Origin of the sequence: uncultured Ferrovibrio sp. (assembly GCF_937960835.1) — a bacterium.
GTDB lineage: Bacteria > Pseudomonadota > Alphaproteobacteria > Ferrovibrionales > Ferrovibrionaceae > Ferrovibrio.
The window spans coordinates 1-55,963 of sequence record NZ_CALGPC010000001.1 but is presented as its reverse complement, the minus strand read 5'-3'; the positions used below and the strand labels follow the sequence as shown (position 1 = coordinate 55,963).

General features: G+C 63.4%; 55 protein-coding genes and 1 tRNA gene (1 of these 56 cut by a window edge). 21 read left to right on the top strand and 35 right to left on the bottom strand.

Going from position 1 to position 55,963, the window contains the following annotated elements:
• The 3 genes in view from Q0603_RS00280 to Q0603_RS00270 are tightly spaced (at most 30 nt apart) and all read left to right on the top strand, a layout consistent with a single transcriptional unit that may run on beyond the window.
• Positions 1 to 1,230, top strand: partial view of an FAD-binding oxidoreductase gene (locus Q0603_RS00280; protein ID WP_298720226.1) — the 3' portion only. The gene continues 183 nt to the left of window position 1, outside the view; only the last 1,230 of its 1,413 coding nucleotides appear in the window; its start codon lies off the left edge, out of view; it ends in the stop codon at positions 1,228 to 1,230.
• 30 nt (positions 1,231 to 1,260) lie between these two features.
• Positions 1,261 to 2,184 carry a dihydrodipicolinate synthase family protein gene (locus tag Q0603_RS00275; RefSeq protein ID WP_298720224.1) on the top strand — a complete coding sequence of 308 codons (924 nt, stop codon included), beginning with the start codon at positions 1,261 to 1,263 and terminating at the stop codon, positions 2,182 to 2,184.
• Positions 2,184 to 2,966: an SDR family oxidoreductase gene (locus Q0603_RS00270; RefSeq protein WP_298720221.1), complete on the top strand. Its 783-nt coding sequence runs from the start codon at positions 2,184 to 2,186 to the stop codon at positions 2,964 to 2,966. Before Q0603_RS00275 ends, Q0603_RS00270 begins: the two co-directional genes overlap by 1 nt.
• 150 nt (positions 2,967 to 3,116) lie before the next feature.
• Here the strand turns inward: Q0603_RS00270 and Q0603_RS00265 are convergent, their stop codons facing one another.
• A complete protein-coding gene (locus Q0603_RS00265) occupies positions 3,117 to 4,457 on the bottom strand; it encodes an aspartate aminotransferase family protein (protein ID WP_298720219.1) in 1,341 nt (446 codons plus the stop codon).
• Positions 4,458 to 4,632: 175 nt separating this feature from the next.
• Between Q0603_RS00265 and Q0603_RS00260 the strand changes: the two genes are divergently transcribed.
• Positions 4,633 to 5,181 (top strand): cupin domain-containing protein, encoded by a 549-nt coding sequence (locus Q0603_RS00260; RefSeq protein WP_298720217.1) that lies wholly within the window; start codon positions 4,633 to 4,635, stop codon positions 5,179 to 5,181.
• A gap of 24 nt (positions 5,182 to 5,205) precedes the next feature.
• On the opposite strand, the gene Q0603_RS00255 is transcribed toward Q0603_RS00260, so the two are convergent.
• The 6 genes from Q0603_RS00255 to Q0603_RS00230 form a co-directional block, all read right to left on the bottom strand.
• A complete protein-coding gene (locus Q0603_RS00255) occupies positions 5,206 to 5,556 on the bottom strand; it encodes a RidA family protein (protein ID WP_298720215.1) in 351 nt (116 codons plus the stop codon).
• A gap of 15 nt (positions 5,557 to 5,571) precedes the next feature.
• A complete protein-coding gene (locus tag Q0603_RS00250) occupies positions 5,572 to 6,876 on the bottom strand; it encodes a TRAP transporter large permease subunit (RefSeq protein ID WP_298720212.1) in 1,305 nt (434 codons plus the stop codon).
• Between the two features lie 10 nt (positions 6,877 to 6,886).
• On the bottom strand, positions 6,887 to 7,396 hold the full coding sequence (locus Q0603_RS00245; protein WP_298720210.1) for a TRAP transporter small permease: 510 nt from the start codon (positions 7,394 to 7,396) through the stop codon (positions 6,887 to 6,889).
• 69 nt (positions 7,397 to 7,465) lie between these two features.
• The gene (locus Q0603_RS00240; protein WP_298720206.1) at positions 7,466 to 8,443 is read right to left on the bottom strand and encodes a TRAP transporter substrate-binding protein; all 978 of its coding nucleotides are present in this window, start codon (positions 8,441 to 8,443) and stop codon (positions 7,466 to 7,468) included.
• A gap of 268 nt (positions 8,444 to 8,711) precedes the next feature.
• The gene (locus Q0603_RS00235) at positions 8,712 to 8,897 is read right to left on the bottom strand and encodes a hypothetical protein (protein WP_298720202.1); all 186 of its coding nucleotides are present in this window, start codon (positions 8,895 to 8,897) and stop codon (positions 8,712 to 8,714) included.
• A gap of 297 nt (positions 8,898 to 9,194) precedes the next feature.
• Positions 9,195 to 9,617 (bottom strand): alpha/beta fold hydrolase, encoded by a 423-nt coding sequence (locus Q0603_RS00230; RefSeq protein ID WP_298720199.1) that lies wholly within the window; start codon positions 9,615 to 9,617, stop codon positions 9,195 to 9,197.
• A 238-nt stretch (positions 9,618 to 9,855) separates the two neighbouring features.
• On the opposite strand from Q0603_RS00230, the gene Q0603_RS00225 reads away from it, so the two are divergent.
• Positions 9,856 to 11,256, top strand: a complete 1,401-nt coding sequence (locus Q0603_RS00225; RefSeq protein ID WP_298720196.1) for an MFS transporter — start codon at positions 9,856 to 9,858, stop codon at positions 11,254 to 11,256.
• Between the two features lie 30 nt (positions 11,257 to 11,286).
• Here Q0603_RS00225 and Q0603_RS00220 read toward each other — a convergent pair whose 3' ends face one another.
• The 3 genes from Q0603_RS00220 to purH all read right to left on the bottom strand — a co-directional run bounded on the left by Q0603_RS00220 (position 11,287) and on the right by purH (position 15,055).
• Positions 11,287 to 12,534, bottom strand: coding sequence for a cyclopropane-fatty-acyl-phospholipid synthase family protein (locus Q0603_RS00220; RefSeq protein WP_298720193.1), 1,248 nt, complete (start codon positions 12,532 to 12,534; stop codon positions 11,287 to 11,289).
• Between the two features lie 264 nt (positions 12,535 to 12,798).
• Positions 12,799 to 13,446, bottom strand: a complete 648-nt coding sequence (locus Q0603_RS00215; RefSeq protein ID WP_298720190.1) for a glutathione S-transferase family protein — start codon at positions 13,444 to 13,446, stop codon at positions 12,799 to 12,801.
• Between the two features lie 19 nt (positions 13,447 to 13,465).
• On the bottom strand, positions 13,466 to 15,055 hold the full coding sequence (gene purH / locus Q0603_RS00210) for a bifunctional phosphoribosylaminoimidazolecarboxamide formyltransferase/IMP cyclohydrolase (RefSeq protein WP_298720187.1): 1,590 nt from the start codon (positions 15,053 to 15,055) through the stop codon (positions 13,466 to 13,468).
• Positions 15,056 to 15,199: 144 nt separating this feature from the next.
• Between purH and Q0603_RS00205 the strand changes: the two genes are divergently transcribed.
• Entirely contained in the window at positions 15,200 to 16,153 is a 954-nt protein-coding gene (locus Q0603_RS00205; RefSeq protein WP_298720184.1) for an acetyl-CoA carboxylase carboxyltransferase subunit alpha, read from the top strand.
• 24 nt (positions 16,154 to 16,177) lie between these two features.
• On the opposite strand, the gene Q0603_RS00200 is transcribed toward Q0603_RS00205, so the two are convergent.
• From Q0603_RS00200 to secA, 8 genes are all read right to left on the bottom strand, one after another.
• A complete protein-coding gene (locus Q0603_RS00200) occupies positions 16,178 to 17,794 on the bottom strand; it encodes a histidine kinase dimerization/phosphoacceptor domain -containing protein (RefSeq protein ID WP_298720182.1) in 1,617 nt (538 codons plus the stop codon).
• 184 nt (positions 17,795 to 17,978) lie between these two features.
• Positions 17,979 to 18,908, bottom strand: a complete 930-nt coding sequence (locus tag Q0603_RS00195; protein ID WP_298720179.1) for a pseudouridine-5'-phosphate glycosidase — start codon at positions 18,906 to 18,908, stop codon at positions 17,979 to 17,981.
• A complete protein-coding gene (locus tag Q0603_RS00190; protein WP_298720176.1) occupies positions 18,898 to 19,866 on the bottom strand; it encodes a carbohydrate kinase family protein in 969 nt (322 codons plus the stop codon). Before Q0603_RS00190 ends, Q0603_RS00195 begins: the two co-directional genes overlap by 11 nt.
• Positions 19,867 to 19,872: 6 nt before the next feature.
• Positions 19,873 to 20,397 carry a PAS domain-containing protein gene (locus Q0603_RS00185; protein WP_298720173.1) on the bottom strand — a complete coding sequence of 175 codons (525 nt, stop codon included), beginning with the start codon at positions 20,395 to 20,397 and terminating at the stop codon, positions 19,873 to 19,875.
• A gap of 211 nt (positions 20,398 to 20,608) precedes the next feature.
• Positions 20,609 to 21,067, bottom strand: a complete 459-nt coding sequence (locus Q0603_RS00180) for a MaoC family dehydratase (RefSeq protein WP_298720171.1) — start codon at positions 21,065 to 21,067, stop codon at positions 20,609 to 20,611.
• A 17-nt stretch (positions 21,068 to 21,084) separates the two neighbouring features.
• Entirely contained in the window at positions 21,085 to 22,284 is a 1,200-nt protein-coding gene (locus Q0603_RS00175) for an epoxide hydrolase family protein (RefSeq protein WP_298720168.1), read from the bottom strand.
• 93 nt (positions 22,285 to 22,377) lie between these two features.
• Positions 22,378 to 23,382, bottom strand: a complete 1,005-nt coding sequence (locus tag Q0603_RS00170; RefSeq protein ID WP_298720165.1) for a DUF2891 domain-containing protein — start codon at positions 23,380 to 23,382, stop codon at positions 22,378 to 22,380.
• 122 nt (positions 23,383 to 23,504) lie between these two features.
• Positions 23,505 to 26,219, bottom strand: coding sequence for a preprotein translocase subunit SecA (secA, locus tag Q0603_RS00165; RefSeq protein WP_298720162.1), 2,715 nt, complete (start codon positions 26,217 to 26,219; stop codon positions 23,505 to 23,507).
• A 201-nt stretch (positions 26,220 to 26,420) separates the two neighbouring features.
• Here secA and dapE point away from each other — a divergent pair, with 201 nt between their 5' ends.
• Positions 26,421 to 27,635 (top strand): succinyl-diaminopimelate desuccinylase, encoded by a 1,215-nt coding sequence (gene dapE / locus Q0603_RS00160; protein ID WP_298720159.1) that lies wholly within the window; start codon positions 26,421 to 26,423, stop codon positions 27,633 to 27,635.
• Positions 27,632 to 28,267: a hypothetical protein gene (locus tag Q0603_RS00155; protein ID WP_298720156.1), complete on the top strand. Its 636-nt coding sequence runs from the start codon at positions 27,632 to 27,634 to the stop codon at positions 28,265 to 28,267. Before dapE ends, Q0603_RS00155 begins: the two co-directional genes overlap by 4 nt.
• A gap of 6 nt (positions 28,268 to 28,273) precedes the next feature.
• Here Q0603_RS00155 and Q0603_RS00150 read toward each other — a convergent pair whose 3' ends face one another.
• Together Q0603_RS00150 and Q0603_RS00145 are read right to left on the bottom strand one after the other, a co-directional pair.
• Positions 28,274 to 29,245, bottom strand: a complete 972-nt coding sequence (locus tag Q0603_RS00150; RefSeq protein WP_298720154.1) for a calcium/sodium antiporter — start codon at positions 29,243 to 29,245, stop codon at positions 28,274 to 28,276.
• Between the two features lie 16 nt (positions 29,246 to 29,261).
• Entirely contained in the window at positions 29,262 to 31,952 is a 2,691-nt protein-coding gene (locus Q0603_RS00145; RefSeq protein ID WP_298720151.1) for an HAD-IC family P-type ATPase, read from the bottom strand.
• A gap of 212 nt (positions 31,953 to 32,164) precedes the next feature.
• Here Q0603_RS00145 and Q0603_RS00140 point away from each other — a divergent pair, with 212 nt between their 5' ends.
• Positions 32,165 to 33,022, top strand: coding sequence for a universal stress protein (locus Q0603_RS00140; RefSeq protein WP_298720148.1), 858 nt, complete (start codon positions 32,165 to 32,167; stop codon positions 33,020 to 33,022).
• 142 nt (positions 33,023 to 33,164) lie between these two features.
• A complete protein-coding gene (locus Q0603_RS00135) occupies positions 33,165 to 34,505 on the top strand; it encodes an ATP-binding protein (RefSeq protein WP_298720146.1) in 1,341 nt (446 codons plus the stop codon).
• Here the strand turns inward: Q0603_RS00135 and truA are convergent.
• From truA to def, 3 genes are read right to left on the bottom strand one after another with little or no spacing between them, the layout of a single operon-like run.
• Positions 34,502 to 35,239: a tRNA pseudouridine(38-40) synthase TruA gene (truA, locus tag Q0603_RS00130; protein WP_298720144.1), complete on the bottom strand. Its 738-nt coding sequence runs from the start codon at positions 35,237 to 35,239 to the stop codon at positions 34,502 to 34,504. The two genes, Q0603_RS00135 and truA, sit on opposite strands and share 4 nt — an antisense overlap.
• Positions 35,239 to 36,156, bottom strand: coding sequence for a methionyl-tRNA formyltransferase (gene fmt / locus Q0603_RS00125; RefSeq protein ID WP_298720615.1), 918 nt, complete (start codon positions 36,154 to 36,156; stop codon positions 35,239 to 35,241). Before fmt ends, truA begins: the two co-directional genes overlap by 1 nt.
• Positions 36,157 to 36,177: 21 nt before the next feature.
• Positions 36,178 to 36,696, bottom strand: a complete 519-nt coding sequence (def, locus tag Q0603_RS00120) for a peptide deformylase (RefSeq protein ID WP_298720140.1) — start codon at positions 36,694 to 36,696, stop codon at positions 36,178 to 36,180.
• Positions 36,697 to 36,804: 108 nt separating this feature from the next.
• Here def and Q0603_RS00115 point away from each other — a divergent pair, with 108 nt between their 5' ends.
• From Q0603_RS00115 to Q0603_RS00100, 4 genes are all read left to right on the top strand, one after another.
• Positions 36,805 to 38,352 (top strand): DNA recombination protein RmuC, encoded by a 1,548-nt coding sequence (locus Q0603_RS00115; protein ID WP_298720137.1) that lies wholly within the window; start codon positions 36,805 to 36,807, stop codon positions 38,350 to 38,352.
• The gene (locus Q0603_RS00110) at positions 38,349 to 39,002 is read left to right on the top strand and encodes an exopolysaccharide biosynthesis protein (RefSeq protein ID WP_298720135.1); all 654 of its coding nucleotides are present in this window, start codon (positions 38,349 to 38,351) and stop codon (positions 39,000 to 39,002) included. Before Q0603_RS00115 ends, Q0603_RS00110 begins: the two co-directional genes overlap by 4 nt.
• Before the next feature lie 72 nt (positions 39,003 to 39,074).
• A complete protein-coding gene (locus tag Q0603_RS00105; RefSeq protein WP_298720132.1) occupies positions 39,075 to 39,497 on the top strand; it encodes a cupin domain-containing protein in 423 nt (140 codons plus the stop codon).
• Positions 39,498 to 39,765: 268 nt separating this feature from the next.
• Positions 39,766 to 40,974 carry an MFS transporter gene (locus tag Q0603_RS00100; protein WP_298720129.1) on the top strand — a complete coding sequence of 403 codons (1,209 nt, stop codon included), beginning with the start codon at positions 39,766 to 39,768 and terminating at the stop codon, positions 40,972 to 40,974.
• Positions 40,975 to 41,219: 245 nt separating this feature from the next.
• On the opposite strand, the gene Q0603_RS00095 is transcribed toward Q0603_RS00100, so the two are convergent.
• From Q0603_RS00095 to Q0603_RS00080, 4 genes are all read right to left on the bottom strand, one after another.
• Complete coding sequence (locus Q0603_RS00095; protein WP_298720127.1) at positions 41,220 to 41,597, bottom strand: PEGA domain-containing protein; 378 nt, start codon at positions 41,595 to 41,597, stop codon at positions 41,220 to 41,222.
• 351 nt (positions 41,598 to 41,948) lie between these two features.
• Positions 41,949 to 42,449: an SRPBCC family protein gene (locus Q0603_RS00090; protein WP_298720125.1), complete on the bottom strand. Its 501-nt coding sequence runs from the start codon at positions 42,447 to 42,449 to the stop codon at positions 41,949 to 41,951.
• A 217-nt stretch (positions 42,450 to 42,666) separates the two neighbouring features.
• Positions 42,667 to 43,572 carry an EamA family transporter gene (locus Q0603_RS00085; RefSeq protein WP_298720123.1) on the bottom strand — a complete coding sequence of 302 codons (906 nt, stop codon included), beginning with the start codon at positions 43,570 to 43,572 and terminating at the stop codon, positions 42,667 to 42,669.
• Positions 43,573 to 43,706: 134 nt separating this feature from the next.
• A complete protein-coding gene (locus Q0603_RS00080) occupies positions 43,707 to 44,195 on the bottom strand; it encodes a hypothetical protein (protein ID WP_298720121.1) in 489 nt (162 codons plus the stop codon).
• 145 nt (positions 44,196 to 44,340) lie between these two features.
• Here Q0603_RS00080 and Q0603_RS00075 point away from each other — a divergent pair, with 145 nt between their 5' ends.
• Positions 44,341 to 45,558 (top strand): MFS transporter, encoded by a 1,218-nt coding sequence (locus Q0603_RS00075; protein ID WP_298720119.1) that lies wholly within the window; start codon positions 44,341 to 44,343, stop codon positions 45,556 to 45,558.
• Between the two features lie 98 nt (positions 45,559 to 45,656).
• On the opposite strand, the gene speE is transcribed toward Q0603_RS00075, so the two are convergent.
• The 4 genes from speE to Q0603_RS00055 form a co-directional block, all read right to left on the bottom strand.
• Positions 45,657 to 46,562, bottom strand: coding sequence for a polyamine aminopropyltransferase (gene speE / locus Q0603_RS00070; protein WP_298720118.1), 906 nt, complete (start codon positions 46,560 to 46,562; stop codon positions 45,657 to 45,659).
• Positions 46,559 to 46,996, bottom strand: coding sequence for an adenosylmethionine decarboxylase (gene speD / locus Q0603_RS00065; protein WP_298720116.1), 438 nt, complete (start codon positions 46,994 to 46,996; stop codon positions 46,559 to 46,561). The genes speE and speD overlap by 4 nt, the downstream gene beginning before the upstream one ends.
• 329 nt (positions 46,997 to 47,325) lie before the next feature.
• The gene (locus tag Q0603_RS00060) at positions 47,326 to 48,315 is read right to left on the bottom strand and encodes a peptidoglycan bridge formation glycyltransferase FemA/FemB family protein (protein WP_298720112.1); all 990 of its coding nucleotides are present in this window, start codon (positions 48,313 to 48,315) and stop codon (positions 47,326 to 47,328) included.
• A 52-nt stretch (positions 48,316 to 48,367) separates the two neighbouring features.
• Positions 48,368 to 48,868: a PAS domain-containing protein gene (locus tag Q0603_RS00055; protein WP_298720109.1), complete on the bottom strand. Its 501-nt coding sequence runs from the start codon at positions 48,866 to 48,868 to the stop codon at positions 48,368 to 48,370.
• 155 nt (positions 48,869 to 49,023) lie between these two features.
• Between Q0603_RS00055 and Q0603_RS00050 the strand changes: the two genes are divergently transcribed.
• Entirely contained in the window at positions 49,024 to 49,227 is a 204-nt protein-coding gene (locus tag Q0603_RS00050; RefSeq protein ID WP_298720106.1) for a hypothetical protein, read from the top strand.
• Between the two features lie 87 nt (positions 49,228 to 49,314).
• Here Q0603_RS00050 and Q0603_RS00045 read toward each other — a convergent pair.
• A tRNA-Ala gene (locus tag Q0603_RS00045) sits at positions 49,315 to 49,390 on the bottom strand.
• 150 nt (positions 49,391 to 49,540) lie between these two features.
• The gene (locus Q0603_RS00040; RefSeq protein ID WP_298720103.1) at positions 49,541 to 49,864 is read right to left on the bottom strand and encodes a TIGR02300 family protein; all 324 of its coding nucleotides are present in this window, start codon (positions 49,862 to 49,864) and stop codon (positions 49,541 to 49,543) included.
• A gap of 158 nt (positions 49,865 to 50,022) precedes the next feature.
• On the opposite strand from Q0603_RS00040, the gene aroA reads away from it, so the two are divergent.
• On the top strand, positions 50,023 to 51,393 hold the full coding sequence (gene aroA / locus Q0603_RS00035; protein WP_298720100.1) for a 3-phosphoshikimate 1-carboxyvinyltransferase: 1,371 nt from the start codon (positions 50,023 to 50,025) through the stop codon (positions 51,391 to 51,393).
• Between the two features lie 327 nt (positions 51,394 to 51,720).
• Here the strand turns inward: aroA and Q0603_RS00030 are convergent, their stop codons facing one another.
• Entirely contained in the window at positions 51,721 to 51,963 is a 243-nt protein-coding gene (locus Q0603_RS00030) for a hypothetical protein (RefSeq protein WP_298720097.1), read from the bottom strand.
• Positions 51,964 to 52,026: 63 nt separating this feature from the next.
• Here Q0603_RS00030 and Q0603_RS00025 point away from each other — a divergent pair, with 63 nt between their 5' ends.
• Both Q0603_RS00025 and Q0603_RS00020 read left to right on the top strand, forming a co-directional pair.
• Positions 52,027 to 52,383, top strand: a complete 357-nt coding sequence (locus Q0603_RS00025) for a type II toxin-antitoxin system ParD family antitoxin (protein ID WP_298720094.1) — start codon at positions 52,027 to 52,029, stop codon at positions 52,381 to 52,383.
• Entirely contained in the window at positions 52,380 to 52,712 is a 333-nt protein-coding gene (locus Q0603_RS00020; protein WP_298720091.1) for a type II toxin-antitoxin system RelE/ParE family toxin, read from the top strand. Before Q0603_RS00025 ends, Q0603_RS00020 begins: the two co-directional genes overlap by 4 nt.
• Positions 52,713 to 53,627: 915 nt before the next feature.
• On the opposite strand, the gene Q0603_RS00015 is transcribed toward Q0603_RS00020, so the two are convergent.
• Positions 53,628 to 54,011, bottom strand: a complete 384-nt coding sequence (locus Q0603_RS00015) for a hypothetical protein (RefSeq protein ID WP_298720089.1) — start codon at positions 54,009 to 54,011, stop codon at positions 53,628 to 53,630.
• 162 nt (positions 54,012 to 54,173) lie between these two features.
• Here Q0603_RS00015 and Q0603_RS00010 point away from each other — a divergent pair, with 162 nt between their 5' ends.
• Positions 54,174 to 55,352 (top strand): Fic family protein, encoded by a 1,179-nt coding sequence (locus Q0603_RS00010; RefSeq protein ID WP_298720087.1) that lies wholly within the window; start codon positions 54,174 to 54,176, stop codon positions 55,350 to 55,352.
• Between the two features lie 11 nt (positions 55,353 to 55,363).
• On the top strand, positions 55,364 to 55,921 hold the full coding sequence (locus Q0603_RS00005) for a hypothetical protein (RefSeq protein WP_298720085.1): 558 nt from the start codon (positions 55,364 to 55,366) through the stop codon (positions 55,919 to 55,921).
• Positions 55,922 to 55,963: the final 42 nt, after the last annotated feature.

The following is a 55,963-nucleotide window of genomic DNA, read 5'->3' as shown; positions in this document are numbered from 1 at the left end:
GGCGTGGCTGTCATCCCGCAGGGCGGCAATACCGGCATGGCCGGCGGCGCGACGCCGGATATGAGCGGAGGGCAGGTGATCCTCAGTCTGACCCGGATGAACCGCATCCGCGAAATCGATCCGGTCGGCAATACCATCACCGCCGATGCCGGCTGTGTGCTGGCAACAATTCAGCAGGCGGCTTGCGAGGTTGGCCGCTTCTTTCCTTTAAGTCTCGGCGCGGAAGGTAGCTGTACCATCGGCGGCAATCTCGCCACCAATGCCGGCGGCATCGCCGTGCTGCGCTATGGCAATGCGCGCGAACTGACCCTGGGGCTGGAAGTTGTGCTGGCCGATGGCCGGATCTGGGATGGGCTGCAGGCGCTGCGCAAGGACAATACCGGCTACGATCTGCGCGATCTGTTCATCGGCTCGGAAGGCACTCTGGGCGTCATTACCGGCGCCGTGCTGAAGCTCTATGCCGCTCCATCGGCGCGCGCAACCGCTATGGTCGCGCTGCCGAATCGCGAAGCGGCGCTGGAGCTTTTCACCCGTCTGCGCAGCCGCGCCGGCGACCGGCTGACGGCGTTTGAATTCATGACAAGGGCCTGCGTCGATCTGGTGCTGGCCCATGTCGCCGGTGCTGTATCTCCCTTCGCCGCCGTGCCCCCGGCCATCGTCCTGATGGAGCTGAGCGACACCGACGCCAAGGCGGATATCGCCAGTCTTCTTGAGGAGGTGCTAACCGAATCGATGGAAGCCGGCATTGCCACCGACGCCGTCGTGGCGCAAAGCAGCGAGCAGACGAAGGCGCTCTGGCGCATCCGCGAGGGCATCTCGGAGGCTCAGGTGCGCGCAGGCAAGACCATCAAGCATGACATCGCCCTGCCCATCGGACGGCTGGCGGCCTTCATGGATGAATGCGAGCAGGCCATTGAGGCCGTCTATCCGGGCCTGCAGTTCCTCGTCTTCGGCCATCTCGGCGATGGCAACCTTCACTACAATCTGCAGCGCGCCGCGCATATGGATGACGGTGCCTTCTATGCGCTGACCGGCCCGCTGAATGCCATCGTCCACGATCTCGTGCACCGCTATCGCGGCAGCATCAGCGCCGAACATGGAATCGGCCAGCTCCGGCGCGATGAGCTGCCCCGCTACAAGTCCGATGTGGCGCTGCAAATGATGCGCGACCTGAAGCGCCTGTTCGATCCCGCCGGCATTCTCAATCCCGGCAAACTTCTCCAAACCTGAACGCTCACGCCACGACAAGAGGCCTTTCTGATGGCAAAGCTCGACGAATCCGCCAATGGCGTCTTCATCATCGCGGTCACGCCCTTTACCGACACGGGCGCGCTCGATCTCGAAAGCACCGACCGCATGGTCGACTTCTATCTGGAAAAGGGCGTTACCGGCTTCACCTTGCTGGGCATGATGGGCGAGGCGCCCAAGCTCACCCTGGCGGAATCGCGCAGCTTCGTGCAGCGGGTGCTGAAACGGCTGGACGGCAAGCTGCCGGTAGTCGTGGGTGTTTCCAGCCCTGGCTTTGCCTCGATGGGCGAACTGACCAAGGCGGTGATGGATGACGGCGCATCCGGCGTGATGATCGCGCCGCCCGGCACGCTGAAGACGGACGATCAGATCGTCGCCTATTACGAGAATGCCGCCGAGGCCATCGGCACCTCCACGCCTTTTGTCGTGCAGGATTTCCCGCAGTCGACCAATGTGCATATGACGCCGGGCGTGATTGCCCGCATCATCAAATCGCTGCCGTCCTGCGTGATGCTGAAGCATGAGGATTGGCCGGGACTTGCCAAGCTGACGGCCTTGCGCGCGATGACCGATCTGCGCCGCGTCAGCATCCTGGTCGGCAATGGCGGCGTGTTCCTGCCCGAGGAAATGGAGCGCGGCGCCGATGGCGCGATGACCGGCTTTGCCTATCCTGAGATGATGGTGGAGGTGGTGAAGGCGTATAAGGCAGGCAAGCCCGACCGCGCCCGGGACATTTTCGATGCCTATCTGCCGCTGGCGCGCTACGAGCAGCAGCCGGGCCCTGGCCTTGCGATCCGCAAATATGTGCTGCAAAAGCGCGGCGCCATTGCTTCTGCGGCGCTGCGCAAGCCAGGACCGAAGCTTTCGGCGCTCGACCTTGCCGAGATCGAACGGATGATTGCACGCCAGACAAAGCGCCTGCAGGAGATCGGCTGATGGAACTGGGACTGCACGGCAAACGCACGCTGGTGCTGGGCGCCAGCCGCGGCCTGGGCGCGGCCTGCGCTGCAGCGCTGGCCCGCGAAGGCGCAACCGTCATTGCGGCGGCGCGCAGCGTGGACGACACCAAAGCCTGGATCGCGCGCGAGCCAGCGGATGTCGCCGCGCGGCTGAGCGCGGCAAAGCTTGATCTGGCGGAGCGTGCCTCAGTCGATGCATTGGCGGATCAGCTTCTGCCGCAGGGCGTCGACATCCTGGTCAACAATAGCGGCGGACCACCGCCAGGCGCTGCCGCCGAAATTCCACTGGAACTGTGGCAGCAGCAATTCGCCGCCATGGCCGGCCATATCTTTCATCTGACGGGCCGTCTGCTGCCACCGATGCTTGAGCGCGGCTGGGGGCGGATCATCACCATTGCATCCTCCGGCGTGGAGCAGCCGATTCCGAATCTGGCGCTGTCCAACGGCCTGCGCATGGCGGTGCTCGGCTGGTCAAAGACCCTGGCCGCTGAAGTCGCGAAGAAAGGCGTTACCGTCAATCTCGTTCTGCCCGGCCGCATCCATACGGATCGCGTCGATCAGCTCGATGCGGCTGCGGCGGCCAAGCAGGGCAAGACCCGCGAGGAGATCGCCAAGGCCTCGCAGGCCACCATTCCGATGGCGCGCTACGGCCGGCCGGAGGAACTGGCCGATGTCGTGGCCTTCCTCGCCAGTACGCGCGCAAGCTACATCACCGGCAGCAAGATCCGCGTCGATGGCGGCCTGATCAGAAGCTTGTAGGGCTACCTCTACGAATAGCCGGGTCCAGGCGTGCGCGGCTGGAGAAGGAATACGAAGGCCGCCTCGGCACGGCGTAAATACGGGGACAAAGAAAAAGCCCGGCTTTTCAGTCGGGCTTTTTCCCTTTCAAGGCTGGCTGCTGCGACCGGCCTAATCGGTGGCCTCGATCGCTTCGCGCAGGATGCCGAACATGTCGTCGATATGGCCCTTGTTCAGGATCAGCGGCGGCGACAGCGCGATGGTGTCGCCGGTCTGGCGCGCCATCAGGCCCTTCTCGTAGCATTTGATGAAGACGTCATAGCCGCGCTTGCCCACGCCGTCCTCGCGGCTGGCCAGTTCGATGCCGGCCATGATGCCGATATTGCGCAGGTCGATGACGTTTTTCACGCCCTTGAGGCTGTGCACGGCATCTTCCCAATAGGGCGACAGCGCCTTGGCATTCTCAAACAGGCCTTCGTCGCGATAGACATCGAGCGTCGCAAGACCGGCAGCGCAGGCCAGCGCATGGGCCGAATAGGTATAGCCGTGGAACAGCTCGATCATGTGCTCCGGACCGGTCATGAAGGCGTCATGCACATGCTTGCGGGTGAACACCGCCGCCGCCGGCACCGCGGCATTGGTCAGGCCCTTGGCCACCGTCATCATGTCGGGCAGCACGCCGAACGTGTCGGCGCCGAAGGCCGCGCCGGTGCGCCCAAAACCGCAGATCACCTCGTCGAAGATCAGCAGGATGCCGTGCTTGTCGCAGATCTGCCGCAGCTTCTGCAGATAACCCTTCGGCGGGATCAGCACGCCGGTCGAGCCCGCCACCGGCTCGACGATCACGGCAGCGATGGTGCTGGCATCGTGCAGGGCGATGATCCGCTCCAGATCGTCGGCCAGATGCGCGCCCCATTCCGGCTGGCCGCGCGAGAACGCCATTTCCTTGAGGTTATGGGTATGCGGCAGATGGTCGACACCGGCCAGAAGCGGACCGAAGACCTTGCGGTTGGCGACGATGCCGCCGACCGAAATGCCGCCGAAGCCCACGCCGTGATAGCCGCGCTCACGGCCGATCAGGCGGGTGCGCGCGCCTTCGCCGCGGGCGCGGTGATAGGCGATGGCGATCTTCAGCGCGGTATCCACCGCCTCAGAGCCGGAATTGGCGAAGAAGACATGGTTCAGATCGCCCGGCGCCAGATGGGCGAGGCGGGCGGCGAATTCAAACGCCTTGGGATGGCCCATCTGGAAGGTCGGCGCGAAATCCATCTCGGCCGCCTGTTTCTGGATCGCTTCCACGATCGGCTTGCGGCAATGACCGGCATTGACGCACCACAGGCCGGCGGTGCCGTCGAGCACCTGGCGGCCGTCATAGGTGGTGTAGTGCATGTCCTTGGCGCCGACCAGAAGGCGCGGCTTGGCCTTGAACTGCCGGTTGGCGGTAAACGGCATCCACCAGGATTCGAGGTCGTTGGGCACGGTCGTGGCGGCGGGTTTGGTCATGACGGTCATGGCAGCGTCTCCGGCTTTCAGCGCAGCGAAGAAGGAAGAAACAGTTCCCCGATTGTGGGAGTTTGGGATGCCGAAACAACGCTTTTCTGCATCCGACTAAGTCGTTGAAACTATAGGGTAGCCGGTTCAGAATGTTCAATATATTGAACATCGAAACAGGGATCTGGAACCGGCCATGGAAATCGATATCGGCGCCCGGCTGAAATCCGTCCGCCAGGGGCGGAAACTGTCCCAGCGCGAACTGGCGCGCCGCGCCGGGGTGACCAACGCGACCATTTCGCTGATCGAGGCGAATCAGGTCAATCCTTCGGTCGGCGCACTCAAGCGCGTGCTCGACGGCATTCCGATGAGCCTGGCGGAATTCTTTGCCTTCGAAGCGCCGGCGCCGCGCAAGGCCTTCTACAAGGCAGACGAACTGGCAGAGGTCGGCAAGGGCAAGATCAGCTATCGCCAAGTCGGCGCCGATCTTACCGGACGGGCCTTGCAGATCCTGGTCGAACGCTATGCGCCCGGCGCCGATACCGGCCGGGTCATGCTCAGCCATGACGGGGAGGAGGGCGGCGTCATCATCCGCGGCCGCCTGGAGGTGACGGTGGCCGGGCAGGTGCGCGTGCTGGGGCCGGGCGATGCCTATTATTTCGAAAGCCGCCAGCCGCACCGCTTCCGCAATGTCGGCAAGGAGCCCTGCGAACTGATCAGCGCCTGCACGCCGCCCAGTTTCTGATCGCCCGGTTTTTGAGGGAGGCGCTTAGTCCTTCGTGGCAGCGACGGCGACGATTTCGATCATGTCGCCGTCTTCCAGGGTGGCGCCGATGCAGGCGCGCTGCGGCGCATTTTCCTGATCCACCCATTGCATCCAGACTTCGTTCATCTGCGGCTTCAGCGCCATGTCGGTGATGTACACCGTCACCGACAGCAGCCGCGACTTGTCGCTGCCCACCTCGGCCAGATTGCGGTCGAGCTTCTCCAGCGCCTCGCGCGTCTGCTTGCGCATGTCGAGATCGTAGGTATCCGCCGTGGCAACCGTGAAGATCAGGTTGCCGTAGACGGTGGTGCGGCTGCGGCCGGGCGCGCTAGGCAGGCGTTGAATGGGCAGCATGACAAGTCCTCCCGGTCATCGCCCGATCATCTGGCTGGGCAGCCAGGTGACCAGTCCAGGCACGAAATAGATCAGCGCGACCGCCAGGCACATCAGCAGGAACAGCGGCAGCGCCGTCTTGGCGATGTAGGTGATCTGGTGCCCGGTCATGCCCTGCAGCACGAAGAGGTTGAAGCCGACCGGCGGGGTGATCTGCGCCATTTCGACGACCAGCACGATGAAGATGCCGAACCAGATCAGGTCGATGCCCAGCCGCTCGATCATCGGCAGCACCACGGCCATGGTCAGCACCACCATCGAGATGCCGTCCAGGAAGCAGCCCAGCACGATGTAGAAGATCATCAGCACGACGATCAGCGCGCCGTGGGAGAATTCCATCTTGTCGATCCAGTCGGCCAGATGGCGCGGCAGGCCGGTAAAGCCCATGGCCAGCGTCAGGAAGGCGGCGCCAGCCAGGATCAGCGCGATCATGCAGCTCAGGCGCGTTGCGCCCAAGAGGCTGTCGACGAAGGTCTTCCAGTTCAGGCTGCCCTGCGCCCAGGCCACGATCAGCGCGCCGACGACGCCCAAGCCGGCGGCCTCGGTTGCCGTGGCTATGCCGGTGTAGATCGAGCCGAGCACGGCGAGGATCAGGCCGACGGTCGGCAGCAGGTGGCGCGACGCCCAGAGCTTCTGGGTGAAGCTATAGCGTTCGGTCGGCTCCGGGATCTTGTCGCGATTGAGCAGCGACCAGACGATGATGTAGCCCATGAACAGGGCGCCGAGCAGGATGCCCGGGAACACGCCGGCGATGAACAGCTTGGCGATCGAGACTTCCGCCGCAACGCCATAGACGATCATGATCAGCGACGGCGGGATCAGCAGGCCGAGCGTGCCGGCGCCGGCCAGCGTGCCGACGATCAGGTCTTCCGGATAGTTGCGGGAGCGCAATTCCGGAATGGTCATCTTGCCGATGGTGGCGCAGGTCGCGGCCGAAGAGCCCGAGACGGCGGCGAAGATCGTGCAGCCGATCACGTTGGTGTGCAGCAGGCGGCCGGGAATGCGCGTCATCCAAGGGGCCAGGCCGCGGAACATGTCTTCCGACAGCTTGGTGCGGAACAGGATCTCGCCCATCCAGATGAACATCGGCAGGGCAGTGAGCGTCCAGCTCGAGGACGAGCCCCAGATGGTCGTCACCATCGCATCGCCGACCGGGCGCGAGGTGAACAATTCCATGGCGATCCAGCCGCAGGCCAGCAGGCCAAGGCCGATCCACAGACCGGCGGCAAAGAGAGCAAAGAGAGCGGCGATCAGGAAGACCGCAATGACAATCTGGTCCACGGCAGAATTCCTATTCGGTGCGCGCGAGTTCGGCGGACTGATCGTTCAGCGGTTTGCCGAGCAGGACCAGCACCAGTTCCTCGACGTAAGCGATGCAGAAGATCACCGTACCAACCGCCATGCCGAGCTGCGGAATCCAAAGCGGCGTCGCATCGTTGGAGGTGCTGATGTCGTTAAACTTCCACGACCACCAGGCCATCTTCACGCTGTAGAAGGCAAAGGCGCCCGAGATCGCGATTGCCAGGATCAGGCAGAAGATCTCGAAGGCGCGGCGCTTCGTGCCGGTGAAGCGGCTGATCACCAGGGTGACGCGGATATGGTCGCCTTGCACAAGCGTGCCGGCGAGCGCGAGAAAGGAAGCCGCGGCCATGAAATAGCCCGCGTATGAATCAATACCGCGAATATAGAAATCGAACTGGCGGCCAAGGATGCTGACAAGAATGGTGGCCAGCATGGCAATCATAAACAGTCCAGCGAGCCAGAGGCTGACCCGGTAAAGCGGCTGGAGCGGAGAGCGCATGGAAATTCCGGTAGAAAAGATGCAGCAGACAATGTACGGGCGGGCTTTTGAGGGCCCGCCCGCTTGGTCTTACTTCCGGAAGGCGTCGATGATGGCCTTGCCGTCAGGACCGGCCTTCTTGGTCCACTCCTCGATCATGGTGGCGCCCACCTTCTCGAGGCCGGCCTTCAGCTCGGGGCTCGGGGCCAGCACCTTCATGCCGTTCTTCGCCAGATCAGCCTTGGCCGATTCAGTCTCGACCTTGGCCATCTCCCAGCCGCGCTTCTCGGCCTCGACAGCCGCATCCTTCAGCGCCTTCTGAGTAGCCGCATCCAGCTTCTTGAACGCGTCGTTGTTCACGAAGACCAGGTTCTTCGGCAGCCAGGCCTGGGTGTCGTAGTAATGCGTCAGGCTTTCCCAGACCTTCGAATCACGGCCGGTGGAGCCGGAGGTCATGAAGGTATCAACCACGCCGGTCGCCAGCGCCTGGGCCAGTTCAGCCTGCTGGATGGTCACCGGCTGCGCCTGCACCAGTTCGGCGATGCGCGAGGTGGCCGGGCTGTAGGCGCGCCACTTGGTGCCCTTCAGGTCCTCGACCTTGTTGATATCCTTCTTGGCGTAGATGCCCTGCGGCGGCCAGGCAACGGCATAGAGCGCCGTCATGCCCTGCTCGGCGAGCTTCTTCTCGATCACCGGCTTCTGCGCCTGCCAAAGCTTGTAGGCAGCATCAAAGCTGGTGGCCAGGAACGGCACGCCGTCAGCGCCGAAGACCGGGATTTCGTTCTCGACGTTGACCATCAGGACTTCGCCGATCTGAACCTGGCCGGTCTGCACGGCACGCTTGATTTCCGGCGCCTTGAACAGCGACGCGCCCGGATGCACGGTGATCTCAAGCTTGCCGCCCGAGAGCTTCTTCACATCCTCAGCGAACTGAACCAGGTTTTTGGTGTGGAAGTTGCCGGCCGGATAGGCGCCCGGCAGGTCCCACTTCGTCTGCGCCAGAGCATCGCCACCCGCGATCAGCACGCCGCCGAGAGCAGCGGCAGCAAGCCACTTCTTGTATACCATATTCGGATTCTCCCCGTTTCACCCGCGCCCCCAGAATGTGATGGGCGCGCATGGATTTAGTTTGTCATCGTATAATACACCTTGGCAAGGCTGAGCTGCGTGAAAACACGGCTGACGCGAAAAAGGGCAATTTGCCCAGACGATGGATTGCCTATCTCGTTGGCACAAAAGCCCGCATAGGCAAGCGCGGCCGCTCCGCCCAACCGGGGAAGTATCAGGACGGGATGACGCGCGCTTGCCTGCGGCTGAGGGACGGCTTTCGGCCGCCTCAGCGGCGAACATGCGAATCCTCGCGCGCCACCAGGAAGGGCAGGGGCACGCGGTCCACGACCTCGGGATGCAGGAGCGGGCCCATATGGTTCAGCGACGGCAGGTCATGGCCGATGACCGGCATCAGATCGGAAATCCGCGTCGCGATCCGCCGCGTCGGCTCCAGTGGTTCCTGCCCGGTCATCAGGAGAACCGGCAGGTTGATCTCTTCATAGGCGCAGAGGGCGGTTCGGAATCGATCGTGTTGGCGAAATCCCGCCGCAGTTGCGGGATCAGGCCACATAACCCATCCTGCTGATGCGGCTGCATGGCGGCGAAAGCGCCCGGCCCGTTCCAGTAATCGATGAAGCGCCGGGCTGCTTCGGTGAAATCGCCGCTGCGATCGGCGTCGCGGACATGATCGGCAAGCTGCTGGATCTCGCGCAGTGCAGCCGGATGCCTGCCGCCAAATTCCGGCTTAAGCAGATGGAAGGCGGCAGGCTCATACAGCGAAAGGCTGCACAGGCGATCCGGATGGTCGATGGCGATCCGGATGGTCGATGGCGATCCGCAGGGCGAGCGCGCCGCGATGGGAATGGCCGATCAGATGGCCAATCAGATGAACCGGCCGGTTGCAGCGGCGTATCAGCGCGCCGATCAGGTCGGCTTCATCCGAAAGGGTCAAGTCATGCGGACCGCACCAGGCTGCGCTGCGTTCATAGCCATAAAGATCGGTGCAGTGCATCTGGAAGCGGTGGCCCAGTTCAGCCAGCAGGCCGCGCCAGGCTTGACCTTGCGGGCCGGAGCAATGCAGCGCCACTACAGGCGCGCCTTCGCCGCCGACGAAGATATGGACCAATGTCCCGCATGGGCTGGCGAAACTCTCGTTCGAGATGGTGATGTTCGGCGCGGATAGCAGGGGCATGACGACAACTCCGGCGGCATGTTCAAAGAAGGGACCCGTGCATTCTTGCCGCGGCAGATTGCAGGCACGTTTCGCCATGCCGCCCCGGACTGTTTCCGCTGTAACAGACCGCCATGCCGGATCGCCGTCACAGACCGGCATCGCCGGCCTGTCATAAGGTGTTAAAGCCATGGGCCTTTTACGGAAGAACGGCTAGGATGGCGGCCGAGAGCAGATGGCAGACCGGGAGGGATTTTGGATGGCCGGAACAGCGGCAGGCGACACGGATACAAGCGCAACGGCAAAGACCGCGCCGTGGCGCGCGCGCTTTTCCTGGGCGATGTTCGATTGGGCCAATCAGCCGTATTTCACCGTCATCACCACCTTCATCTTTGCCCCTTATTTCACTAGCCAGGTGATCGGCGACCCGGTCCAGGGACAGTCGCTATGGGGCTTCACGCTGGCTTTCTCGGCCGCCGTGGTGGCGATCGGCGCGCCCTTCCTTGGCGCCATCGCCGATGCCGGCGGCCGCCGCAAGCCCTGGCTGTTCGTGCTTCAGATTCTGCTGGCTTTCGCCTGTGCGCTGCTCTGGCTGGCACAGCCGGGGCAGCCGCAACTTCTTCCGCTGGTATTGGTCGGATTGATCCTCGCCAATATCGCGGCGGAATATTCGATCATGTTCAACAATGCGCTGCTGCCGGGCCTGGAAACCCCCAGGCGCGTCGGCTGGCTCAGCGGCTTCGGCTGGGGCATGGGCTATATTGGCGGATTGATCGCACTGTTCGCGGTGCTGATCGTCTCGCGCCCCGAACTGATCGGCGTCACGCCGCCCGAGGGCGAGGCCCTGCTTGGCCTGCGGCGCGGCGAATTCGAGGCAGAGCGCATCGTCGGGCCGGCGACGGCGATATGGGTTTTGTTTTTCGTCGCGCCGATGTTTTTGTTCACGCCCGACCGTCCCGGTTCGGGCCTGCCTATCGGCACGGTGGTCAAGGACGGCATCCGCCGCGTCATCGAGACGATCCGCCATATCCGCCGCTATGGCAATCTGCTGCGCTTCCTGATCGCCTATATGATCTATTACGACGGCCTGGTGGCGGTGATCGGTTTCGGCGGCATCTATGCGGCCGGCATCTTCGGCTGGGGCACCACGGAACTGGGACTGTTCGGCATCGTGCTGAACGTGATCGCCATTCCTGCCGCCATCGCCGGTGGCTGGCTTGATGACAAGATCGGCTCCAAGCGCACCGTGCAGCTGGCGATCCTTTCGGTGGCGCTGGGCACGGTCGGGATCCTGTCGATCACGGCCGATGCAATCCTGTTCGGCATCGACGTAGCGCCGCGCGCTGCCGGTTCTGCGCCGTTCAGTTCCACAGGCGAGCGCGTCTTCTTCCTCTGTGCTGTGCTGCTGGGTCTGGGCATGGGGCCGATGCAGGCCGCCAGCCGCACCATGCTGGCGCGGCTGTCACCGCCAGACATGGTGGGCGAGTTTTTCGGGCTGTATTCGCTGTCGGGCCGCGCGACCACATTCCTGGCGCCCTTCCTGATCGGCATCACCACGCCGATCTTCGCCACTCAGCGCGTGGCGGCCGCCATCGTGCTGATCTTTCTGGCGGTGGGTTTCGCGGTGCTGTGGAAGGTGCATGAACCGCCGCGCGGCTGAGCCGCGCGGCGCTGCATCGATCAGGCCCGGTCAGGCCGATTTGGCAAACGGCCGCTGCGGCTTCTCGCGCATGGCCAGATCCTGCTCGTCCTGCACCATGTAGTCGCGGGTGATCGGCAGGGTCTCGACATCCTTGGTGAGCTGCACCTGGAAGACCATATGGCCCCAATGGCGGAAGGTGACTTCTGAAGCAGCCAGATAGAATTCCCACATGCGGCAGAAGCGCTCGTCATAGAGTGCCTTGGCCTTGTCCCACTGCGCCAGGAAGCGCATCCGCCAATGCTTCAGCGTCTCGGCATAATGCAGGCGCAGGATCTCGATATCCGTTACCCAGAGCTGGCTCTTCTCGATGGCGGGCAGCACTTCCGACAAAGCCGGAATATAGCCGCCGGGGAAGATGTATTTGCGGATGAAGCCCGGCGTGGTGCCGGGGCCTTCCGAGCGGCCAATGGAATGCACCAGTGCCACGCCGTCATCCTTCAGCAGGCGATGGATGCCGCCGAAATAGGCGCCGTAATGCGGCACGCCGACATGCTCGAACATGCCGACGCTGACGATGCGGTCGAACTGGCCGGCGAGGTTGCGATAGTCGCAGATCTGGAACTTCACCCGGTCAGACAGGCCGCGCTCCTGGGCACGGCGATTGGCAATCGCATGCTGTTCCTGGCTCAAGGTGATGCCGGTGACTTCCGCGCCGGTGGTCTCGGCCAGATAAAGGCCCAGGCCGCCCCAGCCGCAGCCGATGTCCAGAACCTTCATGCCGGGCTTGATCTTCAGCTTGGCAGCGATATGGCGCTTCTTCGCCAGCTGGGCCTGTTCCAGCGTCGTGTCCGGGGTGGGGAAATAGGCGCAGGAATATTGCTTGTCGGTATCCAGAAACAGATCGTAGAGGCGGCCGTCGAGGTCGTAGTGATGACGCACGCGGCGCGTCGCGGCGGATTCCGGATTGAACTGATGCCACAGCCGCGTCAGGCGTTCGAAGAAACGCTGCAGGCCGGAGAAGGGGATTTCGCCATGCGGGCCGAGATTGCGGACGATGGTGACGAGGAAATCGTAGATCGAGCCTTTTTCGACGGTGAGATCGCCGTCCATATAGGCTTCGCCCAAGGCCAGCTTTGGATTGAATGCCAGACGGCGGGCAGTCGAAGGTTTGTGCAGTCGGACGACGACGGTGTTGTCGTTGGGCGGCTCGCCGAAGTGATGGCGCTGACCCCGGTGATCGATCACCGTCAACGATCCCTGTTTGACAATTCCCTTCAGAATGCTGTTAAGCAACATGAGGAATCCCCTTGAGAGATAACGCCCCTTCCCGTGTTCATATTGGCGCTCCGGTCGGCGCAGGACAAGAGGGGTAAAAGCCTGGAGGGCACGCTGTAGGGGTGATTCAGAATGCCGCGGCGGCAATTTTTACGCTTGTCATAAACCGGTGGCTGGCCAACGCCGGCCAATGCGGAAAGATGCGTCCGCTTGCGATCCGCTGCATATGCCGCAATGCGATGAAGATGGGATACCCCTTTCGGGGCATCACGCAAAAAACGCCGCCTATTCGTCCCGCGGCCAGTTCTCAGCCCAGGCGATGCCCTGTTTCTGCAGCATGCGCTGAAAGGCGGGCCGGGTATAGGTCGCTGCCACCACGCGCTTGATATTCGGCCAATGCCACATCGGCTTGGGCTGAAAACGGCTCCAGCGCGCCAGCATGGCGAGATAGATGTCGCAGACGGTGTATTGCGTGCCGATCATGTAGGTGCTCTCACCGATGCCGGCATCGAGCACCGCGGCACAGCGCTCCAGCTTCACTTCAGCCTGCGCCTTCAAGGCCGCTTGGCTGTCGAGAGCGGAGAAGGTCCAGTCCGGATGAAACCAGTCGGTGAAGGCAACCTGCACGGTATTGGTCATGTAGGTCAGCCATTGATAGAAGCGGCCGCGCGCATGACCGCCCAGCGGCACCAGATTGGCTTCCGGATGCCTGTCGCACAGATACTGGCAAATGGCTGCGGTCTCGAAGATGACGAAATCGCCATCGATCAGGGTTGGAATGCGCCCATTCGGGTTGAGCGTCTTATACTCCGCCTGCTCGTGCTGCCTGGCTTCGAGATCAAGCTGCACGGCTTCATAAGGCGCGCCGATTTCTTCCAGCACGGCCTGCGGCGCCATCGCCGCAGTGCCCGGTGCCCAGAAGAGTTTGTACATCAAACGCGCCCTGCGCCGGTCAGTGGCGGAAATGCCGCATGCCGGTGAACACCATGGCCAGGCCCGCCTTGTCGGCGGCATCGATCACTTCCTGATCGCGGATCGAACCGCCCGGCTGGATCACCGCCGTGGCGCCGGCCTCGACCAGAACTTCCAGGCCATCGGCAAACGGGAAGAAGGCATCCGATGCGGCCACCGACCCCTTGGTCAGTGCCTCGCTCAACCCGGCCGCCTTGGCGGCATCCTGCGCCTTGCGGTAGGCGATGCGGGCGGAATCGACGCGGCTCATCTGCCCGGCGCCGATGCCCACGGTGGCGCCGTTCTTGGCATAGACGATGGTGTTGGACTTCACATGCTTGCCGACCCGGAAGGCGAACAGCATGTCGGCCAGTTCCTGCGCGGTCGGCGCGCGCTTGGTCACCACCTTGAGGTCGGTCTCCACCACGCGGCCGGCATCGCGGGTCTGCACCAGATAGCCGCCTGCCACCGACTTGACGAACCAGCCCGGCGCCACCGGATCGGCCATGCCGCCGGTCAGCAGCAGGCGCAGATTCTTCTTTGCGGCCAGCAGCGCCTTGGCATCCTCATCGGCATCGGGGGCGACGATCACCTCGGTGAAGATCGCGCCGATCTTCTCGGCCGTGGTCTTGTCCAGCTTGCGGTTCATCGCCACGATGCCGCCGAAAGCGGATACCGGATCGCAGCGCAAAGCGGCATCCCAGGCGGCGCTCAATGTGTCGGCCGTGGCCACGCCGCAGGGATTGGCATGCTTGATGATGGCAATCGCCGGTTTGTCGGAGAATTCCGAAACCAGCTCGAAAGCCGCATCCGTGTCGTTCAGGTTGTTGTAGGACAGCTCCTTGCCCTGCAGCTGCCGCGCCGTGGCGACGCCGGGGCGCCTGTCGCCCGGCACCACATAGAAGGCGGCCTGCTGATGCGGGTTCTCGCCGTAGCGCAGGCTCTGCTTGCGCTCGGCCGAGAGCAGCAGGGTCGGCGGGAAGTCTTCGCCATTCTGCCGCGCGAACCAGGTGGCGATCATCGAGTCATAAGAGCCGGTATGCGCATAGGCCTTGGCAGCCAGACGGCGGCGCAGATCGAGCTGGGTCGATCCGCCGGTCGCCTGCATGGCGGCGATCACGTCACTATAGTCGGCCGTATCCACCACCACGGTGACATAGCCATGGTTCTTGGCGGCAGAGCGGATCATCGCCGGACCGCCGATATCGATATTCTCGATGCAGGTGGCGAAATCGGCGCCCTTGGCGACAGTTGCGGCAAACGGATAGAGGTTCACCACCACCAGATCGATCGGCGGGATATTGTGCTTGTCCATCGCCGCCTTGTGCTCGGGCTCATCGCGCAGCGCCAGGATGCCGCCATGGATGGTCGGGTGCAGCGTCTTGACGCGGCCATCCATCATTTCGGGGAAGCCGGTATGCTCAGCCACCTCCTTCACCGCGACGCCGGCCTCCTTCAGGGCCTTGTAGGTGCCGCCGGTGGACAGGATTTCGACGCCGAAACCGGCCAGCGCCCGGCCGAATTCGACCAGTCCGGTCTTGTCCGAAACGGAGAGCAAAGCGCGGCGGATGGGGATCAGATCGACAGTCATCGGCAGGACCTTACATGATCGGGTGGGGTGGGCGGCGAGGCTATAGCACGCTAAGGCCACACCCGGAAGGCGTGGAAAATATCCCCTATTCCAAGGGGTTATGGGATTTGTGCCGGGCGACGATCCATGCTACACGAGGCCCCCATGCGCTCTTACCTGGAATTTGAAAAGCCCATCGCCGAGCTTGAGGCGAAGATCGCCGAACTCAGGCAGCTGGCCGATGGCGGCAACACCGATATCACCGAAGATCTCGAGCGGCTGGAAGCCAAGGCGGCCCAGCAGCTTCAGGCGACCTATGCCAGGCTCAATGCCTGGCAGAAGACCCAGGTCGCCCGGCACCAGGACCGCCCGCATTTTGCCGATTACGTGGCGGCGCTGATCGAGGATTACGTGCCGCTGGCGGGCGACCGCAATTTCGCCGAGGATTCGGCGATCACCGGCGGCATGGGACGCTTCCGCGGCCGCGCCGTGATGGTGATCGGCCACGAGAAAGGCCGCGGCATCGAAGGTCGCGTGAAGCATAATTTCGGCATGGCCAAGCCCGAAGGCTATCGCAAGGCGATCCGCCTGATGCGGCTGGCCGACCGCTTCCGCCTGCCGGTGATCACCCTGGTGGACACCGCCGGCGCCTATCCGGGCGTGCAGGCGGAAGAGCGCGGCCAGGCCGAGGCGATTGCCCGTGCCATCGACTGCTGCCTCGATATCCGCGTGCCGCTGGTCTCCGCCGTGGTGGGCGAGGGCGGCTCGGGCGGCGCGGTTGCCCTGGCAGCGGCCAACCGCGTGGTGATGTTTGAACATGCGATCTATTCGGTGATCTCGCCGGAAGGCTGTGCCGCCATCCTGTGGAACGATGGCAGCCGCGCGCCGGATGCGGCCGAGGCCCTGCGGCTGACGGCAGACGATCTGCTGAAGCTCAAAGTGGTGGATGAAGTGGTGAAGGAACCCGTCGGCGGCGCTCACCGCAATCCCGCCCAGGCGATCGCGGCGCTCGGCGAGTCGCTGGATCGTCACTTGCGCGATCTGGTCGGCCAGGAGCCGGGCGCCCTGCGTGAGGCGCGGCGCCGCAAGTTCCTCGAAATGGGCAGCAGCGGGCTGTAATCGCCTTTCACTAAAAAGATCAGGTCACGGCGGCGGCGTTTCGGATGCCGCCGCCGTTTCTTCTGCGGGCTGCGCGTCTTCCGCAGGCGGCGTCTCATCGAGCGGAATGGTGACGATGGCTGTCGTTCCATTCTGCTTGTGGAAGGTGATGGTGCCGCGCAACTGGCCCAGCAATCCGTTGATCAGCTGCAGGCCGGAGCGGCGGCTGCCCGCGCCTTCATAGCCGATGCCGTCATCCCGCACCCTGATTTCGGCGGCATGGCCAAGATGCTTCAGGGAAACGGATATGCGGCCACCCTCGCGTCCTACAAAGGCATGTTTCATCGTGTTGCTGAGCAGCTCCAGCACGATCAGGGCGGCCGGCATGGCAATCGAGATGCCCATCGGCACCGGTTCGATATCGTAATCGAGCGAAATTGCGGCTTCCGGCGGCACAATGGCGGGATTGTTGCAGAGCGTGCGGATGAACGCGCCGAAATCCACTGCGCCGTATTCCTGCGAATTGTAGAGGATGTTGTGGACTTCCGAGATCGCCCAGACACGCTGCTCGATCTCTTCCAGCACGGTCTTCGCCTCTGGCGCTTCGCGTCCGCGCAGCCGCATCAGGCCTTGCACCATCATCAGATTGTTGCGGACCCGGTGATTGAGTTCCTTGAACAGGGTCTCGCGGAACCTGGCGAGCCGGTTGGCCTCATCAAGCTGCTGCTGTGCGATGGCCGTCCGCCGCAATGCGCGTTCGGCCTGCAGCAACTGCGAGGCCTGGGTGGAGGCGAAGAAGCCGAGAATGGCAGTCACAAGAAAGAACAGCGTGATCGGGATCACATCGAGGATCCAGGCGTCCCGAACGCTTGCCTTGGAGACGCCGGTCACTGCGAAAAGCGGCAGATCGCCGATGCGCCGGACGGCGTAATAGCGTGACACACCATCGCTATAGCCGGGGCCGTCATAAACGCCGGCATCCGATTGGGCGATGATCTGCATTGGAGGCGCGTTGCGCGGTACCGAATAGGGCGGCTCGTCGATGATATGCCGCAGCAGCACTTTTCCATCGGTACGCAGCAATGCCGCCGATGAGCCGGGTTGCGCTGCGATCTCCTGCATGAAGAGTGCGAGTCTTTCGGTATCGGACGCCGCGGTGAGCACGCCCTGAAAATCCTCACCACTGCGCCGTTTCGCCAGAACCAGTGCGTCGCGATTGGCGGGCCATAGCATGACACGGTCCAGCACGATGGTGTCGGCTTGCAGCAGCGTCTGGAAATAGCTGCGATGCGACAGATTGGCCTGCAGCGGATAGGTGCGGCTGCCCGCTATCATGTTGCCCTGCGCATCCATCACGCCGAGGCTGGTGGTGAATTTTAGTCCCGCATCGAGCTGGGCCAGCCGGCGATGCAGGGCCTCGGCTTCCATATCGGGATGCTCATCCAGAATGCGGTCGATCTGGTCGAGCAGCAGACGCTTGGTCTGGATGACACGCAGAAAATGCTGACTGAGCAGTTCCGCCGTCTGCCGGTTCGTGGCAATGGTCGCGCTCAGATGGCTTTGCCAAAGCTGATACGACCAGACCAGGGCGATGACGGTGGGCAGGATCAGCGTGCCGATCCGGAGCCAGCGCAATATCCGATCGCCCCGTTCAGTCGGCAAACGCCCTTCCTCCCGTTGCTATGCCCATTGTTATGGTTGTTATGCTTATGTGGTTTGGGCGGAACCGGGCCAAATGCTAGCGTAGGATTCCGTCCGACGGCTAGATATTTGCTGTCTTTTCAGATCGGGAGCGCCAAATTGGCAGCCGACCCGCCGAAGTGCTGCCGCGCAGACGCGGGATCAATCAAGCCAGCTTCGCCCGCTCGACCGCAATCTGCGCCGCCAGTGCAGCATTGTTCTTCACCAGTGCGATATTGGCCTTCAGGCTTGCGCCTGCGGTCAGCTTGTTGATGCGGTCCAGCAGGAAGGGCGTCACGGCCTTGCCCGCAATGCCGCGCTGCTCGGCTTCCGCTAGGGCATCGGCGATGATTGTGTCGATCATCGCCGCATCCAGGCTGTCGGCCTCCGGGATCGGATTGGCGATCAGCAGTCCGCTGCCCGAGCCAAGCTGGCGATGCAGCTTGATCGCGGCTGCAATCTCGGCGGCGGTATCGAGCCGCAGATCGGTCTTGCAGCCGCTGCTGCGGGTGAAAAAGGCCGGGAAGTCGCTGGTGCCGACGCCGATCACCGGTACGCGCTGGGTCTCCAGCACTTCCAAAGTCTTCGGGATGTCGAGGATCGATTTGGCGCCGGCGCAGACCACGGCAACCGGCGTGCGGCCCAGTTCGATCAGATCGGCGGAGATGTCGAATGTCTGTTCCGCGCCGCGATGCACGCCGCCGATGCCGCCGGTGGCGAACACCTCGATGCCGGCGAGCGCCGCCAGCAGCATGGTGGCCGAGACGGTCGTTCCCGCATTGCGCTTCTGCACGGCCATGATGGCGAGATCGCGGCTCGATGCCTTGGCGGCCTGGCGATCTGCTGCGATGGCTTTTAGCGCTGCTGCATCCAGTCCGATGCGGAACTCTCCCGCGATCACCGCAATGGTCGCCGGCACCGCGCCATGATCGTGCACGATGCGCTCGACGGTTTGCGCCATCGCGAGATTGTCGGGATAGGGCATGCCATGGCTGACGATGGTCGATTCCAGCGCGACGACCGGGTGGCGTTCGGCCAGTGCTGCAGCAACTTCAGGGGCGATGACCAGTGGCAGACCGGCGGCTTTATCGCGCATGCAGGTTTTCTCCTACGCCCAGCAAGGCGGGCGACATGTCTGGCCGCACCGTGGCATCGCTGGCAATGGTCAGCGCCGCCGCGCGCATGCCTGTGGCAACGGCTTCGGTCAGCGGCGCGCCGCAGGAAATCTGCCACAGACAGCCGCCGATCAAGGCGTCGCCGGCGCCGGTGACATCGACGCAAGTCGTCGCCGCGGCAGGCAGAAAGGTGCAGCCGTCCTGATCTGCCAGCAGGCAGCCTTCGGCCCCCAGCATCACCACCACCCGCGCAGCCCCGGCGGACTGGATGTGCAAAGCCGCCTGCACCGGCACGGGAACGGCCTGATCAGCGATGGCCGCCGCTTCGTCGCGGTTGAGGAACAGCAGATCAATGCCGGACAGATCCTGCGGCAGGCGCTTTGCCTTCGGCGCCGAGACCGCATCGACGGCCAGCCGAAAGCTGCCCTTGCGCCGCCGCTGCAGCAGCGTGTTCAGGGTCTCGGGGGGCAGGTTGCAATCGGCAAACACCCAATCGGCCTTCTCGATGGGCAGTTTGCCGAGCCAGCCGGGCGTCAGGTCCTCGAAGATCGCCATCTCCGCCAGGCCGATCAGCAGCCGGCCTTCCGGCTCCAGCACGGCGATATACTCCGCCGTGCGCCGATGCGGATTGCGGCCGATGAGATCGACCTGAACATTCAACGCCGCAAGATGATCCAGCAGGGCCGTGCCGTTGCCGCCTTCTCCGACCAATGTCGCCAGCGCGGTTGAAACGCCAAGCCGTGCCAGGGTTTCCGCCACGTTGCGAGCCACGCCGCCGAAGCTCTGCGCGGCATCCACGGGATTGGAGGTCGCAAACTGCGGCGCGGCACGGCCGCGGTATTTGCGGTCGATTACCGCGCCGCCTAAGCAGAGGATATGATGCCTTGTCGCGTTCGCTGTCACGCCCCGCAGCTTGCGAAGCGCCACAGGGCCGGTCAAGCCGGCTCAGCAGGGCAGGCTGAAAATGAATTCGTGATAATCCTGGCCGCGCTGGGCGAGGATCGAATTCAGCCGCTCGGCGCCCGCGCGCATGCCGGCATTGCGGTCGGCATGGCGGCTTTCCTCGGTCAGCAGGTCGCGATAGATCGGCTCGATGGCGGCCAGAGCCGCGCGGTCCGGCGCGCGCCGGTTGGAATGATAGCCGCTGATCTTGCCGTTATCGTCATAGCTCGGCGTGACATGGGCCAGCACCCAGTAATGATCGCCGTTCTTTGCCAGGTTCTTCACATAGGCAAAGATTTCGTTCCCCGATTTGATGTGGTCCCACATCATTTTGAAGACGCAGCGCGGCATGTCGGGATGCCGCAGGATGCTGTGCGGCTGGCCGATGAGTTCCGCTTCGCCATACAGGCCAATCTTGCAGAAGACATCGTTCGCATAGGTGATGCGACCCTGCAGATCGGTCTTGCTGACGATGATGTCGTCTTCGGAAAAACTACGCTCACGATTGGTCGGAACGGGACGCTTCATACCTGAATCCAAAGGAAGGAAATCGCCCGCTGTTTTAAGTAACATTGGCGGGGAGTCAATACTGTTACCCTCTGAAACAATTCTCCGGCTGCGAATGGTTTTCGCCCGATTCCGCATCTGGGGATGCGGATTTATCTCGCGTTGAGGATGGTGCGTCCGGCTAGACGCCAGCGGGAAAGCCGGGTCGATGGGCTGGTATATTGTCCGACAATCAGGCCGCGGGACGCTTCTTCACGAGCTGCGTGCCGAAGAAACTCATCACCGTTTCGCCCTTCTGGTTCTCGATCCAGTATTTCATCTTCACGATGCCGCGGTCGGGCTTGGACTGGCTTTCGCGTTTCTCCTCGATTCGCGCCCTGCCAAAGAGGGTGTCGCCCGGACGTACCGGCAGATACCAGCGCAGCTCGTCCAGGCCGGGCGAGCCCATGCTGCCTTTACCCAGCAGGCCCGCCTGCAGCAGCATGCGAAAGCCCAAAAGGCCGGTCTGCCAGCCGGAGGCGATCAGCCCGCCATAGATCGAGGCTTCGGCAGCCTGCTTGTCGAGATGGAAAGGCTGCGGATCGTAAGTAAAAGCGAAGTTCAGGATCTCGGCCTCCGAGATGGTGACGCCATCGGCCACGATCACTTCGCCGGTCTCGTAATCCTCATAATAACGGTCGCGCTTGCTCATCTTGCTTCCCTGTCTTCTTACAAGCTGTGGCCTCGGAAAAAGTCCTGCACATCGGCAACGAAGATATCCGGCTGCTCCATCGCCACGAAATGCCCGCCGTGCTCCAGGTCGCGCTGCCGCACGACGTTATAGCCGCGCGCCAGCCATCCCTGCGGCGGCGGGGGAACCAGGTCCCAGGGCGGCAGCAGGAAGGCGGTCGGCGGCGAAACGAATTCGCCCGGCTTCAGAGCCAGATCGCCGCTGCGCCCGGCCGCCCAGTAGATCCAGGTCGATGCCGCCGCCGTATCGGTCAGCCAGTAGAGCGCGATATTCGCAATCAGGTGATCCATGTCGAAAGGCGGCGCGCGGTCGACGGATGCGCGCGAAAAGCCGTGGAATTTCTCAACGATCCAGCCGGCCAAGCCCGCCGGGCTGTCGCTCAGCCCATAGCCTAATGTCGTCGGCTTGGTGGCCTGGATCGCGTGATAGCCGGTTTCGGTCGCCTGGATTGCTTTGACACGGCCGATCCAGGCCTTCTCGGCCTCGCTCAGCGGCGCGCCGTCTTTGGTCAGGGGTGGCCGCAGCGGCACCATGTTGAGATGCAGCGCCGCCACATGATCGGCGTGATCGACCCCCAGCCATGACGAGACAATCGAGCCCCAGTCTCCGGCCTGCGCGAAGAAACGCTCAAAGCCGAGACTCTCCACCATCAGATCGCGCCACAGGCGCGCAATGACGCGCGGCGAGATCGGGCGGCTCAAGGGCATGGAGAAGCCGTAGCCGGGCAGGCTCGGGCAGATCACGGTGAAGGCATCTTCGGCTTTGCCGCCGAATCGCTCCGGATGCGCCAGCTTCTCGATCACGTCGATGAACTCCAGCACCGAGCCGGGCCAGCCATGGCTGAGCAGCAGCGGTCTGGGATTGCTGCCCGAGCCGCGCTCGATCACCACATGCACATTCTGCAACCCGCCGGTATCGGCGCGTTTCAGCAAGACGATATATTGCTCGAAGCGATTGAGCTTCGCTTCCCATGCCCGCCAATCGAAGCCGTCGCGCCAGCGTGCAACGAAGCGGCGCATGTAGCCGCCGTTGCTGCCATATTGCCAGGCGGCATCGTCCGGCTCTGCCGGCCAGCGCGTCAGCGCCAACCGCGCCTTGAGATCGTCCAGCGCCTCTTGCGGAATGTTGACCGTGAAGCGCCGGGCGTCCGGCGACACCTTCATAGTCCCGGCAGCCATGGCTTGAGCCCGATCGGCATGGCGTTCCTCCTGTTTGCCGTCGAGCCAGCCACAGGCGGAAGGCCATTGCAAGCGGTCTATTTCAAGCGTGACCTACAAGCCTTCGATGGCGAGCGCGGCAAACGTCGCCAGCCAGTGCTCGCCGCCATAATGGCCGCTCTCCAGGAAGGGCAGGCTGGCCGCCTCATGCGCTGCCGCCGCAAAAAGCAGCGGTGCCGCCGCATCCCCCCTCAGATGCCTGGCGATGCCGCGCAGGCACCAGGCGCGGCTTAAGTTCAGGCCGTCGAGATGCACGCCCTTGGCATCGGCGCGGTCGGATACCATGGCCGGCTGCGGCAGGTTTCGCTGCAGGAAGCGTCTGAACCAGGCGGCGAACTCGCCCTCCGGCAGCAGCTCCGCGCTCAATAAGGCTTCGATTAGGCCGCCGGACAGGAAGTCGTCGCCATTGGGCTCATAGTGAATGGGATAATCGGCGTCCTCGGCGAAGAAGCGCCGTGCGGCAGCGCCGATCGTCGCCGCCAAAGCCTCGTCTTTGACGGTGCGCGCATAATACAGCGCCAGCAGCATGCCGAAGGCGGTGTTGAAATGCGTGCCGACCCGGATCGGATAGCTCAGCTTTGCCAGATAAGGCGGGAAGGCTTCCGCGATATGGCGTTCCAGCGGCGCCAGCGCCGCACGCCAGGTTTCGGCCTGGGCATGCGGCCATAGCCTCAGTTCTGCCGACAGCGCCAGCAGCCAGCCCCAGCCATAGGGCCGCTCCCAGGTGCCGCGTCCGGGCACCCGCATATAAGCCGCCTCGGCTTCGCCGGCTTCCGGCGTGAAATGCGAGGCGAAAAGCTGTGCGGCTTCATCGGCAAACGGCAGGTCGGGATAGCGGCGCAGGCAGCGCGCCAGCAGCCACCAGCCATGCACCGAAGAATGCCAGTCATAGCTGCCATAGAAGATCGGATGCAGTGTGCGCGGCGAGCGCAGGTCATCCGGGCCGGTCAGGTAATGCGCGATGTTGTTCGGATACTCGCGCGCCAGATTGCGCATCGGCAAGGCGGCAAAGCGCGCAGCCTGATCACGGGTGAGTGTGGGTTGTGTGGTGCTGGTCATGTCGCCATGATGGCATGCGGGGATGCACAGACAAGCGTCTGCTGGCTGCTGGAACAGAAGGAACCCCTGGCCTTCACGTGACCTTTTCTGGATGCGGCAACCGGCGTCGCCGCCGGTCCCCATTACTTGCCGTGGCAGTATTTGTACTTCTTGCCTGAGCCGCAAGGGCAGGGAGCGTTGCGCGGCGTGCTCTTCCAGGTCGCCGGATCGTCAGGATCGACCTGATTGCCACGCGCCACGGTCACCGGCCGGGCAGGCAGGGCGCGGGCGGCATCGCCATCGTCACCATCGATATCCTCGCCGCGGCTTTCATGCATTTCCATCGGCTGCGACGGCCGCGCGAAGAGATCCTGCGGCGGCTCTTCGGCGCGCACTTCGACGCGGGCGAGGATCGCGGTCACCTGCTCGCGCACGCGCGCCAGCATCTGCTCGAACAGCGCAAAGGCCTCGCGCTTGTATTCGTTCAGCGGATCCTTCTGCGCATAGGCGCGCAGGCCGATGGCCTGGCGCAGGTAATCGAGGTTGTGCAGATGCTCCTTCCAAGTCTGGTCCAGCACCTGCAGCAGCAGGCTGCGCTCGACCATGCGCATCACTTCAGGTCCAAAATTAGCGGCCTTTTCGGCCATCTTGCGGTCGACCGCGTCATGCAGCCGCTCGCGGATCGCCTGATCGGCGATGCCTTCTTCCCTGGCCCAGTCGACAATCGGCAGGTTCAGCGCAAAGACGCGGGCAACTTCCTGCTGCAGGCCTTCGGCATCCCACTGCTCGGCATAGGCCTTTTCGGGGATGTGGCGGCTGACCATCTCGTCGACGATCTCGCGCCGCATGTCGGTGATGGTCTCCGACACGTCCTGGCTCTGCATCAATTCGATGCGCTGCTCGTAAACGACCTTGCGCTGGTCGTTCATCACGTCGTCGAACTTCAGCAGGTTCTTGCGGATCTCGTAATTGCGCGCTTCAACCTTCTGCTGCGCCTTTTCCAGCGCCTTGTTGATCCAGGGATGGGTGATCGCCTCGCCTTCCTGCAGGCCCAAGCGCTGCAGCATGCTGTCCATGCGCTCGGAGCCGAAGATGCGCAGCAGGTCGTCTTCCAGCGAGAGGAAGAATTTCGACGCGCCCGGATCGCCCTGGCGGCCCGAACGGCCGCGCAGCTGGTTGTCGATGCGGCGGCTTTCATGGCGCTCGGTGCCGATCACGTAAAGGCCGCCGGCCGCCAGCACCTTTTCCTTCTCGGCGGCGACTTCCGCGCGGATCTCCTCGGCGCGCTTGGCGGCGGCCGCCTCATCCAGCCCCTGCGTTTCCTGCAGGATGCGCATCTCGGCATTACCGCCGAGCTGAATGTCGGTGCCACGGCCGGCCATGTTGGTGGCAATCGTCACGGCGCCGAGGCGACCGGCCTGGGCCACGATGAAGGCTTCCTGATCGTGATGGCGCGCGTTCAGGACGTTATGCGGAATCTTCTTCTGCTTGAGGAAGTCCGACAGCAGCTCGGACTTCTCGATGGAGACCGTGCCGACCAGCACCGGCTGGCCCTTGGCGCGGCATTCCTCGATCAGCTTGACGATCGCCTGATACTTCTCGTTGGCGGTGCGGTAGACCTCGTCATCGGCATCGATACGCGCCACCGGCACGTTGGTCGGAATCTCGATGACGTCCAGCTTGTAGATGTCGGCAAACTCGGCCGCTTCCGTCGAAGCCGTGCCGGTCATGCCGGCCAGCTTCGGATACATGCGGAAGTAATTCTGGAAGGTGATCGAGGCCAGCGTCTGGTTCTCGGTCTGCACCGTGACGCCTTCCTTGGCCTCCAGCGCCTGATGCAGGCCATCGGAATAGCGCCGGCCTTCCATCATGCGGCCGGTGAATTCATCGATGATGATGACCTTGTCATCCTTCACGATGTAGTCGACATCGCGGGTGAACAGCACATGCGCGCGCAGGGCCTGGTTGGCATGGTGCACGACGGTAATGTTCTCGATGTCGTAGAGCGATTCCGACTTCAGCAGCCCGGCCTCACGCAGCAGCTGCTCCATATGCTCGGTGCCGCTTTCTGTGAAGCTCACCGCGCGCTGCTTCTCGTCCTTTTCGTAATCCTCAGGCGTCAGCTTCGGAATCAGCGCATTGACCTGCGTGTAAAGCGACGAGGTGTCTTCCGACGGACCGGAGATGATCAGCGGCGTACGCGCTTCGTCGATCAGGATCGAGTCCACTTCGTCGACGATGGCGAAGTTGAACGGACGCTGCACCATCTGCTCGCGCTGGAACTTCATGTTGTCGCGCAGATAGTCGAAGCCGTATTCGTTGTTGGTGCCGTAGGTCACGTCGCAGGCATAGGCCTCGCGGCGCTCCTCGTCGGTCAGGCCGTGCACGATGACGCCGACGGTGAGGCCGAGGAAGCGATAGACGCGGCCCATCCATTCGGCGTCGCGCCGGGCCAGGTAGTCGTTCACGGTGACGACATGCACGCCCTTGCCGGTCAGCGCGTTGAGATACACAGCGAGCGTGGCGACCAGCGTCTTGCCTTCGCCGGTCTTCATCTCGGCGATGCGGCCGTCATGCAGCACCATGCCGCCGATCAGCTGCACGTCATAATGGCGCTGGCCCAGCACCCGCTTGGCTGCCTCGCGCACCACGGCGAAGGCTTCCGGCAGCAGATCGTCGAGATCGGCGCCGTTGGCGAGCTTCTGCTTGAACTCGACCGTCTTGGCCTGCAGGGCCGCATCCGAAAGCTTGGAAATTTCCGGCTCCAGAGCGTTGATCGCCTGAACTGTCTTCGAATAGGCCTTCACCGCGCGGTCGTTGGCCGAACCGAACAGTTTCTTGGCGAGCGCGCCCAACATGCGGTACCCCTGAAATTTTTCGCTAAACTGCCGTCACGCAACAGGAACCGGCAAATAGAAACCCGCGTGACAGATAAGCGCTGCCCCCCTCAATGTCAACGAAGCGGGGCTGCGGCACAGCGGCCGGTGCCAGCCGTCCGGGCCGGATTGACCCGCGACGATTCAAGGGGTTACATCCAGCGGTCAACGAAAGGTGTCCCCGTGAGTGCTCCCGCAACCGATCTGTCATCTGCCGCCCGGATCGATCCGGTCAAACTGGCCCAGGACCTGATCCGCTGTCCCAGCGTCACCCCGGCCGACGAGGGCGCTTTGGGGATTCTGGAGGCGGCGCTGAAGCCGCTCGGCTTCGACTGCCAGAGATTGCGGTTTTCCGCACCCGGCACGCCGGATATCGACAATCTCTATGCCCGCTGGGGCCAGCCCGGCCAGGGCAGGAATTTCTGCTTCGCCGGCCATACCGACGTGGTGCCGGTGGGCGACCGCAAGGCCTGGACGGTGGATCCCTTCGGGGGCGAGATCATCGACGGCCAGCTATATGGCCGGGGCGCTTCCGACATGAAATCCGCCATTGCCGCCTTCGTTGCGGCGGCGGGCCGCTTCCTGGCTTCGCGCAACGGCAAATTCTCGGGCTGCATCAGCCTGCTGATCACCGGCGATGAGGAAGGCCCGGCGATCAATGGCACGGTGAAGGTGTTGCAGCATCTGGCCGAACAGGGCGAGAAGCTCGACGCCTGCGTGGTCGGCGAGCCGACCAATCCGCGCCAGTTGGGCGAGATGATGAAGATCGGCCGCCGCGGCTCGCTTACCGCGCGCATCACCGTGCATGGCATCCAGGGCCATGTCGGCTATCCGCATCTGGCCGACAATCCGATCCCGCGCCTGCTCGATATCCTCACCGCGCTGAAGACGCGGCGGCTTGATACCGGCAATGTGCATTTCGAGCCGTCGAATCTGGAAATCACCACCATCGATGTCGGCAATCCGGCCAACAACGTGATCCCGGCCTCGGCCCATGCGGTGCTCAACATCCGCTACAACACCGAGCAGACCGCGGATGGCCTGAAAAGCTGGATCACGCGGGTCTGCGAATCCGTCTGCGGCAGCCAGGGCAACGGCGCGCGCTTCGACCTGGTTCTGGAAGACGGCGCCATGCCGTTCCTCACCAAGCCCGGCCCCTTCGTTGCCGCCATGGCCGATGCCGTGCGCGAAGGCACCGGCCGCGAGCCGGAACTCAGCACCACCGGCGGCACCTCGGATGCGCGCTTCATCCAGGCCTATTGCCCGGTGGTGGAATTCGGTCTGGTCGGCCAGACCATGCATAAGGTGGATGAGCGGGCCGCCGTTGCCGATATCCAGGCGCTCTCGGTCGTCTATGAGGGCATGCTGCGGCGCTTTTTCGACTCCGCGACGGCATGAGTCTTCCCAGTGGTGCTGAGATTGCCGCCGCCCTGCGTGGCCTGGCTGCCGCGCTGCGCGGCGATCCGGCCGCGCCGTCCTGGTATGACCTCTCGGTCGACGGCTTCTGGCGTTCCTTCTGGCCGCCGCTGATCGCCGCAGCGGCCTATTTCGCGATCCTGCAGCCCGGTGTCATCGAGGGCGCCATTGAGGGAGCCATCGAGGGCGTGATCGAAGGCGCCGTGGACAGTGCGGACGGGCTGGCCGGGATGGAAGCCAGCCGGCTCGGCTTCAGCCTGGTTCAGGCTGTGCTGTTTCTCGCTTCCTGGCTCATCTATCTGGCGGCAATGGTGGTGCTGTGCCGCGCCTTCCGGCTCACCGACCGCTTTGCCGTTTTCGTCACGCTCTACAACTGGGCGCAGGGCATCGTCTCGATGATCAGCGTGCCGGTGCTGGCCGCGACGCAATGGGGCCTGCTGCCGGCCAGCGCCATGGCGGGATGGAATTTCGTTCTGTTATTCGTCTGGCTTTATGTCGTCGCGCAGATCGCGCGGGTTACTTTCGGCGCAACGCCGATTCTCGCGATGGGGATTGCGGCGCTCGATCTCGGGATTGCCCTGCTGCTGCACGGCCTTGCAGGGTCACTGCTATAGCAGAGCTTAGGTGCGGACGATCACCAGGTAGCCCAGATAGCTGAGATAGGCGGCGACGAACAGCATGCCTTCGCCGCGCGAGACCTGCCGTCCGCTATAGAAGACCGGCACGCAGGCCAGTGCCACCGCCACCATCACCGGAATATCGATCTTGATCAGCGACGGCGCCACGGGGATGGGCGAGGACGGCACGACGCAGGTCACGCCAAGGATGATCAGGATGTTATAGGCGCTGCTGCCCAGCAGGTTGCCGATGGCAATGTCGCGCTGTCGCCGGATCGTCGAAACCAGTGTGGTGACCAGTTCCGGCGACGAGGTTCCGATCGCCACGACGGTCAGCCCGATGAATTCATCCGACACGCCCCAGAGCTTCGCCAGCTCGACGGCGCCGGCCACCAGCCAGTCCGCGCCCACGACGATGATGGCAATCCCCGCCAGCAATGCCGCTGTGTCGAACAGCGTCGAGCCCAGCGAGGGGGGCGGCGGCTCGCCCTGCGCCGCGGCATAGGCAAGCTTCGTGGCGCGGCTTTCCCGCCGTGCCGCCTGGATCAGAACCATCGTGTAGATCACCCCGGCGGCGATCAGGAGTGCACCATCAAGCCGGGTCAGTTCGCCGTCCAGGGTCATCGCCAGCAATGCGCAGGAGGCGATCACGATCATCGGCAGGTCGATGCGCAGCGTATCGTTCCGCAGGGCCAGCGACTGGATCGACGCGCTCAGGCCCAGGATGAACAGGATGTTGACCACATTGGTTCCGGCGATGTTGCCGATGGCAAGATCGCCGCTGCCCTTCAGGGCGGCCTCGATGCCGACGGCCAGTTCCGGCGCGCTGGTGCCCAGGGCGACGACGGTCAATCCGATGATGGTGGGCGAAATACCAAGCCGCGTGGCCAGCCGGGTGCCGCCGCGCACCAGCAGCTCGGAGCCAATGATGAGGACAACCAGCCCCGCGAGCGTCCAGCCGAACGCGCTCAGCATCCTTTGGCCCGCCAGGTCATGCGGTTTTCAGCTCGGCGAACCAGCCAAGCCGCCGCATCAGCAGCTTCTCAGCCTCCAGCATCAGCATCAGACCAGCCCCCAGGGCGATGATCAGCGTTCCATCCGCCAGGCTGAGGGGGCGGGTTTCGAACAGGGCCTGCATGAAGGGCGCGTAGGTGAACAGAAGCTGTGCCACCACGAGGATGGCGATGGCGATCCATACCGCAGGGGTGCCAATCACGCCTTTCCAGGTCAGCGACGTCATGTGCAGATAGCGGACGTTGAACAGATAGAAGATCTCGCCGACGATGAACATGTTGACCACCATCGTACGGGCAGTCTCAAGGTCGCGTCCACTGCGCAACGCATAGAAGAACAGCCCCAGCGAGACCGCGGCCAGCAGGATCGAAACGATCACTACCCGCCATAGCAGGAAGGGAGACAGCAGCGGCGCGTCGGAGCGCCGGGGCGCTCTGCGCATCACGCCCGGCTCCGGCGGCTCAAACGCGAGCACCAGACCCAGCGTGCTGGCCAGGATCAGGTTGACCCACAGGATCTGCGTGGCGCTCATCGGCAGGGCAAAGCCGACCAGGATCGCCAGCACCATGGCCAGCGTCTCGGCGCCGTTGGTGGGAATCTCCCAGGAAATCACCTTGCGGATATTGTCATGCACGGTTCGGCCTTCGCTCACCGCGTTGACGATGGACGCGAAATTGTCGTCCAGCAGCACCATCTGCGACGCTTCCTTGGCCGCTTCTGTGCCCTTGATGCCCATCGCGGTGCCGACATCGGCCTGCCGCAGCGACGGCGCATCGTTGACCCCGTCGCCGGTCATTGCCACCACATGCCCGTTGGCCTGCAGGGCGCTGACGATGCGCAGTTTGTGTTCCGGGCTGGTGCGGGCGAAGACCGAAACCTCCTGCACCAGCTTGCGCAGCTCCTGATCCGACAGTCTTTCGATCTCGGCGCCGGTCGCCGCCTTCGGCTCATCGGCAAGATTGAGCTGCCGTGCAATCGCCAGCGCCGTCGCAGCATGATCGCCGGTGATCATCTTCACCGCGATGCCGGCGGCGCGGCATTGCGCAACCGCGGTGATCGCCTCCGGCCGCGGCGGATCGATGAAGCCGATGATGCCGATGAATTCGACGCCGTCTTTCAAATCGTCGAAACCGATGCGCGTCTTCGCCGCATCCAGATGCTTGATGCCGAAGCCCAGCACGCGTTCGCCTGCCGCGCCAGCCTGCGCGATGCGCTCATGCCACACGGCCTGGTCGGCCTGCGGCAGCGACATGTTGAGCAGCGTCTCGGCCGCGCCCTTGACGAAAATGACATGCCCGCCCTCGGGACTTGCATGCAGCGTCGCCATGAAGCGATGGGCGGCATCGAAGGGAATCTCATCCAGCCGCCGCCACCGCGCTCTTTCCGTTGCTGGATCGAGTCCGGCTTTCATCGCCGCGGCCAGCAATGCGCCTTCCATGGGATCGCCATGGACCATCCATTGGTCTTCGTGGCGCTGCAGTTCGGCATCGTTGCAGAGCAGGCCGCAGCGCAGCACCGGGTCCGCCAGCGCATTCGCGCTGTGCGCGGCATTACCGTCCACCGTCAGCTCACCTTCGGGCGCATAGCCGGTGCCGCTCACCATCACTAGGCCCTGCGGGGCGACGATGCGCCGGACCGTCATCTCGTTGCGGGTCAAGGTACCGGTCTTGTCGGTGCAGATCACCGTGGTGGCGCCCAGCGTCTCGACAGCCGGCAGTTTGCGGATCACTGCGTTGCGTGCTGCCATGCGGCGCACGCCGATGGCCAGGGTAATCGTGATCACCGCCGGCAGGCCTTCCGGCACGATGCCGACCGCCAATGCGACCACCGCGATCAGCGCTTCGACCCAGTCGTAATCGCGGAACAGAACGGCGAAAGTGAAAAGCGCCGCGCCGCCGATCAGCACGAACCAGGTGAAGCGCCGCGCAAACGCATCGATCTGGCGCAGCAGCGGCGTGCTCAGCGGCTCGACGTTCTGCAGCAGCTTGCTGATATGGCCGATCTGTGTACCCAGGCCGGTCTCGACCACGACGCCAATGCCCTGGCCGGCGGCAACCAGGGTGCCGGAGAAAGCCATGCCGCTGCGGTCGCCCAACCCGGTATCGGCGGGAACGGCCTCTTCGTTTTTCTGCGCGGCGACGGATTCGCCGGTCAGCAGCGCCTCGTCGATCAGCAGGCGACGGGCGCGCAGCAGCCGCAGATCGGCAGGAACCCGGTCGCCAGCTTCAAGGTAGACGATGTCGCCGGGAACCAGATCGCGCACCGCGACATGCCGGCGCTCGCCATCGCGCAGGACGCTGGCGCTGGGCGCGATCATGTTGCGGATGGCGTTCAGCGCCTTCTCGGCTTTGCCTTCCTGAATGAAACCGACCACCGCATTGACGATCACCACGGCGACGATGACGACGGCGTCGACAAGATGACCCAGCAGGAAGGCCGCCACTGCGGCCACCAGCAGGAAGTAGATCAGCACATTGTTGAACTGCGCCAGGAAACGCAGCAGCGCGGAACGCCCTGTGGCGGCGGGCAATTCGTTCGGCCCATGGGTTGCAAGGCGCTCAGCCGCCACGCTGCTGGAAAGGCCTTGCCTGGTCGTGCCCAGTGTTTCCAGGACGGCATCCTGCGTCAGGCTATGCCACGGCGTTTCGGTTCGTCCCGTACTGGTCACGGTATGTTTACTCCCCCGCATGTCCGGTGAAATGCTCTGTTCAATTGCGTCAGCCGATTCCCTCGGCCCGGTCACTGTGATATCTCCGCATTTGATATACCGATTGTTCTTCGGAGATATTTTGATTCATATCAGTTGGCCAGGATGCCTTCGCCGGTAGTCTGGATCGCCGAAACCCGTCGCGGACGCAAGAATGAAGGAGGCAGAATAGTATGAAGAAAATCCTTGTTGCCACGGATTTCTCCCCGCGCTCCGATCGCGCTATCCGGCGCGGCGTGCTGCTGGCCAAGGATTTCGGCGCGTCCCTGACCTTGCTTCATGTGGTCGATAACGACCAGCCCGACCGTATTGTTCAGGCCAAGCGCGAGGCCGCGACCGCGCTGCTGAGCGAACAGGCGGCCTCGCTCAGCCAGATCGATGGCATCTCCTGCGACTATAGCGTTTTCATGGATGCTCCCTTCGCGGGCATCCAGCAGGCCGTCAAAACTGCGGCGCCGGATGTACTGCTGATCGGTCCGCATCGGCGGCAGGCCCTGCGCGACATTTTCGTCGGCACCACAGCGGAACGCACGATCCGCTCAAAGTCCGCCCCTGTTTTGATGGCCAATGGCGTGCCCGCCAGTGGCTATCGCCATGCCCTGGTTGCCGTCGACTTTTCCGACTGCTCCCGCGATGCCATGCGCGCCGTCGTGGCGCTGGGCCTGAAGGCCAGGCTTGCGATCTCCGTCATTCATGTGCTCGACAACCCCGCTGCCGGACCGATGAGCAAGGCGCCGCTGACCGAGGCGGAGGCCCGCGATTATGTCATGGCTGAGGAGAAGCGCGCCGCCGGCGAACTGACGGCGCTGGTCTTTGATGCCGGTCTTGCGCCGGCCAAGGAGCTGGTCCGGCTGAATGACCGCTCGGCCGCCGACATTGTCTGCGCGACGGCAAAAGAGATCGGCGCCGATCTCATCGTCGTCGGCACCCATGGTCGTAGCGGCTTGTCCAAGCTGATGCTGGGCAGCGTCGCCCAGGAGATTCTCAGTTGCGCAGAGGTCGATGTGCTCGCCGTGCCGCCCCGGGCGTGACGCGGGGCGCGACGCGGGCATGATGCGCTAAGCGGGCGGCCAGCAGCCGTTCTTTGCAGCGCCAGGCCGATTTGCTAGTGTAGCCGCTGGCCGCCGGTCGGTATCCGGGGAGGGGTTCCTGCAGCGTCTTGTGCATTTTCTGTTGCCTCAGCCGGCCATCGATGCCGCGCTGAAGGCCGAGCTGCGGCACGAGCAGATCATCGCCATCACCCGGCATGTCACTGCGCTCAGCCTGTCGCGGCTGGGCATGGCCATCATCGCGCTGTGCCTGCTTTACGATCTCGTGCCGCTTTGGGCCATGGCGCTGTGGGCTTCGGTCTTTGTGTTGAAAACCGGCTGGGATGCCCATCGCTGGCGCCGCTTTCGCGCCGAAGCTCTGGCGCGCAGCAGCACCTTGCGGCAGCAGCGCGCCATCGTGATTGACGCCACTTTATTCGGCTGCATCTGGGCGGCGCTCGTCATGTTCCTGTTTTTCGGCCTTCCGGTTGTCGATGCGGCCTTCCTGATGGTGCTGGCTGCGGCCGTGATGCTGTTCACCATCATGACGCTGCATCCCGTGCTGGGCGCGGCCTATGGCTATATCGTGCCGATCACCGCCGCTTTTCTGATCGCGCTGCCGGCGATCCGTCAGCCGAATCTGGCAATGCATCTCATCCTCGCCGGCCTGATGTTCGTGATGGGCGTCGTGGTGGTGCGCGGCAACCATCTCGCCTTCATCGAGGGTGTGCTGCTCAAGCTGAAGAACCGCCGGCTTTTCGAAGATGCCGAAACGGCCAGCCGCGCCAAGTCGGATTTCATCGCCAATATGAGCCATGAATTGCGCACGCCGCTGAACGCCATCATCGGCTTTTCCGAGGTGATGCGCGCCGCGCCCTTCGGTCCGCTGGAAGCGCATTACAGCGACTATGTGAAGGATATCGAGGCCAGCGGCCGGCATCTGCTGGCGCTGATCAACGACATTCTCGATCTGTCGAAGATCGAAGCCGGGCGCATGGAGCTGCGCGAGGAAACGGTTGATCTGCGCGACCTGGTGACAAGCTGCATTGCCCTGCTGCGGCCGCGCGCCGAGCAGGGCGGCGTGCGGATCGAGGCGCATCTGCCCGAGACGCTGGCTGATCTGTGGATCGATCCGCTGAAATTCAAGCAGGTGCTGATCAATGTGATGAGCAACGCGGTGAAGTTCACCGCTGCCGGCGGCTGCATCGATATCCGCGCCAGCATCGATGACGACGGGCTCGATCTTGTGATCGCCGATACCGGCATCGGCATGGCGCCCGAGCAGATCGGCATCGCCATGCAGCCTTTCGGGCAGGTCGACAACCGCCTGTCGCGCAGCAATGCCGGCACCGGGCTCGGCCTGCCGCTGGCGCGCCGGCTGATCGAGCTGCATGACGGCCTTTTGGAAATCCGCAGCCGGCCGGGGCAGGGCACCGACGTGCATATCCGCCTGCCGGCAGCGCGCGTGGTGTCTGACAGTTTTTAGTAGTCGACCCGCATCAGATACAGGCCTTCCGGCGGCGCGGTCGGCCCGGCTGCCGAGCGGTCCTTCTTCTCCAGCGCGGCTTTCACATCGGCGGCCGTCCAGCGGCCCTCGCCGACCAGCTTCAAGGTGCCGACCATGTTGCGCACCTGATGATGCAGAAAGCTGCGCGCCTGCGCGGTGATATGGATCTCGTCGCCGCGGCGCTGCACGGCCAGATGCGACAGGGTCTTCTCCGGCGATTTGGCCTGGCATTCGGCGGCGCGGAAGCTGGTGAAGTCATGCCGTCCGACCAGCACCTGCGCCGCCTCATGCATGGCCTCGGCATCCAGCCGCACCGGCACATGCCACACCAGCCCCGCTTCGATGGCAGGCGGCGGGCGGCGGTTGAGGATGCGGTAGAGATAGCTGCGCGCAGTCGCCGAAAGCCGCGCATGGAAATCATCTGCCACGATGGCGGCGTCCAGCACCTTCACCGGCTGCTCGCGCAGGTGAAAGTTCAGGCCGTCACGGATGCGGTCGGCGGTGAAGTCGCGGTCCAGATCGAAATGCACCACCTGGCCCTTGGCATGCACGCCGGCATCGGTGCGCCCGGCCGCGATGGTCTCCACGCGCCGCCCGCTCATCGCCTGGATGGCGTCTTCCAGCGCCTGCTGCACGGCGAGGCCGTTATTCTGCCGCTGCCAGCCGACGAAGCTGCCGCCGTGATATTCGAGCGTGAGCTTAAAGCGCGGCATCAGCGCAGCCGCGTGCCTTTCGGCAGCGGATAGCCGCGCAGGAAGGCGTCTGCCTCCATCGCGCCCTTGCCGGCCCGCTGCAGTTTCAAAAGTTTCAGCGCACCCTCGCCGCAGGCAACAATCACCGGATCGTCGATCACCAGCCCGGGCTCGCCCTTGGCCGCCACCGGCTCGGCCGCCAGCAGCTTGATCCGTTCGCCACTTTCGGTCTCGAAGAAGGTGCCAGGCCCGGGATTGAGCGCGCGCACCATGCGGTCGATCTCGACGGCGCTTCTGCTCCAGTCGATCCGGCCTTCATCCTTGCTCAGCTTGGCGGCGTAAGTGACGCCCTCATCCGGCTGCGGCTTGGGCTCGATCTTGCCATCCGCATAGGCATGCACCGCGCGCACCATCAGCGGCGCGCCGATACGGGCCAGTTCGTCATGCAGCTCGCTCACCGTCATGCGCGGGCCGATTTTGACGCGCTCGCATTCCAGCACCGGCCCGGTATCGAGGCCGGCATCCATCTTCATGGCGCAGACGCCGGTTTCGGCATCGCCGGCCAGGATGGCCCGCTGGATCGGCGCCGCGCCGCGCCAGCGCGGCAGCATTGAGGCATGCAGGTTGAAACAGCCCAGCCGCGGCGCATCGAGGATCGCCTGCGGCAGCAACAGGCCATAGGCCACAACAATCGCCGCATCGGCGTTGAGCGCTGCAAACTCCGCCTGCGCTTCCGCATTCTTCAGCGACACGGGATGGCGCACGGCCAGGCCGTGTTGCTCGGCGAAGGCATGAACCGGCGAGGGCGTCAGCTTATGGCCGCGCCCGGCCGGCCGCGGCGGCTGGCTGTAGACGGCGACGATTTCGTCGCCGGCATCCAGGAATGCCTTGAGCACCGGCACGGCGAAATCCGGCGTGCCCATGAAGACGAGACGCAGCGGCATCGCTCTGTCGAAGGTTCAGCCGGCTTCGGCGAGGCGCTTCTGCTTGAGCAGCTTGCGCAGGATCATGTTGCGCTTCAGCGCCGAGAGATGGTCGACGAACAGGATGCCGTCGAGATGGTCGATCTCATGCTGCAGGCATACCGCCAGCAGCCCATCGGCATGCAGTTCCTGCTTCTCGCCGTTGTAGTCGAGGTAGGAGACCTTCACCTCGGCCGGCCGCGCCACCTCGGCATATTGCTCGGGCAGCGACAGGCAGCCTTCCTCGTAGACCTTGTCTTCGTCGGAAACCCAGGTGAATTCCGGATTGATGATGTAAAGCGGCCGCTTCTCCTCGCCCTCGCGCGAGACGTCGATCACCAGCATGCGCTTGGGGATGCCGACCTGGATCGCGGCGAGGCCGATGCCCGGCGCGGCATACATCGTCTCCAGCATGTCGTCGAGCTGGCGGCGCACTTCGTCGGTCACCGCCTCGACCGGGGTCGAGACGATTTCCAGGCGCTTGTCCGGCGCGGTGATGATCGGCAGCAAAGCCATGGTCGAAATCCGTTAAAATCAGGGCTGCCAGATAGGATGTGGGCTGGCGGTTCGTCAAGCCCGCTGCTATCTAACGTTACTATGGATATAGCGCAGATTATCGGTTTTTTGAGTATCGGCCTGCTGCTTTTGGCGCTGCTGGCGGTGGTGCTGCTGCGCACCCGGCAGGCGGCCGATCCGCAGATTCTGGCCGATAAAGCCGCCGCCGAGGCCCGCGCCGCCGAACTGGCGGAACGGATTGCCGCCCTGACGGCGGAACGCTCCGAAATGCTGGTCCGGCTGACCGAGGCTCAGGCCAAGCTGGAAGCTGCTTCCGGCACCGCTGCGGCCGCAGAAGCCCGCCAGGCTGAACTGGCGCTGCAGCTCGAAAAAGCCCAAGCCGACAAGGCTGCTGCCGAGGCCGCCCGCGAAACCGCAGAGCGCCGCCGCATCGAGCAGGAGCGGCTGGCCGCCCTGGCCGAGCAGAAGCTGGCCGAGCAGGAAAAGCGCATTGCCGATTTCGAGCAGACTGTGAAGCAGATGACCGAGGCTGCCAAGGCGGCGACCCTGGAAACCGGCAAGCTGCTTTCCAGCCAGCTTCTGGAAACCCACAAGCGCGAGGCGGAAGAGCAGAAGAAGGAAACCGAGCAGAAGGTCAAAGAGACCACCGAAAGCCTGCTGCAGCAATTCAGCCAGATCACCGACACCGTCAGCCGCCTGCATCAGCAGGTCGGCGACAGCCGCAAGACCATCGAAACGGTGCATCGCGCGCTCTCAAGCCCGGGCGAGGCCGGCCGCTTCAATGAATTCTGGCTGGAAAACACGCTGAAGCATTTCGGCCTGGAACCGGAACGCGATTTCGTCACCCAGTTCGATGCCCAGGATGGCGATGGCCGCCGGTTTCGTCCCGATGCGGTGGTGTTTCTGCCCGGCGATGCGGCGCTGGTGATCGACGGCAAGGCCAGCAAGGCGCTGCTGGAACTGGCGGCTGCCGAACAGGCGGAAGAAGCCGAAGCGGCTGAGCGCCGCATCGCGCAGACGATGAACCAGCATCTGGCCGATCTTTCGCGCAAGAATTATCGCGAGGCGGTGGCGCGGCAATACGAAAAGACTGGCCGCGGCGGCGCGCTGCGCCAATTGATCAGCATCATGTATCTTCCCACCGAAGCCGCCATCGAACGCCTCTACCGGGCCGATCCGGATTTTGCCGCCAAGGCCGCGCGCGCCGAGATCATCGTTGCCGGCCCGCGCACGCTGGAAGCCGCCGTGGCGATGGCGAAAAGCCAGATCACCCTGGGCCGCCAGGCCGACAATTATCAGGAGATCATCCGCACCACCGGCCTGCTGATCGACAGCCTGGGCAAGGTGATGGCCAATCTGCGCCAGCTCGGTACCGGACTGTCCAATGCCGCCAAGGCCTATAGCGAAGTCACCACCACGGTGAATGGCTATCTCTATGCCCGTGCCAACAAGCTGGTCAGCCTTGGTGTGAAGCCCTCGGCTGCGAAGAATCATCCGCAGCGCATCCCGAGCTTCCTGTTCAGTAAGGACGAAGCCGCCGAAATCATCGAGGCCGAGGCGGAAGAAGTCGCGACTGAGCAGATTGCCTCCGGAGACCTGCGGCGTTTGACCAATTCTTCCGGTGGCAATTCTCCTGGTGAAGGGGGCGCTCAGTGACGGCGCAGCCGCAGCGCGAACCGCACGGGCAGGCGCATCACGACACGGCCGGCGCGCCGCGCAAGATCAGCGACATCATCGCCGAGCTTTGCAACGGCGATGGCGAAGACCGCATCAGCCTGGAAGACCTGCTGCTGACATTCGAAGTGCGGGCCTTCGGCTTCCTCGTGCTGGTCTTCGCGCTGCCCAACGGCATTCCAGCGCCGATCGCGCCGGGCCTTTCGGCCATTTTAAGTGCGCCGCTTCTGCTGCTCGGCCTGCAGATGGTGCTCGGCTTCAACTATCCCTGGTTCCCGCCAAGCTGGCGCCGCCGCAGCTTCCGCCGAGGTGATGTGGCCAGGCTGCTTCGGCCTGCGCTGCCGCGCGTGCAGATGCTGGAACGTTATCTCAAGCCGCGCGTGCAGATCATCGCCGGCTGGCGCGCGCGCTATCTGATCGGCGCCATCGTGCTGTGGAACGCCTTCCTGCTCTCGCTGCCGATTCCCTTCGGCAACCTCATTCCCGCCTGGGCGATCATCCTCACCGCGCTGGGCCAGCTTGAGCGCGACGGCGTGCTGGTGATTGCCGGCGGCGTCGCCAGCCTGCTTGCCACCGCCTGGGTCTGGTTCCTCATCGATATCGGACTGGAACTGATCGACAAGCTGTTTTGATCGCTCGCGGAAAAACCCTTTCCCGCGGAATGGGAGAGGGAGGGTGAGGGTTTAAACGGAGAGCAAAGGACCATGACCGCCGACGAGATCATCGCCGCCTTGAAACTGCAGCCGCATCCCGAAGGCGGTCATTACGCCGAAACCTTCCGTGATCCGGCCAGTGATGCGAATGGCCGCTCGCGCTCGACGGCGATCTACTTCCTGCTGAAAGCGGGCGAGCGCTCGCACTGGCACCGCGTCGATGCGGTGGAGATCTGGCACTGGCATGCCGGCGCGCCGCTGCGCCTGAGCATCGCCGAGAGGGAGGGCGATGCGCTGCAGCATTTCACGCTCGGCTCCGACATCGTCGCAGGCCAGCGCCCGCAAGGCATTGTACCCGCGCATCACTGGCAGGCGGCGGAAAGCCTGGGCGACTGGACGCTCGTCGGCTGCACCGTCGCGCCGGGCTTCGAATTCAGCGGCTTCGAGCTGGCGCCGAAAGACTGGGCGCCGTAGTTCTTCGACACCTTCCCCCTGTCATGCCAGGCATCTGGCCTGGCATCTGCGAGTTGCATCCAGCTTTACGGACAATGCGCGGATGGCAGATGACCAGGCCATTCCTGCTGCCATCTCCTGTCGCTGATCCGCCGCTTGCGCATTTTTCAGAAAAAACCCATGGATGCCACGGTCAAGCCATGGCATGACGGTTCTGCCGCAAGTCGCCCCGCGATGATCGCCGGCAATGATCGTGGGGCATCGCATGGAGTGAGGGGAGAGAGACGCAATGGCGGATTCGCGCCGGGTGATCAATTTCGTCAATGTTGCCCATCTGATCGACCACATGTTCATGCTGATCTTCCCCACCGCCGTGCTGGCGATGGAGGCGGATTTCGACCGCTCCTACGGCGAGCTGCTGGCTTTGTCGGTCGGCGGTTTCGTTGCTTTCGGCGCGGCTTCTTTCCCGGCCGGCTGGCTCGGCGACCGCTGGAGCCGCCGCAACATGATGGCGGTATTTTTCATTGGCATCGGCGTGGCGGCGATCTTCGCCGGCCTGATCAATTCGATCTGGCTGCTGGCGCTGGCGCTCACCCTGATCGGCCTGTTCGCGGCCATCTATCATCCGGTCGGCACGGCGATGCTGACCGCCCATGCCGAGGCGTTGGGGCCGCAGCGGCTTGGCCGCGAGATCGGACTGAACGGCGTCTGGGGCAATGTCGGCGTCGCCTGCGCTGCGCTCACCACCGGCGCGCTGGCGCAGTTCTTCGGCTGGCGTGCGGCTTTCATCGTGCCGGGTGCCGCAGCCGTGCTCTTCGGCATCGCTTTCCTGATGATGGTGCCCGATCACGTCAGCCCGCCGCGCAAAGGCGGCAAGCCCGCGCCCGTGGTGCCGCGCCATATCGCCATGCGCGCTTTTGCAGTTCTAGCCGTGGTGGGCGTCAGCGGTGGCATCGTGTTCAACGCCGCAACGATCTCGCTGCCCAAGCTGTTCAGCGAAAGACTCACCGACCTGATCGGCTCGCCCATCGGCGTCAGCTTCATCGTTTTTGCGGTCTATCTCTGCGGCGCGCTGGCGCAGCTGCTGATCGGCCGCCTGGTCGACCGCTTCACCCTGAAGCAGATCTTCGTGCCGGTTGCCGCGCTGCAGGCGCCCTGCCTGCTGCTGGCAGGCCTGCTCGACAACGCGCTGCTGCTGATCCCGGCGATCGGCGTGATGTTCGCCATCTTTGGCCAGGTGACGATCAACGACGCCATGGTGGCGAAATACACCGCCGACAAATGGCGCGCGCGGGCTTATTCCTTGCGCTATCTGCTTTCCTTCGGCGCCAGCGCGCTGGCTGTTCCGATGATTGCTCTGGTGCACGATTACGGCGGCGGCTTCCCCGTGCTGTTCGGCCTTCTTGCCGTGCTGGGCCTCAGCATCTTCCTCGCCGCACTTGTCTTCCCCAACCGCCGCGAGGATGTGGCGGCCGCCGCGCCTGCCGCGGCGGAGTAAGGACAACTCTCAAGACGTCATGCCACGCTTCAGGTGTGGCATCCACGAGTTCGTTTTTCTAGCTGCCGCAAAAAAAGGGCTCATTGATGCTCGGGCCAAGCCCGAGCATGACGCTATATGTGGCCGCCATGGTCGCGCTTGACCCGGCCATCTTCATATCGGGTTACCGGGAACCATTAGCGATCCTCGGTAAACGTCATACAGAGCTCGACCAACTCAACATCGCTAGTCGAGCCCTGTAGCAGTTACTTTTGAGCGGACTTTTGTGTCCCACCGACAGCGTCGGTTGGCGCAGGCGTAGAAGCCGGTGCAGGAGCTGGCGCGGCGCTTAGCGGAATAAGCGTGACCGTGGTGATCTCTTGATACTTGTTATCGGCTCCAGACGCGCTGTCGATCGCCCAGCCAATGCCGCCGCCCAGAATGATGTTGCCGAAGGTTGCGCCTGCAACCTCCGACTTCAGATGCGCGGTGGCATCTTGGTACCCCTCCTTGCGGCAGGTTACTTTGATGTTGTGTTTTGTTTTCTCGACAACGATGCCTCCTGGTGTGCGGACATTGCCAATGGCAACGCCGTTCCGCTCCAGCGCGCAATCCGCTCCCGGCGGGTTACTTTCGAAACTCAATGTTTGCGACCTCCCCTCGATGATTGAGGAACAAGCAGCTGTGCCCGCTAGTATGGCGGCGCATAGAAAAATGCGCATAAATCCCCCCTAGTATTAATAATTGCCTCAACGGCGAAATCATTAACCAGTGATTGAAATTATGCAACCATTACGAGAGTTGGCCGGGGTATGATCGTCATGACCGGGTTGACCCGGCCCTCTTCCTTGTTACCTGACGGAAAAATGGGATCCGGGTCTCGCGCCAACTGACGCTCGCCCGGGATGACGGACTCGATTTTTGTCATCCCGAGCAAGCGGCGCAGTTTCGCGCCGCGCGAGCCGGGATCCGATTTTAGCAATGCTTGCCGCCGCTCAGATCTTCGCCGCCAAGGCCGCCAGTTGCCGGCTCACCTGCGACCAGCCTTCATGGAAGCCCATTTCCTCATGGGCCTTGCGGTCTTCCGCCGACCAGTGCTTGCAGCGTGCGGTATAGCGCGTCCTGCCGCCTTCATCCTCGAAGGTGACGATGGTGGTCATGAAGGGCTTGCCGCTCGGCTCCCAGGCCCTGGTATAGGCATCGGTCATCACCAGCTTCTCGTTCGGCACCACTTCGAGGAAAACGCCGGGGCAGGGGATCTCCTCGCCCTCGGGTCCCTTCATCAGGAAGAAGCTGCTGCCGCCCGCGCGCGCATCCATCTCGGCCACCGGCGTGGTGTAGGGCAGCGGCGCGATCCATTGCTTGAACAGCTCCGCATCGGTCCAGCAGCGATAGACTTTCTCGCGCGGGGCATCGATCAGGCAGGTCAGGGTCAGTTCCTGCTCCGACGACGTGGTGGTGACGTCGAGCTTCGGACTGGCGATCATGTCGTTCATCGGTGTCTCCAGACTTGAGGGGCGTCGTGTCGATGCGTCGAGGGGTTTGACCCGGTCTTTGACCATAGGACGCTCAGCCCGATGGCCAGCCGACAGGCGGCCGAAAAATTTCTGCGCGGCTTGGCCAGGAATTGGCTAATTGGCTCGCAATTGAGCCGGTCCGAGCCCCGGGCCTTGTTCGGTCCGGGCTGAGCCGAATCAATGGTTTAAGCAAGAATCAGCCGCGTTTGCCGCGCAGATCGCCGGTCCCGAGCAGCGCGCCGCCGATGATCAGCGTGCAGGCCGCCGCCACCGGAACGGTCAGGACGCCAGGGCCAAACAGGATCAGCAGGAGCGTGGAGAGCAGCGGGGCTGCATAGGCCATGCTGCCAAGGGCGCGGATGTCGCCGCGCTTCATGCCGTGGTCCCAGCAGAAGAAGGCGAGCCCCACCGGGCCGAGCCCCAGGGCGGCCACGGCGATCCATTCTACCGGGTCATTCGGCCAGGCTGTCGTCTCCGTGGCGAAATGCAGGATCCAGGACAGCAGGGCCGTGGCGCCGCAGAAGCCGCCCACCGCATCGGTCGGCACGGCAGCAAAACGCCGGCTCAAAACCGAATAGCTCGACCAGGTGAAGGCGCAGGTAAAGGCTGCGGCATAGCCGAGCGCGAAGCGCGGATCGAAGCCGACCTCACCCTTGCCGGTGATCAGCACGATCGTGCCGACAAGGCCAAGGCCTGCGCCGGCAAGATGAAACCAGCGCAATCGCTCGCCCGGCAGCAAGGCGGAGAACAGCACGATCAGGAGCGGCCAGAGATAGTTGATCAGGCTGGCTTCCAGAGGCGGCGCCAGTTTCAGCGCAAGGAAATACAGCGCGTGATAGCCGAACAGGCCATAGATCCCGAGCGCCCAGGCTTTCACGGGTAGCTTCAGATGCCGCAGCACACCTTCGCCGCGGATCAACCACAGCACCAATGTGGCAGCAAACGACAACGTGAAGGTCATTGCGGTGAGCTGCAGCGCCGGGATGCTCGGTGTGGCGGTGGTGAACAGCGCGAGCGAGGCCCAGAGCAGGATGGCAACGGTGCCGATCAGCGTGGCGCGCTTGCGCTGCGCGGCGTCGGCGGTCGTATCGGAGACGGTCATGACGATGAGATCCAGAGCGGATGAAAACGGCGCGGCAATGCATGGCGCATCGCGCGGAAGGGGCAGAATATGGAAGCCGTCGCCGGGAGCCCGGTTTTAGGTAAAAACCGGGTGCCGATCAAGCTGAATGCTCTTTACGCCGGCTGGGCTGCGTCGAGCCGGTAATAGAGCGGCGATTGCGCATCCTCCAGAAGCCGCAGGATGCCGCGCAGCAGCACCGGCCGCTCGCTGTAGGTCACCGGCACCTTGGCGCGCACGGCGATCAGGCGCGACAGGTCACTCGCCATACAGCTCACGCAATGGAATTGCAGCGCGCCGAGCAGGAATTCCTCATGCGCTTCGCCATCCTGAAACGGCATCATATAGCCGGTGATGCGCACCTCCTGGCCGTCGAGCTGGCGCAGGGCTTCGGGGAAGCGGCTGATCGCACCGTCGACGAAGCGGGTCTCGCCGGCCAGGCCCAGGAGGTCCCAGTCCAGCGCGCCTTCCACCGACGGGGCGCTGAGCCGCAGATGCGCCGGCGCCGGCTCCAGCGAAATGGCGCGTGCCGGATTGGCGGCAAAAACCGCCGTTCCCGCGGCTGCGGCAACCGTGAAGCTGGACAGGAAATGACGACGATGCATTGACAGCGCTCCGGCGAAAGGGCCGTTACAATGTAGCATCGAGGGACCGCCGTGCAAGGTGGGCTGGACCTATTGCCGGGTGGTCGAGCGGCTGGATTTGGCAGGCCGATGACGCTCGCTGCTGGTCGGGCGTATAAGCCTAATCATGGCCGCAACCTTCCAGCCTCTCTCACCATCGCCATCCAGCCTGCGCGGCAATGGCTGGCCCCTGGTGGCAGGACTGTCCTTCGCCCAGCTCGTCTCCTGGGGGACCATCTATTACGCCTTCTCGCTGTTCGTCGTGCCGATGGAGGCGGAACTCGGCTGGAGCCGCACGGCATTGAACGGCGCGCTGTCGCTCGGGCTGCTTACCGCCGGCCTGGCGGCTTATCCGGTCGGGCGGCTGATCGATGCGCGCGGCGGCCGCTGGCTGATGAGCGCAGGATCTCTGCTGGCGGCGCTGATGCTGGTCGCCTGGGCCTATGTGCAGCATGTCGCAGTCTTTTATGCGATCTGGTTCGCGCTGGGCCTGAGCATGGCGCTGACGCTCTATGAGCCGGTCTTCGCCGTGCTGACGCGCCTGTTCCCGGAGCATTACCGCTTCCGCATCACCACGCTGACGCTGGTCGGCGGTTTCGCCAGCACGGTTTTCATCCCGCTCACCGCCTGGTTCATCGAGCTTTTCGGCTGGCGCGATGCGCTGCTCGCCCTGGCGGCCTGCAATCTTCTCTACTGCCTGCCGGTGCATGCGCTCTGGCTCAGCGATCATGCGCCGCCGCCTGCGCCGCAGGCCGCAGAGACCGATGCCAGTCCGATGCGCCGCGCGCTGCGGCATCCCACCTTCTGGGGATTGGCGCTGTGCTTCACCTGCTACTACGCGACGTTTTCGGCGCTGACCTTTCACTTCTTCCCGCTGTTCGACGAGCGCGGCATCGCGCTGTCGCTGGCGGTCGGCGTGATCGCCGTGATCGGCCCGGCGCAGGTGGCGGGGCGCGTCCTGCTGCTGATCTTCGGCCGCAGGCTGTCGGCCAAGACCACCGGCCGCATCATCGTGCTGATGTTTCCGGTTTCAGTGTCGCTGCTGATCGCTTTCCCCGATTCCGTTGTGGCGCTGTTCGCCTTTGCCATCATCTATGGCTGCGCCAACGGCATCATGACCATCGTGCGCGGCACCGCCGTGCCCGATCTGCTGTGGCGCGAAGGCTATGGCGCGATCAACGGCGCGCTGACGCTGCCTTCCAACATCGCGAAAGCGCTGGCGCCGTCGCTGGCGGCGCTGATCTGGGGCGCGGTCGGACATTACGGCCCGGTACTATGGGTGATCCTGGCTGGCGCTCTGGTATCCGGGGCAGGGTTCTGGTTCGCCGCCGCCAAAGCCCCCTGACGCGCTGGCCATGATGCCTGGGCTGGAAAAGTAAAACGCCCGCCGGAAATCCCGGCGGGCGTTGGCAGTTTTCGCTAGCTTCTACTTTTTATTCCGGATCAGCGCTTCTTCTTGGCGGCCTTCTTCTTCGCCGTGCGCTTCGGCGCGGCCTTCGGGGCCGGCAGCAGGCGGGCGACGAAATTCGGCAGCGCGAAAGCGCCGAAGTGAAGCTCGGGGTTGTAGTAGTTCAGCCCCTTGAGATTCGCCTTGGCAAAGCGCTGGAACACCTTGCGCGGATCGACATCGGTGATGTCGCGGTCCGAGGCCCAGGTCAGCGACATGAAGCCGCAGACATAGGTCGGCACCACGGCCAGATAGGTGCCCGAATGGGCCCAGATCTTCTGGAACAGCTTCACCGCATCGGTCAGTTCCGGACCCTGCATATGCGGCACGCCGTTCTGCGCGACCAGGATCGCGCCCGGCTTCATCACCCGCTGGCAGTTCTTGTAGAACTCGCGGCTGAACAGCACGGTGGCGGGGCCGATCGGATCGGGCCGGTCGACGATGATCAGGTCATAGCGCTCGTCGGTTTCCGCAACCCACTTGGCGCCGTCGCCGACGATCAGGTTGGTGCGCTTGTCCTGGAAGGCCTTGCCGCAGATCTTGGTCAGGTACTTCTTCGAGACGTTGATCACCACGTCGTCGATCTCGACCATGGTGGCGCGCTTCACCGACTTGTGCTTGAGCACCTCTTCCAGGATGCCGCCGTCGCCGCCGCCGATGATCAGCACGGACTTCACGTTGCCGTGCGCCATGATCGGCAGATGCGTCAGCATCTCGTGGTAGACGAACTCGTCACCCTCGGTGCATTGCACGACGCCGTCCAGGCCGAGAACGCGGCCGAAGCGGCCGCTCTCGAACACCACTACCTTCTGGTACTTGGACTTGCCCTCGAAGAGGACTTTCTTGATCTCGTGGCTCTGACGGAAACCGGTGTAGAGCGTCTCGTTAAACCACGTCGTCACAGAACTAGTCCTCGCTTCATTTCGGTGCACTGGATGCTGTCAGGCAGGAAGGCGCGGCGCAGCACCGGAATCGCCTTCTGCGGCTGGCAATCGCCGCACACGAAGACGTCCAGAGCCGCATAGCCCTTCTCCGGCCAGGTATGGATCGACATGTGGCTTTCGGCCAGCACGGCGACGCCGGAAATGCCGCCATTGGGCTCGAAGTGATGCAGGTCGATGTTGAGCAAGGTCGCGCCGATCTCGGCGACGGCCTCGGTCAGCGTCTGCTTCACCAGCGCCAGATTGTCGAGATTCTTGCCGCCCCACAGGTCGATGATCAGGTGCATGCCGGCATAGCGCATGCCGTCCTTGCAGATGAAATGCTCATCCGCAGCATCCACCTCCGGCGCAGCCGGGACTTCATAGAGGGCGGGCTTGGTTGCCTTCTTGGCCATCAATTTCTCTCCACCAAGGGGGACTGCCGTTTCTGACGAGGTCAGTCCGAAAAAAGTGAGCCCCTAATACGAGGGGTGTCCGATTGGCAGAGAGACTGTTGGGAAAGCCCCGTGGTTCCGGCCGGCAAGATCGAGATGATGCCGGCGTCCATGCGCCACTTTCCAAACAGCCTCGGAGGGGGGTATGGGACACATCGCCCCCCGATGCAAGTGAAATTTGGGCCACCGGGGGAAATTTTTTACCCTGTGTTGCGGGGGTAACATTCAAGGGGCAATTTGGGGCGCCAGCGCCTAGATCCAATGCCTGGATTTGGCAGTCAGACCAGCGCTTAAACGAAGCTGCCGGCCAGGGTGAAAACCTCGCCGCCCAGGCCGAGCTTGAAGCGCGCGACACCAGCGCCGCGCTCGGTGTCGACGCCACCCAGATCGAACTGCGCCACGCCGCGCTGCTTGAGCTCGGCGACGGCGCGCCACAGCAGCCGGTAATGGGCTTTCACCAGACGGCCGGCCTGATTGCTCCAGCCCATCGCATAGGTCGCCGCGCGGCCATGGCGCAGCACCAAGATGCCGGCAAGGGGGCGCGGCTTGCCCTGGTGATTGCCGGCATGGGCCCAGATCAGCAGGGCATCTTCCTCCGGCGCCGCGCCGGCCGCCGCAGCAAACGCCTGATAAAAGGCGGCATCGGGGCCGAGGAAGCGCCGGTCGATGCGATGCTCGTCATGCTCGGCCATCAACGCGCCAAAGACGGCGTCGTTCCAGCTGCCTTCGATTCGGCTGGCGAGTTCGATCAGCATGGGTGCTTTCTCGGCTTGCTTGAGCGCGTTGCGCCATTTGCCGTCCAGCTGCGCGCGCAGCCGCTCGGGCGGCGGCGTCAGGTCGAGCCGAATCGAAGAATAGCCCGTGACCATCTGCCGCAGACCCAGCCGCTCCATCGCCGCTTCCGATTCCGTGCCGCCATTCAGCTCCGGCAGCCACCACAGCAGGCAGCGTTGCCGCCATGGATAGGCGGCGCGGATCAAGGCGAGCGCGGCTTCGCGGCGCGGCCGTTCGATGCCGGGCCGGAACAGTGGCCCGCGCACCAGCCGCAAGAAGCGGGCGCCGAACAGCGGCAGCCGCCGGCTGAAGACCTGCGCCATGCCGACGGCTTCGCCGGCGGCATCGCGGATCAGCCAGCGCTCAGGCCGGACGCGGCCGTGCGATGCGGCGGCGACAGCGTCGCCATAGGTCCAGCTCTGTTCGAGAACGCCAAACCGCATGGCGCGGTGCGTATCGGCCCAGGCGGCGGGATCGGAGCAGGGATCGAGCCGAAGATTCGTCATCGCCGTCTGAAAGGCTCCAGTCTGGAGGGCTCGGGTCTAGAGGGCTCTGGGCTTATTCAGCCCCGTCGGCAAAAACCTGACAGGCCATCACCATGTCGACAGTATCGCCATCGGCGGCCAGCGGCAGCCACAGCGCCTCGTAATCGTACCACTTGTCGTCCATCAATTGCCGATTATGCACCAGCAGGGGCATCGGACGGGCCACTAATTCCTCCAGCCGGCGGATCAGCAGCTGGCGATATTCCGGCGTGGGCAGTTCATCCAGCCAGGTTCCGGTCGGATCGAGGCCGAGCCGCTCGGCCTGATAGGAGCCGACCAGCCGCAGCTTGAAGCGCAGCGGCGCGCGCTGCACCTCGATCAGGGAGATGTTGCCTAAGGCCGCCTTCATTGCCAGCGGATCGAGATCGGCTCGGGCAGGAAAGCGGCGCTGGCCGCGGCGCTGCTGCCAGTACCGGTAAAGATCGGCAATGACGGGCGAGCGGCAATCCTCGGGCCGGGGGTCCCATTTGAGGATACTGTTTTCGGCCAGGATCTGAGCGGCGTTTGAGAGCATCGGGTTCCGCAAGAACTACGACAAGAACTACGAATCGGGCGGGGGGGAATATCGGCGCGATGTTGCTCCGCAACAAGGGAAACCTTGTCGCAGCGGCAACCCAGGCCGGACTCGGCTGGCTTGCGTCCTGGCGGGGGCTCCCGTAAACGTCAGCCATGGGGCTGATCCGCAAGAGGCCGGAGCGAATTCACGGCTACAGCATTCCGGCGCCGCGTTTTACCCGCTGGGCGCTGATCTACTTCCTGAAATATGTGGCCTTGCCCGTGCTGCTGGTCCTGCTGGCGCTGGATCTTGGGCTGTATTTCCTGTTCCGCGAGGTTTTCAACACCTGCTATGGCATTGCCTGCTTCTGGAGCTGACGCTCGAAGCACTAGCGTCAGAAACAGAAAAGCCCGGCAGGGCCGGGCCATCTACGATGCTGAGAAATACGACGCTGAGAAGGAAGTTGGTGGAGCCAAGCGGGATCGAACCGCTGACCTCCTGCATGCCATGCAGGCGCTCTCCCAGCTGAGCTATGGCCCCACTAAATCACGGACTTAACGGCCTCGTTGCCAAGGCGGCGGTCCGTCAGCGGGGGCGGACCATAAGCTGCCGCCCGCCGCTTTGCAAGTGTTTCGTCAGGCAGTTTTGACGGCCGTCCCGGCCGCCGAAATCGCCGCTTGCGGCGCGCAATCAGCGCTCCTCGTCGCTATCCGGCTCGGCGTCGACGTCGATCTCCTCGGCGACATCCTCTTCCTCGAATTCGTCGGCATCTTCGAGGATGTCGTCGCCCAGATCGGCATCGTCGACATCGGCATCGACCACCACCTCCGGTAGCGGCTTGACCTTGGTCGGCTTGACCTCTTCCGGCTTGGCGGGACGACGGGTCTTGATCAGCGCCTCGGGATTGAATTCTGCGCCGCATTTCGGGCACAGGATCGGGGTCCTGTTCATGTCATAGAAAGCGGCGCTGCAGCTCAGACAACGGCGCTTGGTACCCCATTCGGCTTTGGCCATCGAGACAATCTCCATACGATCGGCGCCCGGGAAACAGGTCCGGCTGCCACCCCGCCGACTGGCTGGGGCGGCGCGATTGTGTTAAAGAAGCGCGCCCTGTCAACCCGTAAATCCGGCTTTATTTTCCCGCCGGTTGCCGCTTCCGGACCCGTCGCCCGATGACCATTGCACCCGATCAGAAACCCCGTCCGCTCCGCGCCCGTCCCGTGGCCGATGGCACTGGTCTGCATGGCGAAGTCGCGGTGCCGGGCGACAAGTCGATCTCCCATCGTGCGCTGATTTTCGGCGCCCTGAGCGTGGGGGAGACGACGGTGACGGGCCTACTGGAGGGTGAGGATGTGCTGCGCACCGCCGCCGCCATGCGGGCCATGGGCGCCGAGGTGGAGCGCCTGGGCGATGGCCATTGGCGGGTCTGGGGTGTGGGCGTCGGCGGCCTGAGCGAGCCGGAGGATGTGCTCGACATGGGCAATGCCGGCACCGGCGCGCGGCTGGTGATGGGGCTGGTCGCAAGCCATGATTTCACCGCCATCTTCACCGGCGATGCCTCGCTGCGCCGCCGTCCGATGGGCCGGGTGGTAGATCCTTTAAGCCGGATCGGCGCGCGGTTCGTCGGGCGGCAGGGCGGGCGCCTGCCGCTGGCCGTCGTCGGCACCGCGCATCCCTTGCCGATCGAATACACGCTCCCTGTCGCCTCCGCCCAGGTGAAATCTGCTGTGCTGCTGGCCGGACTGAACGCACCGGGCATCACCACGGTGATCGAGCCCGAGCCGACCCGCGATCATACCGAAAACCTGCTGCGCCATTTTGGCGCCAAGGTCACCGTCGAGACGACGAAAGAGGGTGGCCGCGTCATCCAGCTGACCGGCCAGCCAGAATTCCGTCCCTCCAGCATCGTCGTGCCGGGCGATCCATCCTCTGCGGCTTTCCCGATGGTGGCCGCCTGCATCGTGCCGGGATCGGAGGTCACCGTGCGCAACGTTGGGCTTAATCCTCTGCGCACCGGTCTGTTCACCACGCTGCAGGAGATGGGCGCCGATCTGACTTTCAGCAACCGGCGCGACGAAGGCGGCGAGCCGGTGGCTGATATCACCATCAGGCATGCGCCGCTGAAGGGCATCACTGTGCCGCCCGAGCGCGCGCCCAGCATGATCGACGAATATCCGATCCTCTTTGTGGCCGCAGCTTGCGCGGAAGGCGAGACGGTGATGCGCGGCGCCAAGGAATTGCGGGTGAAGGAAAGCGACCGCCTGGCGCTGATGGCGCGGGGCCTGAAGGCCTGCGGCGTCGATCTGGATGAATTTGAGGATGGCCTGGTGATCCGCGGCAAGGGCAAGCCGCCGCAGGGCCTGCCTGCGGGCATCAGCATCGCTACCGAACTCGATCACCGCATTGCCATGTCCTTCCTGGTTCTCGGAATGGCTGCGAAGGATGGCATCGCAATTGACGACGCGCGGGTAATGGATACGAGCTTCCCGGGCTTCGTACCGTTGATGCAGAGCTTGGGGGCCACGCTGGAGTCAGCCGGCTGAGCGATTTAGCGACAGAACCTTCTATCGGATGACGCAATTCCTCCCCATTGATCGGCATCAGTAAGGGACCGAAGCTTCACCGAAGCGTGCCAAGCCGGTAACGCGCTCCCATGCTGCCAGGATGCAGTTCTTGGCTAGCCGATTTTTGGAGCCGGTATGTCTTCTGCGTCACTTCCCGCCAGCAGTCTCCTCATTGCCGATTTTGTCCTCAGCCGCCGCGGTGCCAGCCTGCCTGAGGCGAGCCTGCATCTGGCCGCCGCGCCTTGCTTGATACCATGGCCGGCGCCCTGGCAGCGCGAAGGATCCGGCCACCGCCATTCTCGTCGATTATGCGGAGAGCTTGAGCGGCCCAGGAAGCGCCACGATCTGGAGCACCGCCACGATCTGGAGCACCGGTCGGCCTGTCTCGGCCGAGGCCGCGGCATTGCCAATGGCGCGATCGGCCATCTGCTGGATTTCGATGACGTGACTTCGCCGATGCGGCCATCCCAGCGTGGTGATCTGGCCGGCCGTGATGGCGCTGGCGGAAGCCGAGGATCGGCCATGCAGCACCGCCCTTTCCGCCTTCATCACCGGCCTGGAGTCGTTGCCAAGCTTGGTCGCGGGGGTGCGTCGACCATGTTGCGATCAAATGTGGCTGGCAAGTTAAATCAATATGTTATGCGGAATGCTCATCCCATTTTAGATCATTCCATTCCAGACTTGCCAAATTTTGCCATTGGCTTAATTTTGAAGCTCATGAGCACCATGAACATCTCCCTCCCAGAAAGCCTAAAGTCCTTTGTGGATGAGCAGGTTGGAAAGCGCGGCTATGGGACCAGCAGCGAGTATGTCCGGGAGCTGATCCGCCGGGACCAGGACCGAGTACGGCTGCGGGGCCTGCTGCTTGCGGGCGCCGAATCTCCTTCGGCAGCGGCGGCTGATGACGCTTATTTCGACAGTCTGCGCCAGCGGGTGCGCCAGGCGAAACCGACATCCGGCAGGCAGTGAAGCCCAAGCCCATCATCCCCCGTGAACAGGCTAACCGGGATGTCGATGATGCGATCGCCTTTTATCTAAACGAAGGCGCAGAACAGGCCGCGCTCGGCTTCATTGACGCGCTTGAGCTGACATACACTCATATCCGCCAGATGCCGGCTTCCGATTCACCCCGTTATGCTCATGAACTGAACCTGCCCGGCCTGCGCTGCTGGCCACTGAGCCATTATCCCTACTTGGTCTTCTATGTGGAAACTGCCGACCGGATCGACATCTGGCGCATCCTACATGGCCAGCGGGATATTCCGGCATGGATGGAAGGACCGGAACCCAGCTCGTAAAATCGGCCGTATCTTTATCTACATGTAAGCAGTGAAAAAACAGCGCGGTTACCTCCCATAGTCTCTACTAACAGAGCACGGTCCAAATACTGATTGCGAGTCTCGCAACTGGTTTCAGCAATCAACAGGCATCCGTGGCACGCCGCGCCATGCAGAGCTCTATCATCATTACTTGAGTTCGGTTCGTGATCTGCACAAACCGGATCGTTTTAAACAGACCTCTAGCCGTGGAGCGCTCGCTGGATACCCGCATACTAAGGCAATCTCGGCCATCAGAGCGTGCGACAGGCTATGTAGCATTCCATAAGCCAGGCTCTGCTGGTGACGGCCATCCCCGCCACGAAGTTCAGCCCATCGATCATAGCTTGCCCTTAGTTCCTCAAAGCGGCGGCGAACTTCATAACGCTGAAGCCAACCCTCAATGGCGCCTTGATCGAAGCGGATAAAAAGGTTGAAAGGAGAAATTAAGAAAATCAGCCATCTTGGCGTTGGCGGGGGCCGCAGATCAGCCCGACAGTAGACCCTGTAAAGGGCGACCTTTACTTCGTCGGCACATTGGGCGAGAGGCCGACGAAGGAGCCCCTTCATGGTGCTCTACACGGATATGCTACACATTCCGCTGCAACAACACGTCAAGCCAGTTGGAGGCCCAGCCATTTTCAAGGTTTAGGGAAACTGGCGGAGGGAGAGGGCTCTTCGACAAACTCGCTCAAAGTAGCCCACATCGCGCCAGCACGCCTTCGTATTCGCAAGTGAATCTTCGCCACCGCAGAAATTCTCTGTTCAAGACAGGGAAGCGCAGCGCCCTGTGTTTGACGCGCCGGACAGTATTACCTTGATAGTGTTTTCCCCCGGCGCCTTCGTCGTGTCGCAGTCAAGCTGGCCCGAGCGAAAGGAAGCGGAAATGAAGGAAACTCATTTGAACCAACTTGAACTGGCACGGCGCGCTATCTCGCCAAGGTCTGTCGCCCCGGCGTGCAATCGCCTCTGAACCTTCTCAATAGCGCGATCATAGCTGACGAGCACATCTGATAGGGAAGCTGGCGCCATATCCGCCATGCCCAGATCATTGAGGTTGGCCGGGAAGTCTTTCGAAGCGGCCGCCTGGGGCGTCCTGATAAGAAGCCAAAGGGCTTCAATGAATACAGCATCTTTCAGGGCACGCTTTAGCGCGTCCCGGCCAACCTCGGTGACTTGGTCAACCAGATCCTCGGTAGGCGTGCCGCCAGCCACCAGGTACCTGACGATCTCAGGTAGCAGGCGGTGCGCGGGCAATTTTCGGAGGCGCTGATGACCCATAGCGTTTGCCTATAGGCCGCCAGGCTGTTGCGCCCTAGGTCGGGCGTGGGGCCCATGAATCCTCGTTACCATGCAGAATCTTTCGTTAGGATCGGGACAAAGAAAGGATTTGGCGTTATCCTTTCTTTTTCGGGATGCCAAGGAAAGGATCCTTTCTCAACCATGTCTGCGAAACTGGAGCCCTCGCGGCTTGGGCAGAAGGTGACCATCTCGACGGCCGGAGAGAAGGCGAAAGCGTTTGTGCCGCCGCGCTTGCCGCCGGCACCTGCCGTGCGAATGGATGGGCTCTTCCGGCGCCTTGAGAGCGCAAACCGCGCGCTCGGGCGGCTCGATGGGGTTACCTCGATCCTGCCCGACACACCGCTGTTCCTCTATATGTACGTGCGAAAAGAGGCTCTACTCTCGTCGCAGATCGAGGGGACGCAGTCATCCTTGTCCGATCTTCTGCTCTTCGAAAGTGAGGAGGCGCCTGGCGTACCCCTGGATGACGTGCAGGAGGTATCGAACTACGTCGCCGCGATGAACCATGGTCTCGCACGGATCCGAGAGGGCTTTCCGATCTCGCTCCGGCTCATTCGTGAAATCCACGATATCCTGTTGTCGAAGGGCCGGGGCAGCACCAAGCAGCCCGGCGAGTTCCGGCGATCCCAGAACTGGATCGGAGGAACCCGCCCCGGAAATGCGCTCTTCGTGCCGCCGCCCCCCGAAAACGTCTTGGACCTGATGTCCGATCTTGAGGCGTTCATCCATGCCGAGACGGTCGAGATCCCGTCCCTCATCAAAGCGGGACTGATCCACGTCCAGTTTGAAACCATTCACCCATTCCTCGATGGCAATGGGCGATTGGGGCGGCTCCTGATAACTTTTCTTCTCTGCACCCAGGGCATCCTCAAGGAGCCGATCCTTTACCTCAGCCTCTATTTCAAAACGCATCGTCGGCAGTACTACGATCTACTTCAGGGCGTGCGAGAGCGCGGCGATTGGGAAACCTGGCTCGAGTTCTTTCTGGATGGCATCACCGAAACGTCACTGCAGGCGGCCGAAGCTGCGCGCGAGATCTTGAGCTTGTTCGAAGCTGACCGGCAGCGGATCGAGAGCCTAGGCCGCCCAGCCGCGTCAGCGCTGCGTGTCCACCAGCTTCTCCAGCAGAAGCCGATAGTCGGGATCCCCGACGCCGCGCAGAAGCTAGGAATTTCAGCCCCGACGATCGCCAAGTCTATACAGCACCTAGAAAGGCTTGGGATCATCCACGAGATCACAGGAAAGCAGCGCGGGCGAATGTTCGTGTATAGCGATTATCTGGCAATCCTCAGCCGCGGCACGGAACCGCTCGGACGGTAGCGGAGCTATGAATGTCTCTTTACAAGCGCATAACTGAGACCGGCACCTTATCCGAGCCAAACGGCGTCCCGAACCCGATCTACGCTTTGCCGTCTACAATAAACTGGATGCGTGCCCTGCGCATACTTGTGGAAAAGCAGGACTTCAAACCGAGCGTGGTGGCTTCGTTTTACTCAGGCATGGGCCGCCGAAAGGCGAGCGCCCACGAAGAAAACACAATTCTGGAGCAACTGCTCTTTGCACTCCATCAGTGTTCGGCCTTGCAGGCGCTGCGGCTTATCCCGCGAAAATCTGATGTAGCCCGGGTCGGCATCGTTTCATGGTACTACGGCGTTTATGCTGCCGCATCGGCTATGGTCGCAGCCCAAGACGGATCGTTTCAAGATGACCATACTGGGACCGCAGGGGTCTGGGATCGCCAGATTGCAGCGCGCGGCTTTATGATGCCGCCATTCGACCTGCGCGTGTCGACGCTCGTCAAAAAGGACTGTGACAATGAGCTATCAGCTTTGCTCACGGTCCCGCGTTTCGATCTAAGGTCAGGACCCATAACTGATCGAAAGCGTTAGATGGCTGCTCCCTATATCGGCCGTAGATCTTGAAGTGGCAGT

Bases quoted from the DNA above. Each gene is read 5' to 3' on its own strand.
- Q0603_RS00275 (WP_298720224.1), top strand. From the start codon at position 1,261: ATGGCAAAGCTCGACGAATCCGCCAATGGCGTCTTCATCATCGCGGTC.
- Q0603_RS00270 (WP_298720221.1), top strand. From the start codon at position 2,184: ATGGAACTGGGACTGCACGGCAAACGCACGCTGGTGCTGGGCGCCAGC.
- Q0603_RS00265 (WP_298720219.1), bottom strand. From the start codon at position 4,457: ATGACCGTCATGACCAAACCCGCCGCCACGACCGTGCCCAACGACCTC.
- Q0603_RS00260 (WP_298720217.1), top strand. From the start codon at position 4,633: ATGGAAATCGATATCGGCGCCCGGCTGAAATCCGTCCGCCAGGGGCGG.
- Q0603_RS00255 (WP_298720215.1), bottom strand. From the start codon at position 5,556: ATGCTGCCCATTCAACGCCTGCCTAGCGCGCCCGGCCGCAGCCGCACC.
- Q0603_RS00245 (WP_298720210.1), bottom strand. From the start codon at position 7,396: ATGCGCTCTCCGCTCCAGCCGCTTTACCGGGTCAGCCTCTGGCTCGCT.
- Q0603_RS00240 (WP_298720206.1), bottom strand. From the start codon at position 8,443: ATGGTATACAAGAAGTGGCTTGCTGCCGCTGCTCTCGGCGGCGTGCTG.
- Q0603_RS00235 (WP_298720202.1), bottom strand. From the start codon at position 8,897: ATGACCGGGCAGGAACCACTGGAGCCGACGCGGCGGATCGCGACGCGG.
- Q0603_RS00230 (WP_298720199.1), bottom strand. From the start codon at position 9,617: ATGCCCCTGCTATCCGCGCCGAACATCACCATCTCGAACGAGAGTTTC.
- Q0603_RS00225 (WP_298720196.1), top strand. From the start codon at position 9,856: ATGGCCGGAACAGCGGCAGGCGACACGGATACAAGCGCAACGGCAAAG.
- Q0603_RS00220 (WP_298720193.1), bottom strand. From the start codon at position 12,534: ATGTTGCTTAACAGCATTCTGAAGGGAATTGTCAAACAGGGATCGTTG.
- Q0603_RS00215 (WP_298720190.1), bottom strand. From the start codon at position 13,446: ATGTACAAACTCTTCTGGGCACCGGGCACTGCGGCGATGGCGCCGCAG.
- purH (WP_298720187.1), bottom strand. From the start codon at position 15,055: ATGACTGTCGATCTGATCCCCATCCGCCGCGCTTTGCTCTCCGTTTCG.
- Q0603_RS00205 (WP_298720184.1), top strand. From the start codon at position 15,200: ATGCGCTCTTACCTGGAATTTGAAAAGCCCATCGCCGAGCTTGAGGCG.
- Q0603_RS00195 (WP_298720179.1), bottom strand. From the start codon at position 18,908: ATGCGCGATAAAGCCGCCGGTCTGCCACTGGTCATCGCCCCTGAAGTT.
- Q0603_RS00185 (WP_298720173.1), bottom strand. From the start codon at position 20,397: ATGAAGCGTCCCGTTCCGACCAATCGTGAGCGTAGTTTTTCCGAAGAC.
- Q0603_RS00180 (WP_298720171.1), bottom strand. From the start codon at position 21,067: ATGAGCAAGCGCGACCGTTATTATGAGGATTACGAGACCGGCGAAGTG.
- Q0603_RS00175 (WP_298720168.1), bottom strand. From the start codon at position 22,284: ATGGCTGCCGGGACTATGAAGGTGTCGCCGGACGCCCGGCGCTTCACG.
- Q0603_RS00170 (WP_298720165.1), bottom strand. From the start codon at position 23,382: ATGACCAGCACCACACAACCCACACTCACCCGTGATCAGGCTGCGCGC.
- secA (WP_298720162.1), bottom strand. From the start codon at position 26,219: ATGTTGGGCGCGCTCGCCAAGAAACTGTTCGGTTCGGCCAACGACCGC.
- Q0603_RS00155 (WP_298720156.1), top strand. From the start codon at position 27,632: ATGAGTCTTCCCAGTGGTGCTGAGATTGCCGCCGCCCTGCGTGGCCTG.
- Q0603_RS00150 (WP_298720154.1), bottom strand. From the start codon at position 29,245: ATGCTGAGCGCGTTCGGCTGGACGCTCGCGGGGCTGGTTGTCCTCATC.
- Q0603_RS00140 (WP_298720148.1), top strand. From the start codon at position 32,165: ATGAAGAAAATCCTTGTTGCCACGGATTTCTCCCCGCGCTCCGATCGC.
- truA (WP_298720144.1), bottom strand. From the start codon at position 35,239: ATGCCGCGCTTTAAGCTCACGCTCGAATATCACGGCGGCAGCTTCGTC.
- def (WP_298720140.1), bottom strand. From the start codon at position 36,696: ATGGCTTTGCTGCCGATCATCACCGCGCCGGACAAGCGCCTGGAAATC.
- Q0603_RS00105 (WP_298720132.1), top strand. From the start codon at position 39,075: ATGACCGCCGACGAGATCATCGCCGCCTTGAAACTGCAGCCGCATCCC.
- Q0603_RS00100 (WP_298720129.1), top strand. From the start codon at position 39,766: ATGGCGGATTCGCGCCGGGTGATCAATTTCGTCAATGTTGCCCATCTG.
- Q0603_RS00090 (WP_298720125.1), bottom strand. From the start codon at position 42,449: ATGAACGACATGATCGCCAGTCCGAAGCTCGACGTCACCACCACGTCG.
- Q0603_RS00085 (WP_298720123.1), bottom strand. From the start codon at position 43,572: ATGACCGTCTCCGATACGACCGCCGACGCCGCGCAGCGCAAGCGCGCC.
- Q0603_RS00080 (WP_298720121.1), bottom strand. From the start codon at position 44,195: ATGCATCGTCGTCATTTCCTGTCCAGCTTCACGGTTGCCGCAGCCGCG.
- Q0603_RS00075 (WP_298720119.1), top strand. From the start codon at position 44,341: ATGGCCGCAACCTTCCAGCCTCTCTCACCATCGCCATCCAGCCTGCGC.
- speD (WP_298720116.1), bottom strand. From the start codon at position 46,996: ATGGCCAAGAAGGCAACCAAGCCCGCCCTCTATGAAGTCCCGGCTGCG.
- Q0603_RS00060 (WP_298720112.1), bottom strand. From the start codon at position 48,315: ATGACGAATCTTCGGCTCGATCCCTGCTCCGATCCCGCCGCCTGGGCC.
- Q0603_RS00055 (WP_298720109.1), bottom strand. From the start codon at position 48,868: ATGCTCTCAAACGCCGCTCAGATCCTGGCCGAAAACAGTATCCTCAAA.
- Q0603_RS00050 (WP_298720106.1), top strand. From the start codon at position 49,024: ATGGGGCTGATCCGCAAGAGGCCGGAGCGAATTCACGGCTACAGCATT.
- Q0603_RS00040 (WP_298720103.1), bottom strand. From the start codon at position 49,864: ATGGCCAAAGCCGAATGGGGTACCAAGCGCCGTTGTCTGAGCTGCAGC.
- aroA (WP_298720100.1), top strand. From the start codon at position 50,023: ATGACCATTGCACCCGATCAGAAACCCCGTCCGCTCCGCGCCCGTCCC.
- Q0603_RS00030 (WP_298720097.1), bottom strand. From the start codon at position 51,963: ATGAAGGCGGAAAGGGCGGTGCTGCATGGCCGATCCTCGGCTTCCGCC.
- Q0603_RS00015 (WP_298720089.1), bottom strand. From the start codon at position 54,011: ATGGGTCATCAGCGCCTCCGAAAATTGCCCGCGCACCGCCTGCTACCT.
- Q0603_RS00010 (WP_298720087.1), top strand. From the start codon at position 54,174: ATGTCTGCGAAACTGGAGCCCTCGCGGCTTGGGCAGAAGGTGACCATC.
- Q0603_RS00005 (WP_298720085.1), top strand. From the start codon at position 55,364: ATGTCTCTTTACAAGCGCATAACTGAGACCGGCACCTTATCCGAGCCA.